48 protein-coding genes, 1 tRNA gene and 1 pseudogene (1 of these 50 running past the window's edge) are annotated in these 57671 nt (G+C 64.3%); 27 read left to right on the top strand and 23 right to left on the bottom strand.

Annotated elements, in window-relative coordinates; all coding sequences use genetic code 11:
• The 5 genes in view from BM154_RS00250 to BM154_RS00230 are tightly spaced (at most 37 nt apart) and all read right to left on the bottom strand, a layout consistent with a single transcriptional unit that may run on beyond the window.
• Positions 1-2424, bottom strand: partial view of a non-ribosomal peptide synthase/polyketide synthase gene (locus BM154_RS00250; RefSeq protein ID WP_279626214.1) — the beginning only. The gene continues 11697 nt to the left of window position 1, outside the view; the window shows 2424 of its 14121 coding nt (coding positions 1-2424); its start codon is at positions 2422-2424; the stop codon falls past the left edge of the window.
• A gap of 9 nt (positions 2425-2433) precedes the next feature.
• On the bottom strand, positions 2434-5568 hold the full coding sequence (locus BM154_RS00245) for a non-ribosomal peptide synthetase (protein ID WP_074879463.1): 3135 nt from the start codon (positions 5566-5568) through the stop codon (positions 2434-2436).
• 37 nt (positions 5569-5605) lie between these two features.
• Positions 5606-6658, bottom strand: coding sequence for a TauD/TfdA family dioxygenase (locus BM154_RS00240; protein WP_074879461.1), 1053 nt, complete (start codon positions 6656-6658; stop codon positions 5606-5608).
• Between the two features lie 15 nt (positions 6659-6673).
• Positions 6674-8128 (bottom strand): condensation domain-containing protein, encoded by a 1455-nt coding sequence (locus BM154_RS00235; protein ID WP_074879458.1) that lies wholly within the window; start codon positions 8126-8128, stop codon positions 6674-6676.
• Between the two features lie 8 nt (positions 8129-8136).
• Entirely contained in the window at positions 8137-9117 is a 981-nt protein-coding gene (locus BM154_RS00230) for a TauD/TfdA family dioxygenase (RefSeq protein ID WP_083414489.1), read from the bottom strand.
• A 399-nt stretch (positions 9118-9516) separates the two neighbouring features.
• On the opposite strand from BM154_RS00230, the gene BM154_RS00225 reads away from it, so the two are divergent.
• Positions 9517-11598 (top strand): TonB-dependent receptor, encoded by a 2082-nt coding sequence (locus BM154_RS00225; protein ID WP_074879455.1) that lies wholly within the window; start codon positions 9517-9519, stop codon positions 11596-11598.
• Positions 11599-11727: 129 nt separating this feature from the next.
• Complete coding sequence (locus BM154_RS00220; protein WP_074879452.1) at positions 11728-13146, top strand: diaminobutyrate--2-oxoglutarate transaminase; 1419 nt, start codon at positions 11728-11730, stop codon at positions 13144-13146.
• A gap of 39 nt (positions 13147-13185) precedes the next feature.
• On the opposite strand, the gene BM154_RS00215 is transcribed toward BM154_RS00220, so the two are convergent.
• Complete coding sequence (locus BM154_RS00215; protein WP_074879449.1) at positions 13186-13596, bottom strand: PA2817 family protein; 411 nt, start codon at positions 13594-13596, stop codon at positions 13186-13188.
• A gap of 75 nt (positions 13597-13671) precedes the next feature.
• Positions 13672-16119: an acyl-CoA dehydrogenase gene (locus BM154_RS00210; RefSeq protein WP_074879446.1), complete on the bottom strand. Its 2448-nt coding sequence runs from the start codon at positions 16117-16119 to the stop codon at positions 13672-13674.
• A gap of 330 nt (positions 16120-16449) precedes the next feature.
• Between BM154_RS00210 and BM154_RS00205 the strand changes: the two genes are divergently transcribed.
• The 3 genes from BM154_RS00205 to BM154_RS00195 all read left to right on the top strand — a co-directional run bounded on the left by BM154_RS00205 (position 16450) and on the right by BM154_RS00195 (position 18863).
• Positions 16450-17070 (top strand): glutathione S-transferase family protein, encoded by a 621-nt coding sequence (locus tag BM154_RS00205; protein ID WP_074879443.1) that lies wholly within the window; start codon positions 16450-16452, stop codon positions 17068-17070.
• A gap of 75 nt (positions 17071-17145) precedes the next feature.
• Positions 17146-18078, top strand: coding sequence for an ABC transporter ATP-binding protein (locus tag BM154_RS00200; protein WP_074879440.1), 933 nt, complete (start codon positions 17146-17148; stop codon positions 18076-18078).
• Positions 18078-18863, top strand: coding sequence for an ABC transporter permease (locus BM154_RS00195; RefSeq protein WP_139225405.1), 786 nt, complete (start codon positions 18078-18080; stop codon positions 18861-18863). Before BM154_RS00200 ends, BM154_RS00195 begins: the two co-directional genes overlap by 1 nt.
• A gap of 30 nt (positions 18864-18893) precedes the next feature.
• Here BM154_RS00195 and BM154_RS00190 read toward each other — a convergent pair whose 3' ends face one another.
• Positions 18894-19865, bottom strand: a complete 972-nt coding sequence (locus BM154_RS00190; protein ID WP_074879434.1) for a magnesium and cobalt transport protein CorA — start codon at positions 19863-19865, stop codon at positions 18894-18896.
• 147 nt (positions 19866-20012) lie between these two features.
• Positions 20013-20702, bottom strand: a complete 690-nt coding sequence (locus BM154_RS00185; protein WP_074879431.1) for a crotonase/enoyl-CoA hydratase family protein — start codon at positions 20700-20702, stop codon at positions 20013-20015.
• A gap of 352 nt (positions 20703-21054) precedes the next feature.
• Between BM154_RS00185 and BM154_RS00180 the strand changes: the two genes are divergently transcribed.
• The 4 genes from BM154_RS00180 to efp all read left to right on the top strand — a co-directional run bounded on the left by BM154_RS00180 (position 21055) and on the right by efp (position 24466).
• A tRNA-Ser gene (locus BM154_RS00180) sits at positions 21055-21144 on the top strand.
• A 206-nt stretch (positions 21145-21350) separates the two neighbouring features.
• The gene (locus tag BM154_RS00175; RefSeq protein WP_074879429.1) at positions 21351-22697 is read left to right on the top strand and encodes an MFS transporter; all 1347 of its coding nucleotides are present in this window, start codon (positions 21351-21353) and stop codon (positions 22695-22697) included.
• Positions 22698-22722: 25 nt separating this feature from the next.
• The gene (gene earP, locus BM154_RS00170; RefSeq protein ID WP_074879426.1) at positions 22723-23847 is read left to right on the top strand and encodes an elongation factor P maturation arginine rhamnosyltransferase EarP; all 1125 of its coding nucleotides are present in this window, start codon (positions 22723-22725) and stop codon (positions 23845-23847) included.
• A 46-nt stretch (positions 23848-23893) separates the two neighbouring features.
• The gene (efp, locus tag BM154_RS00165) at positions 23894-24466 is read left to right on the top strand and encodes an elongation factor P (RefSeq protein WP_042556123.1); all 573 of its coding nucleotides are present in this window, start codon (positions 23894-23896) and stop codon (positions 24464-24466) included.
• 100 nt (positions 24467-24566) lie between these two features.
• On the opposite strand, the gene BM154_RS00160 is transcribed toward efp, so the two are convergent.
• The 3 genes from BM154_RS00160 to BM154_RS00150 form a co-directional block, all read right to left on the bottom strand.
• A complete protein-coding gene (locus BM154_RS00160; protein WP_074879423.1) occupies positions 24567-25124 on the bottom strand; it encodes a Smr/MutS family protein in 558 nt (185 codons plus the stop codon).
• Between the two features lie 48 nt (positions 25125-25172).
• Positions 25173-25496, bottom strand: coding sequence for a hypothetical protein (locus BM154_RS00155; protein WP_074879420.1), 324 nt, complete (start codon positions 25494-25496; stop codon positions 25173-25175).
• 146 nt (positions 25497-25642) lie between these two features.
• Complete coding sequence (locus BM154_RS00150) at positions 25643-26242, bottom strand: cysteine hydrolase family protein (protein ID WP_074879417.1); 600 nt, start codon at positions 26240-26242, stop codon at positions 25643-25645.
• Between the two features lie 225 nt (positions 26243-26467).
• Here BM154_RS00150 and prmB point away from each other — a divergent pair, with 225 nt between their 5' ends.
• Positions 26468-27394: a 50S ribosomal protein L3 N(5)-glutamine methyltransferase gene (gene prmB / locus BM154_RS00145; protein WP_425272790.1), complete on the top strand. Its 927-nt coding sequence runs from the start codon at positions 26468-26470 to the stop codon at positions 27392-27394.
• 395 nt (positions 27395-27789) lie between these two features.
• Here prmB and cobF read toward each other — a convergent pair whose 3' ends face one another.
• The 5 genes from cobF to phhA all read right to left on the bottom strand — a co-directional run bounded on the left by cobF (position 27790) and on the right by phhA (position 33918).
• Positions 27790-28554 (bottom strand): precorrin-6A synthase (deacetylating), encoded by a 765-nt coding sequence (gene cobF, locus BM154_RS00140; RefSeq protein ID WP_074879414.1) that lies wholly within the window; start codon positions 28552-28554, stop codon positions 27790-27792.
• A 198-nt stretch (positions 28555-28752) separates the two neighbouring features.
• Positions 28753-31014: a glucosylglycerol-phosphate synthase gene (gene ggpS, locus BM154_RS00135; RefSeq protein ID WP_074879411.1), complete on the bottom strand. Its 2262-nt coding sequence runs from the start codon at positions 31012-31014 to the stop codon at positions 28753-28755.
• Positions 31015-31102: 88 nt separating this feature from the next.
• A complete protein-coding gene (locus tag BM154_RS00130; RefSeq protein WP_074879408.1) occupies positions 31103-32392 on the bottom strand; it encodes an MFS transporter in 1290 nt (429 codons plus the stop codon).
• 190 nt (positions 32393-32582) lie between these two features.
• Positions 32583-32939: a 4a-hydroxytetrahydrobiopterin dehydratase gene (locus BM154_RS00125; protein ID WP_074879406.1), complete on the bottom strand. Its 357-nt coding sequence runs from the start codon at positions 32937-32939 to the stop codon at positions 32583-32585.
• A gap of 193 nt (positions 32940-33132) precedes the next feature.
• Positions 33133-33918: a phenylalanine 4-monooxygenase gene (gene phhA, locus BM154_RS00120; RefSeq protein WP_074879403.1), complete on the bottom strand. Its 786-nt coding sequence runs from the start codon at positions 33916-33918 to the stop codon at positions 33133-33135.
• A 212-nt stretch (positions 33919-34130) separates the two neighbouring features.
• Here phhA and BM154_RS00115 point away from each other — a divergent pair, with 212 nt between their 5' ends.
• Positions 34131-35684 (top strand): sigma-54-dependent transcriptional regulator, encoded by a 1554-nt coding sequence (locus BM154_RS00115; protein WP_074879401.1) that lies wholly within the window; start codon positions 34131-34133, stop codon positions 35682-35684.
• Between the two features lie 45 nt (positions 35685-35729).
• On the opposite strand, the gene BM154_RS00110 is transcribed toward BM154_RS00115, so the two are convergent.
• From BM154_RS00110 to BM154_RS00095, 4 genes are all read right to left on the bottom strand, one after another.
• On the bottom strand, positions 35730-36392 hold the full coding sequence (locus BM154_RS00110) for a DUF799 domain-containing protein (RefSeq protein WP_074882266.1): 663 nt from the start codon (positions 36390-36392) through the stop codon (positions 35730-35732).
• Between the two features lie 5 nt (positions 36393-36397).
• Entirely contained in the window at positions 36398-36745 is a 348-nt protein-coding gene (locus tag BM154_RS00105; protein ID WP_074879398.1) for a DUF4810 domain-containing protein, read from the bottom strand.
• A gap of 14 nt (positions 36746-36759) precedes the next feature.
• The gene (locus BM154_RS00100) at positions 36760-37428 is read right to left on the bottom strand and encodes a CsgG/HfaB family protein (protein WP_074879395.1); all 669 of its coding nucleotides are present in this window, start codon (positions 37426-37428) and stop codon (positions 36760-36762) included.
• Positions 37429-37686: 258 nt separating this feature from the next.
• Positions 37687-38583, bottom strand: coding sequence for a LysR substrate-binding domain-containing protein (locus tag BM154_RS00095; RefSeq protein WP_074879392.1), 897 nt, complete (start codon positions 38581-38583; stop codon positions 37687-37689).
• Between the two features lie 127 nt (positions 38584-38710).
• Between BM154_RS00095 and BM154_RS00090 the strand changes: the two genes are divergently transcribed.
• The 11 genes from BM154_RS00090 (at position 38711) to BM154_RS00040 (ending at position 51229) form a co-directional block, all read left to right on the top strand.
• Positions 38711-39538, top strand: coding sequence for an HTD2 family dehydratase (locus tag BM154_RS00090; RefSeq protein WP_074879387.1), 828 nt, complete (start codon positions 38711-38713; stop codon positions 39536-39538).
• Between the two features lie 53 nt (positions 39539-39591).
• Positions 39592-40755: an acyl-CoA dehydrogenase family protein gene (locus BM154_RS00085; protein WP_074879384.1), complete on the top strand. Its 1164-nt coding sequence runs from the start codon at positions 39592-39594 to the stop codon at positions 40753-40755.
• Positions 40756-40765: 10 nt separating this feature from the next.
• On the top strand, positions 40766-42118 hold the full coding sequence (locus tag BM154_RS00080) for an MmgE/PrpD family protein (protein WP_074879381.1): 1353 nt from the start codon (positions 40766-40768) through the stop codon (positions 42116-42118).
• Positions 42119-42196: 78 nt separating this feature from the next.
• Positions 42197-43399, top strand: coding sequence for a CaiB/BaiF CoA transferase family protein (locus BM154_RS00075; RefSeq protein WP_074879379.1), 1203 nt, complete (start codon positions 42197-42199; stop codon positions 43397-43399).
• Between the two features lie 143 nt (positions 43400-43542).
• Positions 43543-44367, top strand: a complete 825-nt coding sequence (locus BM154_RS00070) for an HpcH/HpaI aldolase/citrate lyase family protein (RefSeq protein WP_074879376.1) — start codon at positions 43543-43545, stop codon at positions 44365-44367.
• Positions 44368-44498: 131 nt separating this feature from the next.
• Positions 44499-45500 (top strand): TRAP transporter substrate-binding protein, encoded by a 1002-nt coding sequence (locus tag BM154_RS00065; RefSeq protein ID WP_074879373.1) that lies wholly within the window; start codon positions 44499-44501, stop codon positions 45498-45500.
• A 90-nt stretch (positions 45501-45590) separates the two neighbouring features.
• The gene (locus BM154_RS00060; RefSeq protein WP_074879370.1) at positions 45591-46259 is read left to right on the top strand and encodes a nitroreductase; all 669 of its coding nucleotides are present in this window, start codon (positions 45591-45593) and stop codon (positions 46257-46259) included.
• 329 nt (positions 46260-46588) lie between these two features.
• Positions 46589-47056 (top strand): MarR family winged helix-turn-helix transcriptional regulator, encoded by a 468-nt coding sequence (locus tag BM154_RS00055; protein ID WP_074879366.1) that lies wholly within the window; start codon positions 46589-46591, stop codon positions 47054-47056.
• Positions 47056-48501: an efflux transporter outer membrane subunit gene (locus BM154_RS00050; protein WP_208609405.1), complete on the top strand. Its 1446-nt coding sequence runs from the start codon at positions 47056-47058 to the stop codon at positions 48499-48501. The genes BM154_RS00055 and BM154_RS00050 overlap by 1 nt, the downstream gene beginning before the upstream one ends.
• Before the next feature lie 9 nt (positions 48502-48510).
• Positions 48511-49698, top strand: a complete 1188-nt coding sequence (locus BM154_RS00045) for an HlyD/EmrA/EmrK family protein (RefSeq protein WP_074879364.1) — start codon at positions 48511-48513, stop codon at positions 49696-49698.
• A 1-nt stretch (position 49699) separates the two neighbouring features.
• On the top strand, positions 49700-51229 hold the full coding sequence (locus tag BM154_RS00040; RefSeq protein ID WP_074879360.1) for a DHA2 family efflux MFS transporter permease subunit: 1530 nt from the start codon (positions 49700-49702) through the stop codon (positions 51227-51229).
• A gap of 10 nt (positions 51230-51239) precedes the next feature.
• Here BM154_RS00040 and BM154_RS00035 read toward each other — a convergent pair whose 3' ends face one another.
• Both BM154_RS00035 and BM154_RS00030 read right to left on the bottom strand, forming a co-directional pair.
• Entirely contained in the window at positions 51240-52175 is a 936-nt protein-coding gene (locus tag BM154_RS00035) for a hydroxymethylglutaryl-CoA lyase (protein WP_074879357.1), read from the bottom strand.
• A gap of 261 nt (positions 52176-52436) precedes the next feature.
• Entirely contained in the window at positions 52437-53642 is a 1206-nt protein-coding gene (locus BM154_RS00030) for a CaiB/BaiF CoA transferase family protein (RefSeq protein ID WP_074879354.1), read from the bottom strand.
• A 179-nt stretch (positions 53643-53821) separates the two neighbouring features.
• On the opposite strand from BM154_RS00030, the gene BM154_RS00025 reads away from it, so the two are divergent.
• From BM154_RS00025 to dctM, 5 genes and pseudogenes are all read left to right on the top strand, one after another.
• Entirely contained in the window at positions 53822-54751 is a 930-nt protein-coding gene (locus BM154_RS00025; RefSeq protein ID WP_074879351.1) for a LysR family transcriptional regulator, read from the top strand.
• Between the two features lie 88 nt (positions 54752-54839).
• On the top strand, positions 54840-55844 hold the full coding sequence (locus BM154_RS00020; RefSeq protein WP_074879349.1) for a DctP family TRAP transporter solute-binding subunit: 1005 nt from the start codon (positions 54840-54842) through the stop codon (positions 55842-55844).
• A gap of 13 nt (positions 55845-55857) precedes the next feature.
• Positions 55858-56235: a VOC family protein gene (locus BM154_RS00015; RefSeq protein ID WP_074879346.1), complete on the top strand. Its 378-nt coding sequence runs from the start codon at positions 55858-55860 to the stop codon at positions 56233-56235.
• Positions 56236-56482: 247 nt separating this feature from the next.
• Entirely contained in the window at positions 56483-57115 is a 633-nt protein-coding gene (locus BM154_RS00010; RefSeq protein WP_074882263.1) for a TRAP transporter small permease, read from the top strand.
• Positions 57112-57671: pseudogene (gene dctM / locus BM154_RS00005) on the top strand (C4-dicarboxylate TRAP transporter large permease protein DctM); the annotation flags it as partial. The gene BM154_RS00010 and the pseudogene dctM, both read left to right, overlap by 4 nt.

The raw sequence follows: 57671 nt of genomic DNA, 5'->3' as shown, positions 1-57671 counted from the left end.
GGGCATGGCCTGGGCCTGTTCATCGGAGGCTGCGCTGATGGCGTGGAAGGCCACGTCGTCCGCGCACTCCGCCGGGCCGTAGGCGTTCATCAGCGGCACATGGGGGAAACGGGCGAACCAGTCGCGGCACAGGGCCGGCGGCAGGGCCTCACCGGTAGGCAGCAGCCAGCGCAGGCTCTCGAGATTGGTGGCCGGCGTGCTGGCGGCGAGCACGCCGCGGATCACCGCCGGTACAGCTTCCCACAGGGTCAGGCGCTGGTCCTGCAGGGCTTGCAGCAGGCGCTCGGGATCGTGGCTGACGGCATCCGGCAGGATATGCACGGTGGCGCCGAGCAGTGGCGCGGCAAGCAACTGCCAGACCGAGATGTCGAAGGCCACTGAGGCGGTCTGGGCGATGCGGTCGTGCTCGCCGAGGCCGAGGGTCGGCACCTTGCCGAAGATGTTGTTGAGCATGCCGCGCTGTTCCACCAGGGCGCCCTTGGGCGTGCCGGCGGAACCGGAGGTGAAGATCACGTAGGCGAGATCGTCCGGCGTGCCGCGCAGCGCGAGGCTGGGCACCTCACCTTGCAGCCAGCGGGCTTCGATGCCGATGCACTGCGGTGCAGCCTGGCCGAGGTGGGTGCACAGCTTATCGGCCAGTGCCCCCTGGTTGTCACCGACCAGCATCAGCGGCGCCTGGCTCAGGGCGAGGATTTCCGCCAGGCGTTGCGCCGGGTGCTTGACCTCCAGCGGCAGGTAGCAGGCGCCGGCCTTGAGAATGGCGATCAGCGCGGTGAGATGGGCCAGGCCGCGTTCGGCCAGCAGGGCCACGGGGAGGTCGGGGCCGGCGCCGGCCTCGATCAGCGCAGCGGCGAGGCGGCTGGCGCGGGCGTCCAGTTCGGCATAGCTGAGCGACTCGCCCGCGCAGACCACGGCGGCCTTGGCCGGCTGACGCGCCACCTGTTCGGCGAACAGGCTGGCGTAGGTGCGATCCAGAGGGAAGGGCTGCTGCGTACGGTTCCAGTCCACCAGCAGCGTCTGGCGCTCCTGCGCGCTCAGCAGTTGCAGCGAGGCGAGGCTGGCAGTGGGCTCTGCGAGGATGCCGAGAACGATCTGGCGCAGATGGCCGAGCAGGCGTTCGATGCTGTCACGGGCGAAGCGCCGACGGTCGTAGGAGATGCGCACGGCCAGACGCTCGCCGGGCATGACCACGACGGTGAGGCCGTAGTGGGTGTGCACGCTGTGCTCCATGTCGTCCAGGCTGAAGCTCAGCTCGCCGCTGAACAGCTTGTCGTCGATGGGCGCGTTCTCGTAGACCAGGATGCTGTCGAACAGCTCCTCGCCGCGCGGAAAATCGCTCCAGCCCTGGATGTCCACCAGGGCGCTGTGCTCGAACTCGCGCAGCGCCAGGTTGTGGCGTTGCAGGGCCTGCAGCCAGCTGGTGCGGTCTTGCTGCTCGTCGATGCGCACGCGCAGGGGCAGGGTGTTGATGAACAGCCCGATCATCTCCTCGACGCCAGCCAGTTGTGGTGGACGACCGGACACGGTGACGCCGAAGAGCACGTCGCGCCGGCCGCTGTAGCGGCTCAGCAGCAAGGCCCAGGCGCCCTGGAACAGGGTATTGGGGGTGATCCGGCGGGATTGGCAGAACTGCGTCAGGTCACGGGTCTGCTGGGCGTCGAAACGGATCAGGGTATCGTCGACCAGCACCGCTTCGCGGTACTGGCTCTGCCGGGTCTGGCGTTCGATCACCAGTGGCGTCGGTGCGTCCAGGCCCTGCAGTTGCTGCTGCCAGAAGGCCTGCGCCTCGGGCAGGCTCTGTTGTTGCAGCCAGGCGATGTAGTCGCGGTACGGGCGCGGCTTGCGCACGTTCGCGCTCTTGCCCTGGCGCAAGGCCGCATAGGCGTCGATGAAGTCGACCATGATCAGCGAGATGCACCAGGCGTCCATCAGGATGTGGTGGAAGCTGCGGATCATTTCGTGGCGCCCGGCGCCCAGGCGCACCAGGCGCACGCGGATCAGCGGTGGTTTGGCCAGGTTGAAACCGTTGCGTTGCTCCTGTTGCAGCAGGGCCTGGATATGGGCCTCCTGCTGCTCGGGGGCGAGGCCTTCGAGATCGATGTACTCGACCGGGTCGGCGATGTCGCGGTGCACCACCTGCAATGGCTGTTTCTGGGTCTTCCACAGGAAGCTGGTGCGCAGTGCCGGGTGGGCACCGATCACTTGCCGCCAGGCCTCGAGAAACGCCTCTACCGACAGCTCGCCACCGATACGGTAGCGATCCTGCATCAGGTAGACCCCGGACTCCTGGTGCAGCAGGCTCTGGAACAGCATGCCCTGCTGCAGCGGCGACAGTGGGTAGACATCTTCGAGGTGGTGTGCGGTCTTGTTCGTCATCCGGTTGACCTTCGAGGCTTTAAGTGGGTGAAGGGGGCGGCCAGGCAGGGCCCCGGTTCAGTCGGTCGAATTGAGTTCCGCGAGCAGGTCGCCAAAGGCGGCATCGTCGAGGTCGGCCAGGGGGAAGGCGGCGGCCGTGCCGGCTGCCCTGGCGTCCTCGGGTGTGGTGGCCACTGGCGCTTCGCTCTCGGGGGCGCCACGGGTGGCGACCTGAGCCATGCGCTCGATGGTCTCGCTCTCGAATATCTGCTTGGCGCTGAGGCGGATGCCTTGCTGGTTGGCGCGTGAGACGATCTGCAGGCTGAGGATCGAGTCGCCGCCGATCTGGAAGAAGTTGTCCCGTACCCCGATGCGTTCGCGTTTGAGCACCTGCTGGCAGATATCGGCCAGCGCTGCTTCCATTTCGTCGCGCGGGGCCAGGTAGGCGGCGCTGGCCGCGACCAGTTGATCCGGGTCAGGCAGGGCGTTGAGGTCGAGCTTGCCGTTGGGCGTATGCGGCAGGGCCGAGAGATGCACGAAGGCGGCCGGCACCATGTAGCTCGGCAGGCGATCGTTGATGAAACTGCTCAGCGCCTGGGCCTCGGGGACATAGCCATGGCGGTCGGTGAAGTAGGCGATCAGGCGGGCGCTGCCTTCGTGAACCTGGGCGATCACCACGGCTTCGCGCACCTCCGAATGGCTCTGCAGCACGCGTTCGATCTCGCCGCGTTCGACGCGGTGGCCGCGAATCTTGATCTGCTGGTCGCGGCGCCCAAGGAAGTCCAGGCGGCCGTCGACATGGCGTCGGGCCAGGTCACCGGTGCGATACAGGCGTTGCCCTGCGGCGATGTGCGGGTAATGCACGAAGGCGCTGGCGGTCTGCTCGGGCAGGCCCAGGTAGCCGCTGGTCAGGGTCGGGCCGCCGAGGTGGATCTCGCCAGGTTCGCCGATGGCGGCCGGCTGGCCGTGTTCGTTCAGCAGCCACAGGCCCATGCCGGGAATGGGCCGGCCGATGCTGATGGTGGCTGCGCCGGGCGCTGCAGCGCTGAGTACCTCGGCGGTGGCCCAGACGGTGGCTTCGGTCGGCCCGTATTCGTTGACCAGTTGTGCGTGCCCCACCTTATTGCGGTGCTTGTCGAGCACGCGCGGTGTGCAGGGCTCGCCGGCCACGATCCAGGTGCGCAGGTGGGCCAGGGTGGCGGCGTCGCAGTAGTCCAGCAAGGTCTCGTAGAGCGACGGTAGCGACAGGCTGTGGCTGACGCGATGGCGCTCGATCAGGGCGGCCAGCACTTCAAGGTCCAGCTCCTCACCGCTGGCCGGCAGCACCAGCAGACCGCCCTGGCACAGCGTCCAGTAGATGCCCGCCACGGAGCTGTCGAAGGACAACGACGAAAGCAGCAGGTAGGCCTGCACCGGCTCGGGGTAGAAGGCCATGCGCACCTGGGTCGAGCGGCTCAGGGCCGCATGGCTGATCGGCACGCCCTTGGGTTGACCGGAGGAGCCCGAGGTGTAGATCAGGTAGGCGGTCTGCTCGCCGCTTACAGCCGGCAATGGCTCGGCATCGGCGCTGGGCGCCTCGCCGGCAGCGTCCAGCAGCAGGGTAGGCACGCCGCTGCTGACACCGCCTTGCAGGGCCTGGGTGGTGAGCAGCAGGCGCGCCGAGCTGTTGTCGAGCATGTAGCTCAGGCGTTCGCCTGGATAGGCCGGGTCGAGGGGCAGGTAGGCCGCGCCGGCCTTCAGGGCGGCCAGCATGGCGACGATGGCCTGGGGCTCGCGGCGCATGAGGATGCCGACCACATCGCCGCTTTGCACGCCTGCGGAGCGCAGGCGCCGAGCCAGGGCATCGACCTGGGCCAGCAGCTCGCCATAGCGGGTCAGGCCACCCCCATCGACCAGTGCCGGGGCATCGGGATTGGCCTGGGCACGTTCTTCGAGCAGCGTGAGCACGCTTGCATCCCGCACTTCTGCCGATTTGGCGCTGGCCTGCAGGCCCTGTTCCTGGCGAGGGCCGAGCAGGGGCAGCGTCCCGAGGATGGCGTCTTGCGCACACAGGCCCTGCAGCAGTCGGGCCCATTGTTCTTCCAGGCAGGCGATGGCGGTGGCAGCGAAGCGCGTGCGGTCATAGGCCAGGCGCAGCTCCAGCGTTGCGTCGCTGCCGGCATGGCATTCCAGACCGAGCGCGAAGGGCGGCTGGAAGCCGCTGGCGACGACCGGCGTGCCGAGGTTTCCGGGTACTTCGAGTTCGCGCCAGGCGAAATACAGCGCACAGGGCTGCTCGCTGTCGTAATGATCGCGCCAGCCCCTGGCCTGGCGAAGGGGGGCGAGCAGGGTGGCGGCCTGGGAGGTCAATGGCGCTTGCAGATCGACTTCCACCTGCACCGGCAGACGCTGCTCGAACAGGCCCAGCGCCTGTTCCAGGCCCTCGCCACGGCCGGCATCCTGCCAGCCGAGCTGGATGCGTTGCTGCCCGCTCAGCCGGGCCAGCAGCACGCACCAGGCAGCGAACAACAGCTCGTCCAGACTCAACCCCACACGGGATGCCAGCGCTTGCAGTTCGGCGTGCGCGGGCATACCGGCGAGGGCGTGCAATGCGGGGCGGCATGCCTGGTCATTGCCGGCCGTCTGCAGACCATGCAGTTCGAGAGGCGCGCTCTCCGTACGCATCTGCTGCCAGAAGCGCACGGCCTGGCCGTCGGCTTCATCCTCCAGCAGGCCGTTCTTCCATTCCGCATAGTCGACGTACTGCAGACGTTCGGCCTGGGCCGCGCCAAGCAGCTCGCTGGCGATCAGGGCCAGGCTGCTCAGATCCAGGGCGCTGGCGTCGCCTTCGAGGCACAGCCACCAGCGCTCATCCTCGATACGGACGTAGCGCACCGAGAGTACGCTGCCCGCTTGCAGCGTACTCTTGTTCAGGCGAACAGCGCGTTGCGCCGCATCTGCGTCGCGCCAGTCTTCGGCGGCGAAGGTGACACGGGGCTGGTCCTCGATCACCTGGATCGGCAGGGCCATGCCGGGCACGGCATGCAGCACGGTGCGCAGGATTTCCTCGCGCTGGGCCATGGCTTGCAGGCGTGCGTCGATCTCGGCGGCGGGCGGAGCCAGGGCCACCTCGACGACCAGGCAACTGCTGGCACTGTCCGCTGCACTGTGCCGGGCGTCGCGCCAGGCCCGGGCCTGTTGTGGAGAGATGCGAAAACCTGTCAGAGCCGACATGGCGTTTCCTCTTGAGCGAAGGTGGAGAACAGACGTATCAGAGCTGTACGTCGCTGCCGACGATGGCTTCGGCCATGCCGGTGTAGATCTTGCGCGGGCCGCCGTAGGGCTCGCGGCCATGCACCGCGAGCATGTTGTCGAGCAGCAGGACATCGCCGCGTTGCCAGCGGAACTTCACCAGCGATCCCAGATAGGCGGCGCGCAGGGTTTCCAGTACCTCCGGCTCGATGGGGCTGCCGTCGCCATAGAAGGTGTTGGTGGGCAGATCCATCGCTGAGAAGCCGGCGCCGAGCGAGTCGCGGATGGCGGCGGGCAGGGTGCTGACGTTGAAGAAGGTGCCGTGGTTGAACCAGACCTCCTCACCGGTGCGTGGGTGGCGCGCCAGAGCGGCGCCGACCTGACGGGTGCGCAGACGGTTGCCGTCTTTCCATTCCACCTCGATGCCCACCGAGGCGCAGTAGGCCTCGACTTCGCTGCGGTCATCGGTCTGGAACACCGACTGCCAGGGCAGGCCGAAGCCGTCGCCATAGTTGCGTACATAGAGGATTTTCTTGTGCCTGAAGGTCTCGACGATCTCCTGCGGGATCAGTGACTTGACCCGGCGTACCGAACCGATCGGGGTTTCCCCGCCGGTTTCCGAAGGCAGGTGGCAGTAGAAGAACAGACGCAGCGGAAAACGTGGCGAGTAGGAGTGCTCGTTGTGCGGGAAGATCACCTGATCGGCCGGGTAGTCGGTCGAGGTATAGATGTTGCCGCCCACCCGGGTGCGCGGCGAGGCGCGGAACATGTATTCCAGGGCGCCGCTCGACAGGGCGTCGATCACGGCATTGAAGTGCTGGGTGCTCTGTACGTCGAAACCGCGCAACAGGATGGCGCCGTGCTGCAGCAGCATGTGCTCCAGATGTTCGCGGTTCTGCGTGGCCCATTGCACCAGGTCGACGCCAGGCAGACTCGGTTCGACCCGCCAGGGCAGATCCCAGTCCGCTGTCAGGAGGCCTTCGCTGACGATGCTCTGCTGCGAAACCATGATGGGTCTGCGGCGGGGGATACCGGCGACGGGACGGTTGCCGGACGGAGGAATGGCGGTCATGCGGGCTCCTTGTCGCTACAGGCTGATGGCGCGGCGCCGGGTATTGCCCAGGCGTGCGCGTCCTTGGTCGTGGTGGGCGTGCTGCTGGCGTTGCAGGTGGGCCTCGTCCCATTGCTGCAGTCGAGCGCGCAGGTCGCCGAGCGGTTGTTCGATCAGGTCGTCGACCTGGCTCAGCAGGTCCTGCCAGAGGCTGGCGAAACGCTCGATCTCGTCGCTGCTGAACAGGCGGCGGTCATATTCCAACGTGGCTTCGATGCTTTCGTTGCGATGCATCAGGTCGAGCACCAGATCGAAGCCCGCCAGGTCCTGGATCACCTGGGTGCTGACGAGGCGAGCCGCGCCGAGGCCCTCGATGCTGAAACGGTCACGCTGGTAGTTGAACTTGGCCTGGAACAATGGCGAACGATCCGTCTTGCGTTGTGGCGCCAGGTGGGACACCAGCAGATCGAATGGCAACTGCCGATGGGCATGGGCCACGCGAATGGCCTGGCGAGTGCGTGCCAGCAGCTCGCCCAGGCTCAGGCCATCCTCCAGCTCGCACTTGAGCGTGAGCTGGTTGACGAAGAAGCCGAAGATGTCCTGCAGGGCGGGCAGGTCGCGCCCATGCACATCGGTGCCGACGAGAAAGCGATGCTGGCCGCTGAGGTAATGCAGCCAGATCTGGAACAGCCCGGTGAGCGTCACGAAAAGGGGCAGACGCAGTTGTCGAGAGACCCGTTTGAGCCGTTCAGCCTGCTCTGCCTGGATGGTGAATGCATGGCGGCCACCCTGTGCCGGCCCCTCGCTGCGCACCCGGCGATCGAACGCCAGTTGCAGCGGCATGCCGGCCAGGTAATCGCGCCAGAAGGCGATCTCGCTTTCGATCAGTTGCGGAGTCACATAGCCAGGTTCCCAGGCCGCGAAATCGGCGTACTGCAGGCGGCCAGGCAGTGGGTCGCCGGTCTCCTGGCTGTCGTAGTAGTGCGCCAGGTCCTGCAGGAGGATTTCGCCCGAACGGCCGTCGAAGGCGATGTGATGGATGACGATGATCAGCTCCTGCGAAGCCGCGTCGAGATCGAACAGGCAGGCGCGCATGACCGGGCCGGCTTCGAGGTCGAAGGGGATGTTCTGCTGGTCGTGCAACAGGCGCTCGATCATGGCGCGGCGCTCGCTGGCACCCAGGCCGCTGAGATCGCGATACTCGAGAACGATGGACGGCGGGGCGGCGAGGCACTGCTGCGGGCCGGTCTCGGCCGTGCGGTAGCAGGCGCGCAGTACCGGGTGGCGCAGACAGAGTGCGTCGAGCGCGCGCTTGAGGCGGGCGACCTGCAGGTGCGGCCCTTGCAGCCCCATGCGTATCAGGATGTTGTGCTGGGCGCGTTCCGGCTCCAGTTGGTGCAGGAACCACAGGCGGCTCTGGGCGAAGGATTGGCGTACGCAGCGGGCTGCCGGCTCGCTCAGGGGCAGCAGCGCCGGAGTTGGAGTGTCCATGTCCGCTCCTAGGCCATTGCCACTATGACCTTGCGGTCGCCGCTGAACGGGTTGCGGCCATGGGCGACCAGCAGGTTGTCGAGCATCAATACATCACCAGCCTGCCAGGGGAAGGCGACGCAGGTATCGGCATAGACCGCGCGAATGGCATCCAGAGTGGCATCGGGAATCGGCGTGCCGTCGCCAAAATAGACATTGCGCGGCAATTGCGCTTCACCGACCGCCTCGAGCAGGGCCTGGCGCAGGTCCTGCGCCATGGCAGAGATATGGAACAGGTGAGCCTGGTTGAACCAGACCCACTCCTGGCTGAGGGGATGACGGACGGCAGCCTGGCACAACTGTCGGGTGCTCAGCTCGCCTGTGTCCGACCAGCTCCAGTCTATGCCCTGGGACTGGCAGTACTGCTCGACCTTGCTGCGCTCATCGGTGTTGAACACCTGCTGCCAGGGCAGATCGAGCGCACTGCTGTAGTTGCGTACGTAAAGCAGGCCCTTGGCGATGAATTCCTCGCGAATGGCCGGGTCGATCGCCTGGTACACCTGGCGGCTGTCGGCGATGGGGGTTTCCCCGCCCGTCTGGCTCGGTGTCATGCAGTGGAACCAGATGCGCGATGGCCACTGGCGGGTATAGGACTGCTCGTTGTGCAGGGGGATGCTCTGGTGAGCCGGGTATTCGGTGGAGCTGTAGACCCCGGCGAACACCTTGCTGCGTGGCGTGGAGCCGAACTCGTAGGTGCCCAGGGGCATGCCGAAGCTGGCTGCGAAGCGCTTGAAGTCCAGCGGCGTCGGCACCTTGAAATTGCGAAACAGAACGCCGCCGGTGGTGTTCAGCGTCTGCTGGGCAAGGGTGCGCAATGCATCGCTCAGGGTATGGATCGACTGGCCTTGCTGGCTGGCGATCAGGAGGGGAAGCGGATTGTCGTCCAGCAAGGGGGCGACGATGCAATCATCCAGTTCATGAGGCCAGTGGATCGCATCGGTCGAGCGCATGTTGGCAACCTGATTCATGAGCGCAAGGTCCTTACTGCAGATGGCAGCGGCACTGAGGGCTGAGAGAGGAGGGGGAGAACGGATGGCGCGATGCGTTGCGCAGGGCGGCCAATGAAAAGAGCGGTGTGCGTTGCGCTTCCATGTAGACGAGGGGCCATGGCCCATCCCTCCGATCAAGAGGTTTATGTCAAAGGTCGATGCCGAGGGAGCATCGGGTGAGGCTGCGTGTAAACAGGATTCAAATGATAATCACTATCGTAAGGATTGCAAATTATCTTGCGATCAATAATATTTCGCACCTGTGAGCTTCTGGCTTCTGCTGCCGAAGCTTTGGGGAGGACTGCGGAGCGAGCATCGTTCGCTTCAAAAATAAGCAAAGGCAAAGGAGCCTAAGGGCAGATGAGTAATTTCAAGAAAAGCACGCTGGCAGTCGCCGTCGCGTCCGGTCTGATGGCCGCGACCTCAGTGCTGGCGGCTGAAGAAACCAAGGGAGAACAAGCGCTTCAACTCAAGGAAGTGATGATCACGGGCGAGAAGATCCAGCGCAGCGAAGAGAAGACCCTGTCCAGCGTCGCGGTAGTGACGGCCGATGACATGCGCAGCCACGGCGACCAGGACCTGCAGGGGGTGCTGGATCGCACGCCGGGCGTCTATGCCCAGTCGGGCAACGAGAACTGGGGGATCCGCGGCATTCCGGTGAGCGGTTTCGACGATCAGGGCCCAGCCGCGATGAACGGTGCAGTTTCCGTCTACGTCGACGATGCGCTGCAGGCCAACAGATTGCTGACCCTCAATCCCATGGCGCTCTGGGACATGGAACAGGTGGAAATCTATCGGGGCGCCCAGTCGACCACCCAGGGGCGCAACTCCCTGGCCGGCGCCATCATCATGAGAAGCAAGGATCCGACCTTCGATCCCGCGTTCTCGGTAAGAAGCAATGTCGGCAAATATGGTGAGCGTGGGGCTTCGGCCATGGCCAACGGCTCCTTGATCGACGGTGTCGTGGCGGGGCGCCTGGCCGTTGATTACCAGACGTCCGATGGCTACATCGAGAACGATTTTCTGGATATGGACGCCAACCAGCTGCGTTCATCCAATATCCGGGGCAAGTTCCTCATCCTGCCGTCCGATGACATGGACGTGCTGCTGACCTTCAGCCGCACCAAGCAGCGCAGTGGCATCAATGCGGTTGCCGCAAGCGATGCCAGACCCGATTACTACAAGCTCTACGAGAACACCGAAACCCTGCATACCCTGGCTCAGAACACCGCCACGGCCAAGGTCGATTACCGCCTGGACGACTTCTGGACCCTGACCAGCGTTACCTCCGGAACCTGGTCCAAGTACGACTCCATTCTCGACTTCGACCGCACCACGACCGTTACGCAGACCGCACCTCGGCATAACGAGCAGACCCTGGGCAGCCAGGAGTTGCGCTTGGGTTATGCGTCGGATCGGGTCAATGGCGTCATGGGCGTGTATCTGGGGCGCTCGAAGGGCGAGATCGACGACAAGCTGGTCAGTGGCACGACGGTCGCGCTGAACCAGAAGGGCGAGACCAAGATCGACAGTCATGCCGTATTCGGTGAGCTCAACTGGGAGTTCGTGGATGACTGGCAGTTGATCACCGGCCTGCGTTGGGATCATGAGAAGAACAACACCAAGATCGACTACCCGGTTCGCCTGGTTGCGGTTCCCGATCCCGTGGTAGACAAGGATCTCAGTTCCAGCGTGCTGCTGCCCAAGATTGGCATTAGCCATGACCTCACCGAGAACCAGGTACTTGGCCTGACCTGGCAGCGTGGCTACCGCAGTGGTGGTGTCAATATTCGCACCCGTTCCCGCCACGATACCTACGATCCCGAGTTCACCAGCACCTACGAGCTGGCCTGGCGGGGCAACTGGCTGGATCGTCGTTTGCGCACCACCGCCAACCTCTACCACACCACCTGGAAAGACCAGCAGGTGTCGTTCCGCAATATCGCCGATAACACGACCCAGGTTTCCAACGCTGCCGATAGTCGCATGATCGGTCTGGAGTTCTCCGCCGAATACCTGGTGACCTCGCAACTGTTGGTCAATGCAGGCTTCGCCTACAACGACACCCAGTACAAGTCCTTCGTGCGTGACGGTGTGGATCTGAGTGGCTACGAGTTCGTCAATGCGCCGCAGAAGATGGCCAACGTGGGCGCCAACTACACCTTCGGCAATGGCCTGATGATCGGCGGTGACGTCATTTATCAGGGGCAGAGCATCTCCAACTTCGATACCAACAGCGCACGGGAAATCACCAAGGTACGTCGTAACGACAGTGTCACCCTGGTGAACCTGAACGCCGAGTACCCGATCGGCGATCTGACCCTCAGCGGCTATGTGCACAACCTGTTCGACGAGAAATACATCACCAACAATCAGGGTGACACCCTGCTCGACGTAGGGGCTCCGATGACTCTCGGCGTAGCGGCTCGCTACGACTTCTAAGGGAGGCCGGAGCCAGGGAAGGGAGGTGGCGGTAGCTATGCCGCCACCTGCTACTCATTCAAGGCGCGTTGTCTGGTTCTGCCGCAGGTATCGGATAACGCGCTATCCGCGCGACACGAGGATGCACTCATGAATGCAATCACCCCGATCACCAACACCACGGTCGAACTCCAATACCGGCACAGCGGGCTCAGCCAGCGCTACTGTCTGGACAGTACACCCGCACTGCAGCGACAAATGCAGCGCGAGTCCAATGCGCGCAGCTACCCGCGGCGCATACCGCTGGAACTCAAGCGGGCGCAGGGGGTGTACGTCGAGGATTCGCGCGGGCAGGTGTACATCGATTGCCTGGCTGGCGCCGGTACCCTGGCACTGGGGCACAATCACCCGGTGACCCTGGAGGCGATCCAGAAGACCCTGGCCTCGGGCATACCGCTGCACGCCCTCGATCTGAGTACGCCGATCAAGGACGCCTTCGTGGAGACGGTGTTCGATCTGTTACCGGGGGATTTCGCCAAGGATGCACGTATCCAGTTCTGTGGCCCGACCGGGGCGGACGCGGTGGAAGCGGCGCTCAAGCTGTCGCGTACGGCAACCGGGCGGCAAAGCATCCTGGCGTTCCATGGCGCCTATCACGGCATGACCCTCGGCACGCTGTCGGTGAGCGGCAACCTGGGGCCGAAGAATGCACTGGGCGGGCTGCTGGCGGGCACCCAGTTCCTGCCTTATCCCCATGACTACCGTTGCCCGTTCGGGCTGCGCGGCGAGCAGGCGATCGACGCCAACCTGCACTACATCCGCAGCCTGCTCAGTGACCCGGAAAGCGGCGTGACCCAGCCGGCGGCGATGATCCTGGAAACGGTGCAGGGCGAGGGCGGCGTGATTGCCGCGCCGGATCGCTGGCTGCAAGGATTGCGTGCGATCACCCGTGAAAACGGCATTCCCCTGATCCTCGACGAGATCCAGTGCGGTATCGGCCGCACCGGCGACCTGTTCGCCTTCGAGCGCAGCGCCATCACCCCCGATGTGGTGACGCTGTCAAAGGCCATCGGCGGTGGTCTGCCGCTGTCGGTGGTGGTCTACCGGGGCGAGCTGGATCAATGGCAGCCCGGTGCCCATGCCGGCACCTTCCGTGGCAATCAACTGGCCATGGCCGCGGGCGATGCCACCTTGCGGTTCATCCAGCGCGAAGGCATCTGCAGCCATGTACGCGACGTCGGAGCACGCTTGCAGACGCTGCTGCAGGGGCTGCAGGCCGAGTTCGACTGGATCGGCGACGTGCGCGGCCGTGGCCTGATGCTGGGCATGGAGATCATCGACCCGGCCAGCCAGGATGGCCTCGGCCAGCCCGCTGCCGATGGCGAGAAGGCACGCAAGCTGCAGCGTGCCTGCCTCGAGCGTGGCCTGATCGTCGAGCTGGGCGGCCGGCACGGCGCGACCGTCAGGTTCCTGCCGCCGCTGATCATCAGCGAAGCGGAGGTCGATCTGGTCGGGCAGATTCTCTACCAGGCGGCGCAGAGCGTAGGGAATGCCCGCCACGGCAACTGACGGGCAGGCCGGGAGACCCAGGGCGCTGCGCTGGCCGACTTAATGGCGGCTGCCGGGTGCCGGCATGGCCAGCAGCTGCTTTTCCTGATTCCAGTCGAACGGCTCGTCGTTTTCCTCGGCATGGAAGCGGCGTTCTTCGAGTTGCTGGTACAGCTCGATTTCTTCGTCGGGCATGAAGTGCAGGCAGTCGCCGCCAAAGAACCACAGCAGGTCACGCGGTACCAGGTGGGCGATCTGCGGGTAGCGCTGGAAGATCTGGCTGATCAGGTCCTGACCCAGGTACTGGCTGCGTTCGAAGTCCACTGGCAGTTCGGCGAGCAACTCGTCGTAGCGCTCGAGGAAATTGGCATGGCTGGCATCGAGGATCTGCTCGGCTTCACCCAGGGCCACCAGGATGGTGCGCAGGTGATTGAGCAGGGCGAGGTGGTGATCGAGATGAGGGCTGGCCATGTCCGGTGATCCTGAAAGTAAAACGGGCGCCGGAGTATAAAGTCCACGGCGCCCGCTGTCGTCTCTGCAGTTCGACTACCTGACCTTGCCCTCGCTGGGCAGCAGCTCTTCCTTGCCGAAGTCATCGACATCGATCACCACGCGGCGGGCCTGCTCGGCGCGCTGCAACTGCTGGCCTTCCTCGGCGCTGAGTACGCCGGCGGCGACTGCGGTCTCGATCTCGTTCTGGCCGGGTGTTTCGCGCACCTGGCCGGCCTTGACGGCCTTGTAGAGCTTTTTCTGCAGGGGCGCGGCTTCTTGCAGCAGGTTGAGAGCGTGTTGCAGGGCGCCGACCGGATCGTCGGTCGAGGTGGGGCGGAAGCAGCCTTCAAGCAACTCTTCGAGCGCCGGGTCGCCAGCATTGCGGCCGATGATCGCGGCGACCTGGGCGTCGAGGTGATCGTCCGGGCCCTGGTGACGGCGGCCGAAGGGGAACACCAGCACGCGCAGGGCGCTGCCGAGCAAGCGGTTGGGGAAGTTGCTGAGCAACGCCTCGATGGCGGTCTCGGCCTTGCCCAGGCTTTCTTCCAGCGCCCAGTGCAGCAGCGGGCGAACGTGCTCCGGGTAATCCTGGTCGTGATAGCGCTTGAGCGCCGCGGAGGCCAGGTACAGGTGGCTGAGCACGTCACCCAGACGCGCCGACAGGCGCTCGCGGCGCTTCAGCTCGCCGCCGAGCAGCATCATGCTGAGGTCGGCGAGCATGGCGAAGGCGGCGCTCAGGCGATTGAGGGCGCGGAAGTAGGGGCGGCTGATGCGGTCGCCCGGCACCTTGCCGAGCAGGCCCATGCTCAGGCTGAGGATCAGCGTGCTGGCGGCATTGCTGACGGCGAAGCCGATGTGCTGCATCAGCAGGTCGTCGAACTCCAGTAGCGCCTGGTCGCGGTCTTCACGACCGGCCAGGGCCATTTCCTTGAGCACGTAGGGATGGCAGCGGATGGCGCCCTGGCCGAAGATCATCAGGTTGCGCGAGAGGATGTTGGCGCCCTCGACGGTGATGAAGATCGGCGCGCCTTGCCAGGAGCGGCCCAGGTAGTTGCTCGGGCCCATGATGATGCCCTTGCCGCCGTGCACGTCCATGGCGTGGGTGATGCACTCGCGACCGCGCTCGGTGAGGTGGTACTTGAGGATCGCCGACAGCACCGACGGCTTCTCGCCCAGGTCCACCGCGTTGGCGGTAAGGATGCGTGCGCTGTCCATCAGCCAGGCGTTGCCGCCGATGCGTGCCAGGGCCTCCTGAATGCCTTCGAAGGCCGACAGCGGCACGTTGAACTGCTCCCGCACCTGGCTGTACTGGCCGGTGACCAGGCTGGTGAACTTGGCGGCGCCGGTGCCCACCGCCGGCAGGGAAATCGAACGGCCTACCGACAGGCAGTTCATCAGCATCATCCAGCCCTTGCCCAGGTACTCGGGGCCACCGATCAGGTAGTCCAGCGGGATGAACACGTCCTTGCCGGAGTTGGGCCCGTTCATGAAGGCGGCGCCCAGCGGTATATGGCGACGGCCGATGTTCACGCCGGGGGTGTCGGTGGGAATCAGCGCCAGGCTGATGCCCAGTTCGTCCTTGTCACCGAGCAGGTGATCCGGGTCATAGGCCTTGAAGGCCACACCCAGCAGGGTCGCCACCGGGCCGAGGGTGATGTAGCGCTTTTCCCAGTTCAGGCGCAGGCCGATGACTTCCTCGCCGTTCCACTGGCCTTTGCAGATCACCCCGCTGTCGGGCATGGCGCCGGCATCGGAGCCGGCCAGCGGGCCGGTGAGGGCGAAGCAGGGAATGTCCTCGCCGCGGGCCAGGCGCGGCAAATAATGGTTGCGCTGCTCTTCGGTGCCGTAGTGCAGCAGCAGTTCGGCCGGGCCGAGGGAGTTGGGCACCATCACGGTGGAGGCCAGGTCGCCGCTGCGGGTGGCCAGCTTCATTGCCACCTGGGAGTGGGCGTAGGCGGAAAAGCCCTTGCCACCGTATTCCTTGGGAATGATCAGGGCAAAGAAGCCATGCTGCTTGATGTGCTCCCAGGCCTCGGGCGGCAGGTCCATGCGTTGGCCGATCTGCCACTCGCTGACCATGGCGCACAGCTCTTCGGTGGGACCATCGATAAAGGCCTGCTCCTCGGCGGTCAGCTTGGCTTTCGGGTAGGCCAGCAGCTTGTCCCAGTCCGGGCGGCCGCTGAACAGCTCGCCGTCCCACCAGACGGTACCGGCCTCGATGGCGTCCTTCTCGGTGTTGGACATCGGTGGCAGCACTTTCTGGAACCAGGCGAACAACGGCGCGGTGAAATGCTTGCGGCGCAGCTCCGGCAGCGCCAGGGGAATGGCGACCGCCAGCCACAGCAGCCAGAAGATCACCAGCAGCCAGCCCGGTGCGTGGCTGTAGGCGCCCATCACCAGCAGGTAGGCGGCGACGATTGCCAGAGCAGGAAGGGGTGCCGTGCGGCGGTGGGCCAGATAGGCCGTGCCGAGAACCAGAACGAGCAACCAGACAGCGAGCATGCAGAATCCTCCGTGATGGCGACAGCAGAACGGCGAGTGCCGCCATAATCGTAGTCGGCTCGGGTAGACCTTGCCGACAGGGGCGTAACAGGGCACTTCCTCAATGGTCATGACCCGTCGCGTTCGATAGTGACCCCACCTCGGGCAGGCGAGTTCGTACAACAAATTGCATCACCGGATGACCTGTTGGTCAGCCCGTGAATGGCCCGCGACCAGCACGCCATGAACGGGGTCGATAGCCAACATCAATGTGGCCGGCTTCCTTCCTGGCAGCAGAGTGGTAGGGTTGTCAGCCTCACGGTTGGCGGATTCTGACAAGGATAATTGACGATGTTGAAAATATGGGGCCGCAAGAACTCCAGCAACGTACGCAAGGCACTATGGTGCGCCGAGGAAGCCGGCGTTGCCTATGAGCGGGTCGAAGCCGGTGGTGCGTTCGGCGTGGTCGACCAGGCGGACTACCTGGCGCGCAATCCCAACGGACGCGTGCCGATGATCGAGGACGGCGACCTGGTGTTGTGGGAGTCCAACAGCATCGTTCGCTACCTGGCCGCGGCCTATGCGCCGGGCAGCCTGTACCCCGAGGACCCCGCCCGTCGCGCCTGCGGCGACAAGTGGATGGACTGGACCACCTCCAGCTTTGCCGGCGAATTTCGCGAGCTGTTCTGGGGCACCCTGCGGACCCCCGTCGAGCAGCGCAATTCGGCGCTGATCGAAGATGCACGACAGCGCTGTATCGATCTGCTCGCAGTGCCCGAGCAGGCGCTGGGCGAGCAGCCCTATCTGTCTGGCGCCAGCTTCGCCATGGGCGACATCCCGCTGGGCAGCTTTATCTACGCCTGGTTCGAAATGCCCATCGAGCGCCCGCCGCAGCCCCATCTGCAGGCCTGGTATGCACGCTTGCGCGAGCGCCCAGCCTATCAGCGTGCGGTGATGACCGCGCTGACCTGATCACGTGATTGCGTTGCAATCTTTTGTGCTGCATCCCCCTCTAAACCCTGTCTTTTTCATGCGTGCGTATCCTTTATGAGTACTGCTCTGTCGATCCGACAGCTGACCAAAACCTATGGCAACGGCTTCACCGCCTTGCATGGCCTCGACCTCGACGTGGCCGAAGGTGACTTCTTCGCCTTGCTGGGCCCCAACGGCGCCGGCAAGTCCACCACCATCGGCATCCTCTCCACCCTGGTGAACAAGTCCAGCGGCACGGTGAACGTGTTCGGCCACGACCTGGATGCCCAGCCCGCTGCGCTCAAGCGCTGCATCGGCGTGGTGCCCCAGGAATTCAATTTCAACCAGTTCGAAAAGGTCTTCGACATCGTCGTGACCCAGGCCGGCTATTACGGTATTCCAGCACGCCTGGCCAAGGAGCGCGCCGAGCAATACCTCAACCAATTGGGCTTGTGGGACAAGCGTGGCGTGGCCTCGCGTGAGCTGTCCGGTGGCATGAAACGCCGGTTGATGATCGCCCGGGCGCTGGTGCATCAGCCGCGCCTGCTGATCCTCGACGAGCCCACCGCCGGGGTCGACATCGAGCTGCGCCGTTCGATGTGGAGCTTTCTCACCGAGCTCAACGAGCAGGGCATCACCATCATCCTCACCACTCACTACCTGGAAGAGGCCGAGCAGCTGTGCCGCAACATCGGCATCATCGACCACGGGCGGATCGTCGAGAACACCAGCATGAAGGCACTGCTGGGCAAGTTGCATGTGGAAACCTTCTTGCTCGATCTGAAAAACGATCTGCTCGCCGTTCCGCAACTGGTCGGCTATCCCGCCAAGCTGGTCGACGCCCATACGCTCGAGGTTCAGGTGGATAAAAGCCAGGGCGTTACCGAGCTGTTCCGGCAACTGGCGGCACACAACATCGAGGTGTTGAGCCTGCGCAACAAGAGCAACCGCCTGGAGGAGCTGTTCGTGTCCTTGGTCGAGAAGAACCTGTCGAAGGTAGCCGTATGATGCACGAGCAGTCCGAGTTCAGCGCCAATCTGGTGGCCTTGCGCACCATCGTTTACCGGGAAGTCCGTCGTTTCATGCGCATCTGGCCGCAGACCCTGCTGCCCCCGGCGATCACCATGGTTCTGTACTTCGTGATCTTCGGCAACCTGATCGGCCGGCAGATCGGCGACATGGATGGCTTCACCTACATGGAGTACATCGTGCCGGGCCTGATCATGATGTCGGTGATCACCAATGCCTACGGCAACGTGGTGTCGAGTTTCTTCGGCAGCAAGTTCCAACGCTCGGTGGAAGAGCTGATGGTGTCGCCGGTATCGCCGCACACCATCCTTATCGGCTATGTCACCGGCGGCGTGCTGCGCGGGCTGGCGGTCGGCATCATCGTCACCCTCCTGTCGCTGTTCTTCACCCACCTGCAGGTGCATCACCTCGGGCTGACGGTGCTGGTGGTGCTGCTGACGGCGACCATCTTCTCCTTGGGCGGCTTCATCAACGCGGTGTTCGCGCGCAACTTCGACGATATCTCGATCATCCCGACCTTCGTGCTGACACCACTGACCTACCTGGGCGGGGTGTTCTATTCGATCAGCCTGCTGCCGCCGTTCTGGCAGACCGTGTCGATGGCCAACCCGGTGCTGCACATGGTCAATGCCTTCCGCTACGGCATTCTCGGCGTTTCGGATATCAGCATCGGCACCGCCATCGGCTTCATGCTGGTCGCCACGGCAGTGCTCTATGTATTGTGCGTGCGCCTGCTGGTCAGTGGCCGTGGGATGCGCCAGTAAGCGCCTTTCACGCGGCTGGTTGTGGCGCTGCTACAGCCAGCCGTAATGCCGGAAACTGGCGTACAGGCCCGCGCAGCCCGCACCGATCAGGCCCAGAACGGCAAAGTAGCCGTACTGCCAGCTCAGCTCTGGCATGTTGTGGAAATTCATCCCGTAGATGCCGGCCACCGCGGTGGGGAAGGCCAGGATCGCCGCCCAGGCGGCGAACTTGCGCTGCACCACGCTCTGCCGGGATGACTCGAGCAACAGGCCGATCTCGATGGCGTGGTCGGCCATTTCCCGCAGGTTGGTAAGGTCTTCGAGCAGGCGATTGACGTGAATCGCCACGTCACGAAAGTACGGGCGCATGTTCTTGTCGATAAAGGGGAAGTCCAGGTGCTGCAGCTCCTGGCAGATCTCCGCGAGCGGCCCGATGTTGCGGCGCAGGCGCAGCAAATCGCGGCGCAGCTGCTGGATGCGCACCACCTCGCCGTGGGTCATGGCGCATTCGAGCACCGTCTGCTCGAGCTGCTCCAGCTCGGCGTAGTAGGTGTCCATCAGCGGCCGGTAGTTCTCGATGATAAAGCTGATCAGCGCATAGAGCACGAAGTCCTCGCCGTGCTCGAGCAGCAACGGCCGGGCCTCGCAGCGCTGGCGCACCTTGGAGTAGGGCGCGGAATCGCCATAGCGGGCGCTGATCACATAACCCTTGCCGGCGAACAGCTGGGTTTCCACGAAGGTCAGTTCACCGCCAACCTGCACGGGTGAATAGAGCACCAGAAACAGCGCATCGCCGAAGATTTCCAGTTTAGGCCGGGTGTGTCGCTGCAGTGCATCTTCCAGGGCCAGCTCATGCAGGTTGAACTGCCGCTGCAGGTTGCCGAGCTCCTGGCTGCCGGGATCGTGCAGGCCGATCCACACGAAATGCTCGGGCTTGCTGGCCCATTGCCGACCTTCATCGAGGTGGATATCGCTGACCTTGCGGCCCCCGCTGTAAACCGCTGCTGCGACCACTTCGCCCATGGTGTACCCCGTGCGTGACTGTTGGCGCCAGCTTACCTGCTTATGCCGGCGCGCTCAGCCCTTGACGACAGCCGTGGGCTATCAGCGCTGCTAACCAAGGCTGCGGGCGAGCCTTGGCAGAAGCCCACGGCCTTTCTTCTGGCTGTCTTAAACGGCGTGCTGCTTGTCCAGTTCGATGGATTTATCGAGGATTTCCAGCAGGGCGGCGCGCACCTTGAGCTTGGTCTTGCGGTGGGCGCTCATGTTGATCTTCTTGAACTGCGCCGCGACGGCCAGGGCAGTGGCCATCAGTTGCTCGGCGGGCACTACCTTGTCGAGGAAGCCGGCGTCCACCGCGCTTTGCGGGTCGAACATCTCGCCATTGATCACCGAGCGATGGAAGGCGGATTTGCGCAGGCGATCACGGGCCAGTTCGATGCCGACGTGGTGCATGGTCATGCCGATCTGCACTTCGTTGAGGCCGATGGTGAAGGGGCCTTCGACGCCGATACGGTAATCACTGGAGAGCAGCAGGAAGGCGCCCTTGGCTACCGCATGGCCGGGGCAGGCGGCGATGATTGGGTAAGGATGGGCCAGCATGCGCCTGGCCAGGGTCGAACCGGCGGCAACCAGGTCGATGGCGTTCTGTGGGCCGGAGGTCATCACCTTGAGGTCATAGCCGCCGGAGAGAATGCCCGGCTGGCCGGTCAGGATGACGATGGCCTTGTCCTGGGTCGCGCGATCCAGGGCCGCGTTAAAGGCCTCGATCACCGCTGGCGAGATAGCATTCACCTTGCCATTGTTAAGCGTCAACGTGGCGATGCCGTCATCGAGTTGGTAGCTGATCAGGTCGCTCATGGTCGACTCCTTGTTGTGAAATATGCGGCTGACGTTACCCATCCGCCGTGGTCCGGTAAAGCACGAAGGGTGACCGTAGAGTCAGGGTGTCGCGGCCGACACAGGCGCAGAGCAAGGTGATCAGCTCGCTGGTCGTGCCGATGATGGATGGGACGGATCATTACTACCGGCTTTTCTCAGGCGCCGCTGAGCAGTGCCCATACGCCCGTGCTCGCGCTGAGGTTGTGGCGCGCATACCGGTCGCTCTCCGGCTATGGCTTAAGCACATGAATCTTTTGAAAAAAGTTTTGCGTTTGGGAAAGCCTTCGATTACATTAGCGCGCCTCGACAGACAGCACGTCTGGCGAGATCCGGTGAAGTGTCCGAGCGGTTGAAGGAGCACGCCTGGAAAGTGTGTATACGAGAAATCGTATCAAGGGTTCGAATCCCTTCTTCACCGCCACTTTCGAACAAAACCAAGAACCCCGAAAGCCGACAGGTTTTCGGGGTTCTTGGTTTTTGGCGTGGGTATTTTGCAGCGTCGCTTCTCTATGAGCATCCACCCGCCACGCGGGCGCTGACGCCTGTGCGTGAGCAGCGCGGCTTGGGTGAAAGGTCAACGTACTTTCCTGATACGCCTGTCCGTGGCGTCATCGCTCCGAGGTTTTTATGTCGCAGTTGCTTGGCATGGCGTTGGGGCCATTGCTCGGTTTGTTCATCATCAGTATCGGTAATGGGTTCATCTCGTCGTTGACCACCTTGCGCCTGGATGCGGCCGGGGTGTCGGCGACGGTGATCGGTATCGTCTCGGCGTCTTACTTTATCGGCCTGACCCTGGGGGCGCTGTTCAATGACCGGCTGATCCTGCGCATCGGCCATATCCGCGCCTACAGCAGCTTCGCCTCGCTGACGGCGGTCTGTGTGCTGCTGCAGGGGCTGTTCTTCGATCCCTGGGCCTGGTTCGTCTTCAGGCTGATCGCCGGTTGGTCGATTCTCGGCGTGTTCCTGGTGGTGGAAAGCTGGATGCTGCTGGCCGGCGACCAGAAGGTGCGTGGCCGGCTGCTGGCGCTGTACATGATGGCGCTCTACGGCTCCGGCATGCTCGGCCAGTTGCAGCTGGGCGCCATCGATGCCTGGGGCGAAACCGCACCCTTTATGGTGGCCGGGCTGCTGGCTTCATTGTCGGTGCTGCCCATGGGCATCATTCCGCGGGTTACGCCGCTGGTCGAGAAGGTCGAGCCGCTGCTGCCGCATCAGTTGATCCGCATGACCCCGACCGGGGTGATTGGCTGCTTCGGATCGGGTATCGCCATTGCCGCGGTGTATTCGCTGCTGCCGCTGTACCTGCAGCGGGTGGGCATGAGCGTCAGCGAGGTCGGGCAGATGATGGCCAGCGTGATCCTTGGCGCCATGCTGCTGCAATATCCGGTGGGGCGCTGGTCCGACCAGCATGATCGGCAAAGCGTGCTGATCGTGCTGAGCCTGTTCTGCCTGCTGATCTCCCTGGCGATCATGATTCTGCCGTCGTCGCCGCTTCTGCTGATGGTATTGCTGTTCCTGCTCGGTGGCGGGGTGTTTGCCGTCTACCCTGTGGCGGTCAGCCATGCGGCGGATCGGGCGCCGGCCGGCGCCCTGGTGCGCATGGTGCAGGGGTTGCTGCTGATCAACTCGCTGGGCTCGGCGATCAGCCCGCTGATGATTTCCCCGTTGATGGAGCACGATGGCGATGCCGGGCTGTTCCTGGCCTTCAGCCTGCTCAATGGCAGCCTGGTGTTGCTGTTCTTCTGGCGCCGCAAGCTGCGTCCGGCACCCCAGCCTGTGGCACCATTCGAGCCGGCGACGCCAGCATCCATGGTCGGCGCGGAGCTGCGGGTGACCGAGGACCTGGTGCAGGGTGCGCTCGAGCACGAGCGCCAGGAAGATCTCTCCGATGTGGTGCCTGGCGTCGAGGTTGCCGAGCCGTTGGCCGATGTAGCGTCGGAGACACAGCAGCGTGAGGGTGGGCTGCAGGCCTGATCTGGCCAATTAAGGAAGGGCAGCGATGAAGTGGGACATTTTTTGCCGCGTCGTCGACAACTATGGCGACATTGGCGTGACCTGGCGCCTGGCGCGGCAGCTGGTGGCCGAGCAGGGCGCCGCGGTGCGCCTGTGGGTCGATGACCTGGCGGCGCTGGTGCGTATCTGCCTGCAGGCCGATGCCAGGTTGAGCTGTCAGTGGTTGAACGGCGTCGAGGTGCGTCACTGGGTGCAGGCCTGGCAGGCAATCGAGCCAGCCGACGTGGTAATCGAAGCCTTTGCCTGCGAGTTGCCTGCCGACTACGTGGTGGCAATGTCGGCGCGCGAGACGCCGGTGCTCTGGCTGAATCTGGAATATCTGAGCGCCGAGAGCTGGGTCGAAGGCTGCCATGGCCTGCCGTCGATGCAGGGCAACGGCCAGCAGAAGTTCTTCTTCTTTCCCGGATTCACCGCCGGCACCGGCGGGCTGCTGCGTGAGCGTGGGCTGCTTGCCGCGCGGGACGGGCTGCAGGGCGATGATGAGGCCTGTGCAGGGTTTCTCGCCTCGCTGGGCATCACGCCAGCCGCCAACGCGCGGCTGGTTTCCCTGTTCGCCTACGAGAACGTTGCGCTTGCCGGCTGGCTGGATGCCCTGGCCGGCGATGACGCGCCCACCCATCTACTGGTGCCGGAAGGGCGGATTCTTGGTGATTTGCAGCATTGGGCAGGGTCGCTCATCGAGCCTGGCCAGGTCATGCGGCGCGGCTCCCTGAGCGTTCAGGTGCTGCCGTTCATGCAGCAGGATCAGTACGACGCGTTGCTCTGGTGCTGTGACCTCAATCTGGTGCGTGGCGAGGATTCCTTCGTGCGCGCTCAGTGGGCCGGGCGGCCGCTGGTCTGGCATATCTATGCGCAACAGGAAGATGCCCACTGGGACAAGCTCGAGGCCTTCATGGCCCTTTATTGCCAGGGGCTTTCAGACCAGGCCCAGGCGGCATTGCGCGCGGTGTGGCGCGCCTGGAACGCCGGCGACGACATGGTGCCGGCCTGGGCCGCCTGGCAGCGACACGCCGAAGAACTGGCCAGTCATGCCCGGGAATGGGCCAGGCGCCAGGCGGTACGTGCAGATCTTGCCACGGCGCTGGTGCAGTTTTACCGAAATTGGCTATGATACGCGGCCTCGAATTTTGTAAATCCATTCAGCTCCGGATATTCGTATGAAAACCGCACAAGAAATGAAGCCTAACAGCGTGGCCCTGATCGATGGCCAGCCATGGCTGATCCAGAAGGCCGAGTTCACCAAGTCCGGTCGTAACAGCGCCATCGTCAAGATGAAGCTGAAGAACCTGATGAACGGCTCGAAGACTGAAACCGTCTACAAAGCCGACGACAAGATGGAGCCGGTCATCCTTGAGCGCAAGGAAGTGAACCTGTCCTACATCAGCGGCGACGACTACGTGTTCATGGATCCGGAGTACAACTCCTACGAGCTGCGCGCCGAAGACCTGGAAAGCGTTCTGCCGTTCATCGAAGAAGGCATGAACGACGTCTGCGAAGCGGTGTTCTTCGAAGGCAAAGTGATCTCCGTCGACCTGCCGACCACCATCGTGCGTCAGCTGGCCTACACCGAAGGTTCCGCCCGTGGCGACACCTCCGGCAAGGTGATGAAGCCTGCCAAGCTGAACAACGGTACCGAAGTGAAAGTGGCTGACTTCTGCGAAATCGGCGACTGGATCGAGATCGACACCCGCACCGGCGAGTACAAGTCCCGCGCCAAGGCGCCGGTCTGATCGTCAGGCTTGCGATGTGAAAAACCCGGCCTTGAGCCGGGTTTTTTATGGCCCGCGCTTCGCAACGGGCGAGCCGGCAGGCGCCTTCGCCTTCAGGCCGTCACTCGTCGCGGCCGTCCATCATGGTGCGCTTGAGCATCACGTAAACCGCGCCGGTGCCACCGTGCTTGGCCACGCAGGAGGCGAAGCCCAATACCTGCGGGTGCTGGCGCAGCCAGGTGTTGACGTGGCTCTTGATCATCGGCTTGCGGCCATCTGTGCGCACTGCCTTGCCGTGGGTCACCCGTACGCAGCGGATTTCCAGCTTGGTCGCCTCGGCGAGAAATTCCCAGAGCGTATCGCGGGCCTTCTCGACGTTCATGCCGTGCAGGTCGAGGCTGCCGTCGAAGGGGATCTGGCCGAGCTTGAGCTTGCGCATCTGGCCGTCCTGCACGCCATTGCCAGCCCAGTACAGCGGGTCCTCGGCACCGACATCAATGACGAACTGATCGGACAGGCCATCGACCTTGAGGGTATCGGTACGTTGCGTGGCCGCCTGGCGCAGGGTAGCCAGGCGCGCGCGGTCGCTCTTCGGTTTGCCGGTGTCGGCGCGATCGTGCTTGATCGGCTTGACGCCTTGCAGCTGGGCTTTGAACAGGGATAGATCGTCGTCTTGCATCGGAGCCTCCGCACGGGGCACCAATTCTACCAAGCGCAGCAGGGCGGGTCAGTCGCGTTTCTTCATCAGGTGAGGAGACATGGCCAGGTCCATCTTGCGCTGGCGCATGCGCCGACGTGATTTGCGCCAGCCCACCACGCCGCCCCAGAACAGGATCAGACCGAGCACCAGCAGCATGCTGGCGTCGCTTGTCGAGTCGTTGAGATTGCCCAGTGCTGGCGGGCGGCCCAGCAGGGTTGCCGTGCCCGCCATCATGAGCAGAATGCCGAACACCGCGAACAGTGCCGTCAGGTAAGCGGCAAAGCGCAATCGCCAGTTGCCCGGGCGTCTAGGGCGCAGGTGGCTGGCGTTGAAACCGTCGGTTTGCTTCATGCGCTAATTCCTTGAAGGATCTTCTCGCTATGACTGGCAGTGTAGTAGCGGGTTCAAACAACGCGGCGTCGAGGGGCTTGCAACCTGTTCACGATCTCGCGAGCGCGATACACGGCAAAACCGCGCAGCAGATCGTGAACAGCTTTTTACAGCAGGGCGTTGGCGTCTGGCACCCAGGCGGCAAAGTTGTCGGCCAGGGCGATCATTTCCACGCGGTGCATTTCGGCGGCGCTGATCACCTTGCCGTCCGGGGTCGGCAGGTCGCGAGTGGCGCAGGCAGCATCGACCACGGTGCAGCGGTAGCCGTAATCCTTGGTGGCACGGATGGTGGTGCTGATGCTCGAGTGGGTCATGAAACCACAGACGATCAGATCCAGATGGCCGAGCGATTGCAGCTTCTCATGCAGCTCGGTGCCGGAAAAGGCGTTCGGCATGCGCTTCTCGACGACGATTTCGCCGGGCAGCGGTGCCACTTCCGGCAGGTGCGCACCGCGTGGGCCACGCGGGTCGAGCAGGCCACCGGGAATGCCCAGGTGCTTGATATGCACGATGGCGCCGCCCTGGGCGCGCACCGCGTCGAGCAGCTTGGCAATCTCCACCAGGGCAGCGTCGAGGCCGGGCAGTTGCACCACGCCGCTGCGATACTCTTCCTGGGCATCGATGACCAGCAGGGTCGCATTGCTCAGGTTGGCGGGGGCATGGCCACGGCCGGTGAGCTGATAGAAGGTTTGCGGGTGGGACGACATGTACGACTCCTTGCTGGCGCGGTTAACGGGGCATATTGTCCGCCTCTATGACGCCGCTGTGAACCTCTGTGTTACTGGTATTGCTGCGCCCAGGCCCGGCGATACGAGCAGAATCGTTTCAGCTCGCGGTTGGCGGTAGGCGTGCCTTACCGTGGTAATCCCTTTGGCGGCGCTGGAATGCCACGGCCGGCCTGCTAGACTAACGCTTTTGCCCGGAGCCCTGCTGTGACCGATGCCCGCCCAGCCCTGAATACCCGCCTGCGCACCCTGCGTGACTACATTCGTTGGGCGGTGAGCCGTTTTCAGGCAGAAGAACTGTTCTTCGGGCACGGCACCGACAATGCCTGGGACGAAGCGCGCCAGTTGGTGCTGGGCGCCTTGCACCTGCCCTGGGAAATCGCCGACAGCTACCTGGATTGCCGCCTCGAGGACGACGAGCACCTGCATCTGCAAGGTTTGCTCAAGCGCCGCATCGAGGAGCGCGTACCAACTGCCTACCTGCTCGGCGAGGCGTGGTTTTGTGGCCTGCCGTTCATCGTCGACGAGCGTGTGCTGGTGCCCCGTTCACCGATTGGCGAGCTGATCGAACAACGCTTCAGCCCCTGGCTGGCCAGCGAGCCGGCGCGAATTCTCGATCTGTGCACTGGCTCGGGCTGCATCGGCATTGCCTGCGCCTATGAGTTTCTCGACGCCGAGGTGGTGCTCGGTGACCTGTCCTTCGAGGCGCTGGAAGTAGCCAACCGCAACATCGAACGTCATGGCCTCGAAGAGCGCGTGTACACCGTGCAGGGCGATGGTTTCGCCGGGCTGCCGGGCCAGCGTTTCGACCTGATCGTCTCCAACCCGCCCTATGTGGATGCCGAAGATTTCGCCGACATGCCGGCCGAGTACGGGCACGAGCCGGAAATGGGCCTGGCCTGTGGCGACGATGGCCTGGATCTGGTCCGCCGCATGCTCGCCGAAGCGGCCGATCACCTGACTGACAAGGGCTTGCTGATCGTCGAAGTCGGCAACAGCCAGGTGCATGTCGAGGCGTTGTATCCGGAAGTGGATTTCGCCTGGCTGGACTTCGCCCGCGGCGGCCATGGCGTGTTCATGCTCTCGGCCGAGCAGTGCCGGGAGCATCAGGCGCTGTTTCGCGAGCGTATCTGAGCGATTTCTACTATTCGTCAGCCCGAATCACAGGGCGTCTGGCAGGCCATTATGTGGCGTAAGCGGCCGCTCCTACAAAATAAACTCTGCTCACCAGCCGCTCCACCGCTCACGATTCTGTGATCGCAATGGTGGATGAGAAAAGCGCCATCCACCCTACACCTGAGGCGATGTTCTCGATCGGCCAGCTTGAAAAAAGTCGCCTGGCCGGATGCTAAATACTGGCCTTTGCGATCTCGTGGGAGGGGCTTTAGCCCCGAGCTCTTGACGCCTAGCCAGGCAAAATCGAGGCTAAAGCCTCTCCCACAAAGCCCTGCTCAGCGTCCGCTTTTGCCTTCCTGTGATCGAATTGCCACGCGGCAGCCAGCAGACGGGCGATATCTGCGAGTCTGCAGTCAGGCCTCCCGCCCGCCGCGGCGCAGCAGATAGCTGTCCATGATCCAGCCGTTGGCCTGGCGCGCGGCGGCGCGGGTCGTGGCGATCTGTTCGGCGACCTCGGCCAGCCTGCCTGATATCAGAATCTCGTCTGGCGTGCCGACATAGGCGCCCCAGTAGATGTTCAGGTCTTCGTCGATCACCTGGCGGTAGCTGTCCTGAGCATCGAGCATAACCACCACGCTATCGACGCCCTCTGGCCAGCCTTCACGCAGGCGCCGGCCGGTGGTGATCTGCACGGCACGGCCAATCTGGTTCAGGGGAATACGGTGGCGCGCGGTGAGGGCCTGCACGCTGGTGATGCCGGGGATCACTTCATATTCGAGGGCCATGCCGCCGGCAATCACGCCGTCGAGAATGCGCAGGGTGCTGTCGTAAAGAGCAGGGTCGCCCCAGACCAGGAAGGCCCCGGTTTCGCCGTCCTGCAATTGCCCGAGCAATTGCTCGAACACCGCCTGCTTGTCGCGGTTCAGGCTGTCGATACTGGCGTCGTAGTCCACCACGTTACGCTCGCGTTCCGGGTTGGTCGCTTCGAGGAGGCGGTAGCAGCGGCCCGGCTCGATATAGCGTTCGAGGATCAGGCGGCGCAAGGCGATCAGCTTGTCCTTGGCTTCACCCTTGTCGAGGATGAAGAACACGTCGGCGCGGTTGAGTGCCTTGATCGCCTGGGTGGTGAGGTAGTCGGGGTCACCGGCGCCGATGCCGATGATCAGGATATCTTTCATGCTGCGTGTCTCGTTCTTGCGATGGCGCGCAGCATATCAGGTGCTGGTTGTTGGCTGCCTCGCAGAGCAGCGCTTCGCGATCTTGGACTAGAGCAGCATTTGTGGGAGGGCGCGGGGACGCCTAGTCCATGCGCCCGAAAAGCTTCGCGGGCATGGACTGGGCGTCCCCGCCCGCTCCCACAGATATACTGCCTTGCTTCAGCCTGCCGCCAGCTTCAGCACTGTCTCGGGCTCCGGCTCTGCCACGCCGGCCAGGAACTCGTCGCCCCAGCGGCGGATGTCGTTGTAGCTGACGATATCGAACAGCTCGCGCAGCCGAGCACGGGCTTCGGCCTTGGGCATGTTCAGCGCCAGGTAGCAGGTTTGCGCCAGGTCGGCGGTGTCGTGCGGGTTGGTCAGCAGCGCGCCCTTGAGCTCGGCGGCGGCACCGGCGAATTCCGACAGGGCCAGCACCCCCTGGCCATCGGTCAGCCCCTGGGTGGCGACGAATTCCTTGGCCACCAGATTGAGGCCGTCGCGCAGCGGGGTGATCCACATCACGTCGGCCATGGCGTACCAGGCCACCACCTCGTCGAACGGAAAGCTGCGGAAGAAAAACTGCACCGGCGTCCAGCCGATCCGCGCGAAGCGGCCGTTGATGCGTCCAACTGCCTGTTCGATCTGCGCTTGCAGCTCGTCGTAGATGGTCATTTCACGGGCTGCCGGCACGCAGATGCTGACCAGGGTTATCTTCTTGTGCAGCTCGGGGTTGTCGGCCAGCAGGCGCTCGTAGGCCTGGAGTTTTTCGAGGATACCCTTGGTGTAATCCAGGCGTTCGACCGACAGCACCAGCTTGATGCCACGTAGTTCTTCGCGCAGATGAGCCATCTGCTCGCGGGTTTTTTCCTGGGCCAAGGCGTTGCGCACGCGGTCGATATCCAGGCCAACCGGGTGGGCGCCGAGTTTGACCACCCGGCTGCCTGTGTCCACGGCGGTGGTCATGCGCTCCAGGCCCACGGCGCAGCCATAGGTGACGAAGCGCGGTGCGCAGTTCTGCCGGCTGACGATTTGCAGTGGGGTGACGCCACGGGCCACGTCGACGAAATTTTCCACCTGGCGCGGGATATGAAAGCCGATGTAGTCGCATTGCAGCAGGCTGCCGATGATCTGTCGGCGCCACGGCAGCACGTTGAATACGTCGGCCGAGGGGAAGTAGGTGTGGTGGAAGAAGGCGATGCGCAGGTCCGGGCGCAGTTCGCGCAAATAGACCGGTACCATCCACAGGTTGTAGTCGTGCAGCCAGACCACGGCGCCTTCTGCAGCTTCCTTGGCGGTGCGTTCGGCGAAGGCGCGGTTGACCCTGAGGAACACCTGCCAGTCATCCTCCTCGAAGCGGGCGCGCTCCCAGAAGGTGTGCAGCGTCGGCCAGAAGGCTTCCTTGGAGAAGCGCTTGTAGAAGATGTCGACTTCCCTCTTGCTCAGCGCCACCCGCGCGGCGGTGAGTTTCGGGTAGCGCTCGGCGTCTACGGTGGTGTGGGTTTCGAATGTCTCGTCGCCTTCCTCGTCGACCGCCCAGGCGACCCAGGAGCCCGGGCGCGAATCACCGAAGAAGCTCATCAGGGTCGGGATGATGCCGTTGGGCGAGGTCGGGCGGCGGCGTTGTACCTTGCCGTCCGCGCCGCGGTATTCCTCATAGGGCAGACGGTGATAGACCATCACCAGCTCTGCACGGCCTGGCTTGGTGGCGCTGCGTTTCTCGGCGGCGATGCCGTGCTCGCCGAGAAAGCCGAAATGCACGAAGGCCTGCAGAATGCCGCCGCAGCCGGGGCGGTCCGCCTGGAGGATCCACGACTGGTGCTCGGTGGCCTTGAGCAGCTTGGGTTCCGAGTGGCCGACGCAGACGCCCTTGTAAGTGCCATCGAGCATGTTCAGGTCATTGAGGGTATCGCCACAGGCCAATACTTGGTCATCGTCGATTTCCAGCCAGTCGACCAGCGCCTTCAGGCTGGTGCCCTTGTTGATGCCTTTGGGCAGAAAGTCGAGGTAGCGATCCGCGGAATACAGCAGATCGCAACCTAGGGTTTCTGCAACCTGGGCCAATGCCGGGTCGGCAGCCTGTTCCGGCGTGCAGAAGTAGGAGCAGCGGCGTGCCTGGGGGACGTCCTGGCGCTCCAGGCCGAAACCTTCCAGAGCTTGAGCGACCTGGTTTTCACCCGGCCAGCGGGCATCGACCTGGCTCTGCAGCTGCTGGATCGGTTGCAGGGTGTCGCCATGCACGAAGGTGGCGCCGACGTCGGCGATGATGAAGTCCGGTTGTGGCAAGGTCGGATCGGCCAGCAGCGGCAGCACCGCTTCAAGGCTGCGACCGGTGACGTAGGCCAGCTGAATTTCCGGGTGGGCGGCGATGGTCTGGTAAAGGCTGAGACGATCCTCGGGATCGCCAGCGAGAAAGGTTCCATCAAGATCGGTTGCAAGTAGCATGCGCTGTCTCCCTGTTCAAGCGCCGACATCAGCCGACGGGTAAAGCGGGCGCCTGGTTGGCGCCTCTGTTCTGCAGGCCTGTGTGTGCCTACGACGAAGTAGCCGCGCGCTCCTGCGCGCTGCCGGGGTTATCGTTGTCCGGGCCGCTGTCATCGTCTGCCGATGGGGCGTCCGGCATCAGCTCCAGTACGGTGTGGCTGGTGCGCAACATCGGCACGAAGTGCGCCTGTTCACCGGCGACCAGGTCGCTGACGTGGCGCAGGCGATAGAAGGTGTAGGCCGCCAGCAGGCCCAAGGTGGCGGCGAAATACAGCGGCAGTGCGGCGGCGCCGCTGTACTGCATCAACAATCCGGCGAGCAGTGGCCCGCACACCGAGCCGACACCGTTGACCATCAGCAGGCTGCTGGAGCCGGAGAGAATCTCGTCGCTGTGCAACTGATCGATCAGCTGCGCCACGGCGATGGGGTAGATGGCGAACGACAGCCCGCCAAACATGAACATCAGCGCCAGCAGCGCACGCCCAGCCGGCAGCAGGCTCATCAGCAAGGCGACGACCGCCGCGGCGCTGACCACCCAGAACAGCACCCAGCGGCGGTCGTGATTGTCGGAGAAACGCCCGATCGGCCATTGCAGCAGTGCGCCGCCGAGAATGGTGGCGCTCATCATCAGGCCGACCCCGGCGGCGTCGAAGCCGTTGAGGCTGGCGTACACCGGCGCCATGCCCCAGAACGCACCGAGCGCCAGCCCGGAAAGACCGGCGGCGGCAATCGACAGTGGTGCGATACCGGCGATGGCGCGCAGGTTGCTGTGCAGGGTGTCCGGCACGCTGGGCTGAGGTTGGCGGGTCAGGGTAATGGGCATCAGCGCCGCGCTGATCAGCATCGCCGCCAGGGCGAACAGCAGGAACTCGGTCGGCTCGGCGAGGCTCAGCAACTGCTGCGCAGCTGCCAGGGCGCCGAGGTTGACGGCCATGTAGATGGCGAACATCTGCCCGCGATTTTCGTTGCGCACCTGAGCGTTGAGCCAGCTTTCAATGACCATGTACAGGCTGACCAGTGCCAGGCCGTAAAGCACCCGCAAGGCGAGCCAGACCCAGGGGTCGACGATCAGCACGTGGAGCAGGGCGGTGATCGCGGCCAGAGCGGCGCAGAAGGAGAACGCACGGATATGCCCAACGCGACGCACCAGCGGAATCGCCAGCCAGGTGCCGAGGAGAAAACCGACGAAGTACCCGGACATGATCAGGCCGAGCATCCCGGTGGAGTAGCCTTCGGCGACGCCACGCAGGGTCAGTAGGGTGTTGAGCAGACCGTTGCCAAGGAGGAGTAACGCGACCCCACCCAGCAACGAGCTGATAGGGGCAATCAAGGACCACATGGCGAACAACCCTAGGAAACTATGCCAGCTATGGCAAGCAGGAAGCGCGCCAGTGATCTTTGATGACTTTTGCTATGTTATTGATATTTATAATTTATTTTTTGCGACGAACGGTCTGTTGATTTTTTAGGGTAGTGAAAGGCACCAGGGCGGTGCGCAAAGGAGCGAGTTTTCCCGCTATCGGGGCATCTTACTTGCGACCATCGGCCACTTTCGCCAGCTCATCGGTACGCGCCGCCATGATGAAGTCGTTGCGGTGCAGGCCCTTGATCGAGTGGCTCCACCAGGTGACGGTGACCTTGCCCCATTCGGTGAGCAGCGCAGGGTGATGGTTGGCGGTTTCAGCGATTTCGCCCACCGCATTGGTGAAGGCCAGCGCATGTTTGAAGGTGCGAAACGCGTAGGCTCGCTCGAGCTGCATCACGCCATCACGAACCTCGATGTTCCAGTCCGGGATTTCCTTGATCAGTTGCGCCAGTTCGGCCTCGCTGACTTTCGGTGCATCGGCGCTGCAGGCTTCGCAGGTGGCTTTGGACAGTGCAGTCATGGGGGTTCCTCTGAACGTTGATCGTTACGGCAGGCTCAGAGCCCGTTCACGATCTCGCGAGCTAGAGCGATCCAGGGCAAAAACAAGCGAGGAAGCGGACTGGGCTCGCACTCGAGTTTACAAGTGGTAAATGAGCATTCCGAGCTTGTTTTTAACGCAGAGCGCCGACGCGCAGCAGATCGTGGACAGGTTCTCAGGCTGCCTTGGGTGGAAATTTCGGTTTATGCAGGCCAAGCGCCATGGCCTCGTGCACCAGGCTCATGATGTCCTGCTGCGCCAGAGCGAACAGCCGTTGCAGATCCGGCAACACGAAGTACAGCGGCTGCAGGATGTCGATGCGATACGGCGTGCGCATGGCCTCTAGGGCATCGAATGGCTGATGCTCGGGCTCGCCGGACAGACAATACACCGCCTCCCTGGGCGAGGAGAGAATGCCGCCGCCGTAGATGCGCCGCCCGGTGGGGGTGTCGACCAGGCCGAACTCGATGGTCATCCAGTACAGGCGCGCCAGGTACACCCGTTCCTGGGGGCTGGCGGCCAGGCCGAGGCGGCCGTAGGTGTGGGTGAATTCGGCGAACCAGGGGTTGGTCAGCAGCGGACAGTGACCGAAGATCTCGTGGAAGATATCCGGCTCCTGCAGGTAGTCCAGGTCCGCTTCGGTGCGGATGAAGGTGGCCACCGGAAACTGCTTGTTGGCGAGCAACTCGAAGAAGCGCTGAAAGGGAATCAGCGCCGGCACCTGGGCGACCTGCCAGCCGGTAGTACCCTGCAGCACGCGGTTGATGTCCGCCAGCTGGGGAATCCGGTCACCGGGCAGGGCCAGCTTGTCGATGCCGTTCAGGTATTCCTGACAGGCCCGCGGCTCGATCACCTTGAGTTGGCGCTCGATCAGCGTCTGCCAGGTGCGATGCTCGACCTCGCTGTAATCAATGAAGCCGTTCGCGTCAGGCTGCCTGGCAACGTACTGGCTGGCTTTCATCTGGGGATCTCCCTGCACATCCGAACTGGTCGTGGCTGGCCTGAGCATGCCGCAGGCGGGCGTGCTTTGCGCGCACGTGAGCGGCGCGCGGAAGCAGATCGTTGATCGTTTTCGTAAAGAAAGCATTACGTCCTGCGCGAAAGCCTGTTCCTGGCTCGGTGGCTTCCTCTAGACTGGCAAGAAACCTTGACGAAAATAACAAGAGTGCCGTCATGCGTATCAAAATCCACTGCCAGAACCGTGTAGGCATCCTGCGCGACATCCTCGAACTGCTGGTCGACTACGGCATCAACGTCGCCCGCGGCGAGGTCGGCGGCGAGCAGGGCAACGCCATCTACCTGCATTGCCCCAACCTGATCAACCTGCAATTTCAGGCCCTACGGGCCAAGTTCGAGGCCATCACCGGCGTATTCGGCGTCAAGCGGGTGGGGCTGATGCCCAGCGAACGGCGCCATCTGGAGCTCAACGCCCTGCTCGGCGCCCTGGAGTTTCCGGTGTTGTCGGTCGATATGGGTGGCAGTATCGTCGCCGCCAACCGGGCCGCCGCTGGCCTGCTCGGTGTGCGCGTCGACGAGGTGCCGGGCATCGCGCTGTCGCGCTATGTCGAGGATTTCGATTTGCCGGAGCTGGTGCGTGCCAATCGCTCGCGCATCAACGGGTTGCGTGTGAAGGTTTGCGGCGACGTGTTTCTCGCCGACATCGCGCCGTTGCAGAGCGAGCACGACGACAGCGAAGCCATGGCCGGCGCGGTGTTGACCCTGCACCGTGCCGACCGCGTTGGCGAGCGAATCTATCAGGTGCGCAAGCAGGAGCTGCGCGGCTTCGACAGCATCTTCCAGAGTTCCAAAGTGATGGCCGCCGTGGTGCGCGAGGCGCGACGCATGGCGCCGCTGGACGCACCGCTGCTGATCGAGGGTGAAACCGGTACCGGCAAGGAGCTGCTGGCCCGTGCCTGCCACCTGGCCAGCCCCCGTGGCCAGTCGCCGTTCATGGCGCTCAACTGTGCCGGTCTGCCCGAGTCGATGGCGGAGACCGAACTGTTCGGCTACGGCCCCGGCGCCTTCGAGGGCGCCCGTGCCGAGGGCAAGCTGGGGTTGCTGGAACTGACCGCGGGCGGCACGCTATTTCTCGACGGCGTCGGTGAAATGAGCCCGCGCCTGCAGGCCAAGCTGCTGCGCTTCTTGCAGGATGGCTGCTTCCGCCGCGTCGGCAGTGACGAGGAGGTGTACCTGGACGTGCGGGTGACCTGCGCCACCCAGGTCGACCTCTCCGAACTGTGCGCCCGGGGCGAATTCCGTGAAGACCTCTATCACCGCCTCAACGTGCTGAGCCTGCATATCCCGCCGCTGCGTGAATGCCTCGACGGCCTGCAACCGCTGGCCGAACACTTTCTCGACCGCGCCAGCCGGCAGATCGGCTGCTCGCTACCTGGCCTGGCGCCGGCTGCGCTGGAAAAACTGGCTCGCTATCACTGGCCGGGCAACGTGCGGCAGCTGGAGAACGTGCTGTTCCAGGCGGTATCACTCTGCGACGGTGCGCTGGTGAAGCCCGAGCACATTCGCTTGCCGGGCTACGGCGCGGCCCAGCCGCTGGGCGACTTCTCGCTGGAGGGTGGGCTGGACGCCATCGTCGGGCGCTTCGAGAAGGCCGTGCTGGAACGCCTGCACGGCGAATTCCCGAGCAGCCGCCTGTTGGGCAAGCGCCTGGGTGTGTCCCACACCACCATCGCCAACAAGTTGCGCGAGCATGGGGTGGGCAAGGAGTAGACCGAAATGAAACGAGCCCGGTGATCCGGGCTCGTGTGGCGGGCTTCAGCGAGCGCTGACCGGCCGCGCGCGAGGGCCGGGCAGAATGCCGTTGACCGGGTTGCTGCTCAGCAGGCGGGCGCTGGTGATGCCGGCGATCTCATGACCGCGATCGTTCAGGCTGTTCATCACCTGGTTGACCAGGGCGGTGATCAGGATGCCGGCCAGGCCGCCGCCGCTGTTCTGCTGCTGTTCGGCGCTGCTGGCCCGGGCAACGCCTTTCCACAGCTCCTTGCCGGTGCGCAGGTCGACCAGGGTGGCGCTGGCGGCCACCGCCACCTCGCTGCTGATCACCTTGTAGCTGCTGCCGTATTCGGTCACGTCGATGTACAACACCGTGTCTGCGCCAAAGATCTCGTAGAGCTTCTGCGGCGGCACTTCGCGGATTTCCTCGGCGTTGCTCATGCCGTTCTGCTTGAAGGTCTCGTTGACCACCGCCACCGGCAGTACGTAGTAGCCGGCCTCGCTCAGGGGCGCGGTGATCAGCGAGTACATGCTGAGCGTAGCCTTGATGTCCGGCGACTTGTTGACCGGCGGCAGCACCAGAATGGAGGCCGGACTGCTTTCCTTGAAGGCGCTGTAGTCGTAGGGCTGCTGGGTGGCGCAACCGGCCAGCAGGGCGAGCGCGGCCAGCGCCGCGAGTGTTCTGAGGGAAGTCAGTAGAGGCATGTCGGTCACTTGGCCATATTGCGCATCAGGAAGTCCATGTACTGCGCGGACTCGGGGAACAGGGCTTTCTCGGTTTCGAATTGCTGGCGCACCTGATCGGGCTTGCCGATCTCCGCGTACAGCATGCCGAGGTGGGCATGGAAGCCCGGTGGCAGGGTGCGGTCAGCGGCGCGGGCTTTCTGGGCGCTGGCTTCCAGCGCAGCGATCTGCTCCTCGGTGCCGGTGGTGTTCTCGAAGCGCTGATAGACCTGCTGCTGGTAGCCCTCCCAGTAGTAGAGGGATTTGGGCTGTTGCGCGCAGCCGGCCAGCAGGGCGGTGGCCAGTAGGGTGGTGAGCAGAAGTGGGGATTTCATCGTTGGCTCCTCGCTCACTTGACCGGGCGCCAGGCGCCGCTGTCGACGCCGCTGACCAGCTTGTTGACGGCCTCGCGAATCGCCAGGTCGAGGACTTTGCCATTGAGGGTGGAGTCATAGCTGGCAGTGCCGCCGAAACCGATGATCTCGCGGTTCGACAGGGCGTATTCGCCGGCGCCCTGGCTGGAATACACCACTTCGGAGGTGGCGACATCGACGATGTTGAGGTTCACCTTGGCGTAGGCGATCTGCTGTTTGCCGCGGCCCAGGATGCCGAACAGCTGATGATCGCCGACTTCCTTGCGGCCGAACTCGGTCACGTCACCGGTGACCACGAAGTTGGCACCCTTGATCTGCTGAGCCTGCTTGGAGAAGCCCGACTCCTGCTGCAGCTCGCTGAGGTTGTCGCGGTCCAGTACGTTGAAACGGTTGGACTGCTGCAGGTGGGTGATCAGAATGGTCTTGGCCTGCCCGCCAAGGCGGTCGACGCTGTCGCTGAAAATGCCGCGCAGATAGCTGGAGCGGTTGTCGAACTTGCCAACGGCGATCGGGCTGCGCGGGCCGCTGTACTGGCTGGTGGCGGTGTTGACCTTGGCGACTTCCAGGGTGCGCGAGCTTTCCGTGGCGCAGCCGGCGAGCAGCACGAGCATGCCAGCGATGCCAGCGGTAATGATCTTGTTCATACGAATCTCGTTTGCAAAGTGGGCAGGGCGAGCCTGTAACAGGCAGGAGTCAGCCGGGCACTTTTACGAGGTGATAACGCATGGGACGGTTTCGCGCAGGCGGCGCGAAACGCTTGATGAGTCAGTCCATGACGCTAACCCTGGTATGGGTGCGTGGTGCTTCCTGCGGCGCCGATTCTAGTGATCATCAAGGCGTTTTGCCAGCAATGCCGACCGCCGCTGTGATGGGTTTCGCGTCTCCAGGCTCGCCAGGCCTGATCAGGCGACCGAGCTTTCCGGCAGCAACGTCGCGATCAACGCCCGCACGCTGCCCGGCAAGGCTTCGAGGTCGCGTACCAGCATGCTGCGTTCGCGCACGGCCCAGGTCTCGTCGAGTTCGATGGTGTGCAGCTTCATGGTGCGGCGGTGCCGGCTGGCAGCGGACTCGGGGATGATGCCGATGCCGACGTTGGCCTCGACCATGCGGCAGATGGCTTCGAAGCCTGACATCTGGATACGCAGCGACAGGGTGCCACCCAGGGTTTCCACGTGTTCACGCAGGAAGGTCAGCAGGGTGCTGCCGTCGTGCAGGCCGATGTGCTGGTATTGCAGGGTGTCGCGCAGGCTGACGCGTTCCCGGCCGGCCAGCGGGTGGTTGTCCGGCACCACCAGCACCAGGCGGTCGGTGCTGAAGTGCAGCACCTGCAGGCCGGCGGCCTCCACCGGGCCGGCGATGATGCCCAGGTCGGCGCCGCCGTCGAGCACGCCGCGGACGATATCGCGGCTCAGGCGCTCCTGCAGATCCACGGTCACGCCGGGGCGCTCGGCAAGGAAGCCGGCCAGCACCTCGGGCAGAAACTCGGTGACCGCCGTGGTGTTGGCGAAGATGCGGATATGCCCGGCCGCGTCGCTGCCGTATTCGGTGAATTCGCTTTTCAGGTAATCGACCTGGCGCATGATCAATCGCGCGTGCTGCAGCAGGCGCTGGCCGGCCGGCGTCAGCTCCACGCCACGGCTGTCACGATACAGCAGGCGGGTATCCAACTGGCCTTCCAGCGCCTTGATGCGCGCGCTGGCTGCGGCAGGCGACAGCGAGGCGCGCCGTGCGCCCTGGGTCAGGCTTGGCGACTCGGCGATATGGATGAAAAGGCGCAAATCCGGCAGGTCGAAGTGCATGGCAGCTCGGCATTTGATTGAAAACGGCGTTCAGCATATCCAAACGCCGGATTAAATAAATGCGGATTCTCGGAACGTTCATCGGCTTGCATGCTGGCGGCACATAACAAGACAGCTGGAATCCACGATGAGCGACTCTGCCTTTTCCGCCTGGATCGGCCGCACCGAGCAAGCCCACGATCAATTGAGCCGTAACCTGGTCAAGCGTATCGCTGCCACACTGGGCGACGACACGCCCGCCCATGGTGAGGCCTTGCCGCCACTCTGGCACTGGGCGTTCTTTCAGGAGCCCATCGCCGAAAGCGGCCTGGGTGGCGACGGGCATCCGGCGCGCGGCGGCTTTCTGCCGCCGGCCGACAACCGCAACCGCATGTGGGCCGGTGGCCGCGTCGAATTCATCGCGCCCCTGCGGGTCGGCGGCGAGGCCACCCGGGTCTCGACCATCAAGCACATCGAGGAAAAGCACGGGCGCACCGGCGCGCTGCTGTTCGTCACCGTGCAGCATGACTACCTGCAGGACGGCGAACTGGCCATCCGCGAGGAGCAGGACATCGTCTACCGCGAGCCCAGCCCGCCCAAGGGCGGCGCCGGCGAAGCGCTGCCGGCCGGTGACTGGCGCGAAGGCGTGGTACCCAGCCCGACCCTGCTGTTTCGCTACAGCGCGGTGACCTTCAACGGCCATCGCATCCATTACGACTGGCCCTACGTCACCGGCACCGAAGGCTACAGCGGGCTGGTGGTGCACGGCCCGCTGATCGCCACCCTGAACCTGCGTGCGTTCTGCCGCGCCCAGCCCCAGGCGCGGCTGCGTCGTTTCGCCTATCGAGGGTTGCGCCCCCTGGTGGCGCCCGAGCCCTTCGAGGTGGCCGGGCGCATCAGTGAACCGGGCATCGCCCGGTTGTGGGCGGGTAATGCCGCGGGCATGGCCCAGCAGGCCGAGGTGGACTTCGAATAGCGCGTTTGCGGGCAGCCTGCGGACGTGACAACAAGAACAAGCGAGGAATCGAGATGACCCCGGAACAGAGCGAAGAACTGAATTTCATCCGTGAAGGCGTACGTGGCCTATGCGCCGAATTTCCGGCCGAATACTGGCGCAAGATCGACGAGGAGAAGGGCTTTCCCGAGGCCTTCGTCAGCGCCATGACCGAAGCCGGCTGGCTGTCGGCGATGATCCCGGAAGAATACGGCGGCTCCGGCCTGGGTCTGGCCGAGGCCTCGGTGATTCTCGAGGAAGTGAACCGCTGCGGCGGCAACTCCGGCACCATTCACGGGCAGATGTACAACATGTTCACCCTGCTGCGTAACGGCAGCGACGAACAGAAAAGTCACTACCTGCCCAAGCTCGCCAGCGGCGAGCTGCGCCTGCAGTCCATGGGCGTGACCGAGCCGACCACCGGCACCGACACCACCAAGATCAAGACTACCGCCGTGCGTCAGGGCGACAAGTACGTGATCAACGGCCAGAAGGTGTGGATCTCGCGCATCCAGCACTCCGACCTGATGATCCTGCTGGCGCGCACCACGCCGCTGGCCGAGGTGAAGAAGAAGTCCGAGGGCATGTCGATCTTCCTGGTCGACCTGCGCGAGGCCATCGGCAACGGCCTGACCGTGCAGCCGATCGCCAACATGGTCAACCACGAAACCAACGAGCTGTTCTTCGACAACCTGGAAATTCCCGCCGGCAGCCTGATCGGCGAGGAGGGCAAGGGCTTTCGCTACATCCTCGATGGCCTCAACGCCGAGCGTACGCTGATCGCTGCCGAATGCATCGGCGATGGTCGCTGGTTCATCGAGAAGGCCAGTGCCTACGCCCGTGATCGCGTGGTGTTCGGCCGCCCCATCGGCCAGAACCAGGGCGTGCAGTTCCCCATCGCCAAGGCCCATATCGAAGTGGAGGCCGCCGACCTGATGCGCTGGCGCGCCTGCGAGCAATACGACCGCGGCGAGAACGCCGGGGCCAGCGCCAACATGGCCAAATACCTGGCGGCGGAAGCCTCCTGGGCGGCGGCCAACGCCTGCCTGCAGACCCACGGCGGCTTCGGCTTCGCCAACGAATACGACGTCGAGCGCAAGTTCCGCGAGACCCGCCTGTACCAGGTGGCGCCGATCTCCACCAACCTGATCATGTCCTACGTGGCCGAGCACCTGCTCGAACTGCCGCGCAGCTTTTGAGGAATTGGTTATGAGCGCTAATACCCAACAGCTCGCCAAGTTCCTCGCCGAGCTGCGTTACGACGATCTGCCTGACCACGTGCTGGATCGCACCGAAGATCTGTTTCTCGACTGGCTCGGTTCCGCTTTGGCCAGTGAAGGTGCGCGGCCGATTCCGCTGTTCGAGGCCTATGCGCAGAAGATGGGCCCGGCCAATGGCCCGGCGCGCATCCTGGTCAATGGTCGTGGCACTTCGGCGTACTTCGCGGCGCTGGTCAACGGCGCGTCGTCGCATCTGGTGGAGCAGGACGACCTGCACAACAGCTCGGTGCTGCACCCGGCCACCGTGGTATTCCCGGCGGCCCTGGCTGCCGCGCAGGACCTCGGCAAGTCCGGCCGCGAGCTGTTGCTGGCTTCGGTCGCCGGCTACGAGGCGGGGATTCGCATCGGCGAGTTCCTCGGCCGCTCGCACTACCGCATCTTCCACACCACGGCCACGGTCGGCACCCTGGCCGCTGCCGTGGCGGTGGGCAAGCTGCTGAACTTCGACAAACAGCAGTTTGTGCATCTGCTCGGCAACGCCGGCACCCAGGCTGCCGGGCTCTGGGAGTTCCTGCGCGACGCCGCCGATTCCAAACAGCTGCACACCGCCAAGGCTGCCGCCGACGGCCTGCTGGCGGCCTACTTCACCGAGCAGGGCCTGACCGGTGCGCAGAACATTCTCGAAGGCGAGCAGGGCATGGCCGCCGGCATGTCCAGCGATGCCGACCCGAGCAGGCTGGCGGATCGCCTCGGCAGCCGCTGGGCGCTGGCGGAAACCTCGTTCAAGTTCCACGCCTCGTGCCGGCATACCCACCCGGCTGCCGATGCACTGCTCGACCTGATGTGGCGCGAGGGCCTGCGTCATGACGATATCGCCAAGGTCATCACCCATGTGCACCAGGGCGCCATCGACGTGCTCGGCCGGGTGGTGGTGCCGCAGACCGTGCACCAGGCCAAGTTCTCCATGGGCACCGTGCTCGGCCTGATCGCCGTGCATGGCAAGGCGCAGCTCAGCGAATTCGCCAACCTGTCGCTGAGCGATGCCAATGTTGCTGCCTTTCGCGACAAGGTCAGCATGCGCCTCGACCCCGAGGTGGACGGCGCCTATCCGGCGCGCTGGCTGGGTCGGGTCGAGGTGCTCACCACCGATGGTCGTACCCTGCATGGCGCCATCGACGAGCCCAAGGGTGACCCCGGCAACAGCCTCAGCCGCATGGAGCTGGAAGACAAGTTCCGTCGCCTGCTGGCCTTTGCCGGCAAACGCAGCAGCGATGAGGCAGGCGAGCTGATCGCCAGGGTCTGGCGCCTGCGCGAGACCGACGACCTGAGCCACCTGGCCTGACGGCTCGTTTCGACTTTCCGGTGGATCGGTAGCGCGGGCTACGCGTCCCGATCCACCCTACGGAACAGGGAACTGCACATGAACAACCCACAACAACCCCGGCCACTGGACGGCATCACCGTGGTCAGCCTGGAACACGCCATTGCCGCGCCGTTCTGCACCCGTCAGCTCGCCGACATGGGCGCTCGGGTGATCAAGGTCGAGCGCCCCGGCAGTGGCGACTTCGCCCGCGGTTACGACGAGCGGGTCAATGGTCTGGCCTCGCACTTCGTGTGGACCAACCGCTCCAAGGAAAGCCTGACCCTCGACCTCAAACAGGACGGTGCCGGTGAGGTACTCGACAACCTGCTGGCCAAGGCCGACGTGCTGGTGCAGAACCTCGCGCCCGGAGCCGCGGCGCGCATGGGCCTGTCGTTCGAGACGCTGCATGCACGCTTCCCGAAACTGATCGTCTGCGACATCTCCGGCTATGGCGAAGGCGGCAGCTACGAGAAGAAGAAGGCCTACGACCTGCTGATCCAGAGCGAGGGCGGCTTTCTGTCGGTGACCGGCGGCGCGGGTGACGATCAACTGGCCAAGGCCGGTTGTTCGATCGCCGATATCGCCGCCGGCATGTATGCCTACAGCAATATCCTTGCGGCCCTGCTGCTGCGCGGCAAGACCGGTTTGGGCAGCCGCATCGACGTGAGCATGCTCGAGAGCCTGGTCGAGTGGATGGGCTATCCCCTGTATTACGCCTATGACGGTGCCACGCCGCCGCCGCGTGCCGGGGCCGCCCACTCGACCATCTATCCCTATGGCCCGTTTCCTGCCGGTGATGGCGGCACGGTGATGCTTGGCCTGCAGAACGAGCGGGAGTGGCAGGCGTTCTGCGAGCGGGTATTGCTGCAGCCCGAGCTGGCAGTCGACGAGCGTTTCTCGGCCAATTTCAAGCGCTCGGCCAACCGCGAAGTGCTGCGCGGCATCATCGTCGAGACCTTCGCGGCGCTGAGTGCCGAGCAGGTCATCGAGCGGCTGGAACAGGCGCAGATCGCCAACGCCCACGTCAATGACATGGCCGGCGTCTGGGCCCATCCGCAGCTCAAGGCCCGTGACCGCTGGCGCCAGGTCGACAGCCCCGCCGGCAGCCTGCCCGCGTTGCTGCCACCGGGCAGCAACAGCGCCTTCAGTCCGCGCATGGACCCTGTGCCGGCGCTCGGTGAGCACACCGATACCTTGCTCGCCGAGCTGGGTTACGGCGAGGCGCAGATAGCCGGTTTGAAAGTGAGCGGGGCGGTTTGAATGCCAGGTGCGAAGAAGGGCTTTTTGTGGGAGCGGGCCATGCCCGCGAAATTCGCGCGCATGGCGCGCTCCCACAGGTGGACCACATAGCGCCTTAGTCCACTATCAGTCATTGAAGATCTTTGAGTCAGGAAGCAGATGCCATGACGACCTCCATCATCCGAACCGCGCTGTTCGTGCCCGCTTCGCGACCCGAGCGCATCCCCAAGGCTTTGGCCAGTGGGGCCGACGTGGTGATCGTCGATCTCGAGGATGCGGTGCAGGAAAGCCTCAAGGTCGAAGCCCGCGACAACCTCGAGCGTTTCCTGGCAGGCAACCCCGAGGCGCGCCTGCTGGTGCGCATCAATTCACCCGAACACGCCGGGCATGCCGCGGACATCGCGCTGTGCCAGCGCCATGTCGGGGTGAGTGGCGTAGTGCTGCCCAAGGTGGAAAGCGCTGCCCAGGTGGCTCGCGTGGGCGAGGCCGGCAAGCCGGTCTGGCCGATCATCGAAAGCGCCCGTGGCCTGTATGAATTGCCGGCCGTCGCCGCGGCCGCCGGGGTCGAGCGATTGTCCTTCGGTGGCCTGGACCTGGGCCTGGATCTTGGCCTGAACAGCGGCACCGCAGCCGCCGAGCGCCTGCTCGATCAGGCGCGCTACGCGGTTCTGCTGCACAGCCGCCTGGCCAATCTGGCCGCACCGCTGGACAGCGTATTTCCGGCGATTCAGGACCAGGCCGGCCTCGACCGTGCCAGCCGTGATGCTCGCGACATGGGCTTCGGCGGGCTGCTGTGCATCCATCCCAGTCAGGTTGCCGTCGTGCACCAGGCAATGGCGCCCTCGGCTGAAGAGCTGGACTGGGCGCGCCGAGTGCTGCAGGCCGGCGCGGGTGGCGACGGGGTGTTCGTGGTCGACGGGCAGATGATCGACGCTCCGGTGGTCGGGCGCGCCCGACGCATTGTCGCGCGGGCCGGCGGCATGGGCTGATCCCTCGGGCGCGTTCGGCACTGCCGAACGCGCCTTTGTACAATCACGAATTCCGCGCCACCCGTGGCGCGTTGTAAACAGGCAATAGGCTCGTTCACTACCCACTTACAAAAACAAGATGAGGTACACCCATGCTCAAGCTCTCTCTCAAGGCGCTGGTCTGCGCTGTCGCCGTCTCCGTGGCCGGGGGGGCGCACGCCGCCGACTCGGCGCCCATCAGCATCAAGTTCGCCCATGTGGTCGCCGAACACACGCCCAAGGGGCAGGGCGCGTTGATGTTCAAGAAGCTCGCCGAGGAGCGTTTGCCGGGCCGGGTCAAGGTCGAGGTCTATCCGAACTCCTCGCTGTTCGGCGATGGCAAGGAGATGGAAGCGCTGCTGCTTGGTGACGTGCAGTTGCTGGCGCCGTCGCTGGCCAAGTTCGAGCACTACGCCAAGCCCATCCAGATCTTTGATCTGCCGTTCCTGTTCGACAACATGGAGGCGGTCGACCGCTTCCAGGCCAGCGAGCAGGGCAAGGCGCTGCTGACCAGCATGGAGGGCAAGGGCATCACCGGCCTGGCTTACTGGCACAACGGCTTGAAGCAGCTGTCGTCGAACAAGGCGATGCACGAGCCCAAGGATGCCCGTGGCCTGAAATTCCGTGTGCAGGCCTCGGCGGTGCTCGACGAACAGTTCAAGGCGCTGCGCGCCGCGCCGCGCAAGATGAGCTTCGCCGAGGTCTACCAGGGCCTGCAGACCGGCGTGGTCAACGGCACCGAGAACACCTGGTCGAACTACTACAGCCAGAAGGTCCATGAGGTGCAGCCGTTCTTCACCGAATCCAACCACGGCCTGATCGACTACATGGTGATCACCAACACCAAGTTCTGGAACGGCCTGCCGGAGGATGTACGCAGCGAGCTGGACAAGATCATGGTCGAGGTCACCGCCGAGGTGAACCGCCAGGCCGACGACCTCAACAAAGAAGCCCGCGCGGCCATCGTCAAGGCCGGCACCAGCGAGATCATCGAGTTGACCCCGGAGCAGCGTGAACAATGGCGCGAAGCCATGCGCCCGGTCTGGAAGAAGTTCGAAGGCGATATTGGCGCCGACCTGATCAAGGCTGCCGAGGCTTCCAATCAGGCGCAGTGATGGGGAGTTGATCGCCCACAGCAAAGGCCGCTTCCCTCGGGAGGCGGCCTTTGCTTTGATGGCGACGTCAATCACACGCGAGGAGAGGGGATGAAGGTCAGCCAGGCTTTGCGTGAGCGTCGCAGCGTGCGCGCCTTTCTCGACCGGCCGGTGCCGCCGGCTTTGCTGCGCGAGTTGCTGCAACAGGCGGCACGGGCGCCCTCCAGCGGCAACCTGCAGCCCTGGCGGATCCATGTGCTGCAGGGCGAGGCGCTGCAGCGTTTCATCGAGCATATCGCCAAGCGGTTGGCGAGCGATCCAGAGCCTGATCCCGCCGATTACGCGGTGTATCCGCAGCCCCTGCAGGAGCCGTATCGCACCTCGCGGTTCGAGGTGGGCGAGCAGATGTACGCACTGCTGGGCATCGGTCGCGAGGACAAGCCCGCGCGCCTGGACTGGTTCGCCCGCAACTTTCGCTTCTTCGAGGCGCCCTGTGCGTTGTTCTTCTCCGTGGACCGTTGCATGGGGCCCGGGCAATGGGCCGATCTTGGCATGTATCAGCAGAGCCTGATGTTGCTGCTCAAGGAGCACGGCCTGGACAGCTGCCCGCAGGCCTGCTGGGCGCGTTATCACCGCAGCGTCGAAGCGTTTCTGCAGCTCCCGGCCGAACGCATGCTGCACTGCGCCATCGCCATGGGCTATGCCGACCCCGAGGCGCCGGTCAATCGGCTGGTCAGCCAGCGGCTGCGGCTGGAGACTTTCTGCACCTTCATCGAGTGAGGAGGCCAGTGACCGGCAGGGGTTTGCCTGGTCGCATCTGAACCCGCTGCCGCTGCAGCTGGGCACCGGGCTGCTCGACCTCGGCCGCGGTTGAGCCTGCGAAACCCAAGGCAATCGCCCCTGTTGCAAGCCCCGCAATAACCCCCGACAGCTCGTTTCTTCCCTACGAATTCCTGAACCCGGCCGGCCCCCCGGTAGTCCCTTCAAAAACCCCTGAATATTTCAAAGTATTTCCGAAATTGATAACAAGTATTACGAAATGTAATTGGGCTGATCGCTGCCTGGGCAGTAACCTGCATGGCATTCACTGCCTGGGCAGGTAATTATCGATGCCACATTTCGACCGCGAACGTTTTTCCCTGCAGCACTCACCCGGCCACCTGATCGCGCTGACCAATCAGCTCAAGGACCGCCTACTCGAGCGCCATCTGGTGGACCACGACGTGACTGCCGCGCAGTTCAAGGTGGTGCTGCTGATCAGCCAGAGCCGCGCCAGCACCCCGGCCGACCTGGTGCGCCTGCTCAGCCTCGACAGCGGGGCGATGACCCGCATGCTCGATCGTCTGGAGCAGAAGGGCCTGCTCACCCGCGAGCGCAGCCATGAAGATCGCCGCCAGGTGCGGCTCACCCTCACCGACGCGGGCAATGCCCTTGGCGTGCGGGTGCCGCAGATCGCCGCCGACGCCACCAACGAGCTGACCGGCTGCCTGAGCCGCGCCGAGCTCGACGAATTCCAGCGCCTGTTGAAAAAAATGCTGATGGCCGCCGATGCCTTACCAGAGCTGCCAGGAGAATGATGAACACCATGCCGTTGCGTACCCCCCTGTCGCTGATTTTCAGCGCGCTGCTACTGGCCGCCTGTGCCTCCCAGGACGGCCTGCATACCGAGGGCCACACCCTCGACGCTGCCAGCCTGCAAGGGCAGACTTTCACCGGCAATCTGTCACCGGCCGCCTGGCCGGCGAGTGACTGGTGGAACGGCCTGGGCGACTCGCAGCTCAACGCGCTGATCGAAGAAGCCCTGCGCAGCAACCCGGATCTGCAGGTCGCCGATGCCCGCGCCCGCCAGGCCAACGCCGCCGTGCTGGCCGCAGATGCGCAGCGCCAGCCGACCCTGGACGCCAATGCCAATGTCACCCGCTCACGCTCCGCCCGGGTCGATGACCCCAGCGGCCAGGGCGGCCGTTACGGCACCCTGCGCAGCCTGTCGCTGGACGGTGGCTACCACTTCGACCTGTGGGGCGGCGATCGTGCCGCCTGGGAAGCGGCCCTGGGCCGCGCCCGCGCCAGTGACGTGGATCGCCAGGGCGCGCGCCTGACCCTGGCCGCCGATGTCACCCGCGCCTACAACGATCTGGGTCTGGCCTACGCCACCCGGGATCTGGCCGAGCAGGACCTCAAGCGCAGCCGCGACATGCTCGACCTGGCCCGCAGCCGGGTCGATGCCGGCCTGGACAGCGAATACCAGTTGCAGCAGACCCAGAGCCTGGAAGCCGCCGCCGAAGCCAGCCTGACGGCCGCCACCCAGCAGGTGGACAGCGCGCGCATTCGCCTGGCAGTGATGCTCGGCCAGGGCCCGGATCGCGGTGCCACGCTGCCTCGGCCGCAATTGATCGCCCCCTCGGCGGTGAGTTTGCCGGCCAACGTTCCGGCCGAACTGCTCGGTCGCCGCCCCGACCTGGTTGCCGCGCGCTGGCGCGTGGAGGCGGCCAGCAAGGACATCACCGCCAGCAAGGCGGACTTCTATCCCAACCTCAACCTGAGCGTGGCAGCCGGCAGCAAGTCGCTGCTCGGAGATGCCATGTTCGGTGGCGCCAGTCGCTTCTTCAGTGTTGGCCCGGCGCTGAGCCTGCCGATCTTCGACGGCGGCGCGCGCCGCGCTGCACTGGCCGGGCGCAACGCCGATTACGACGTGGCCGTGGCCCAGTACAACCAGACCCTGGTCGGCGCCTTGGGCGATATCGGTGACGGCATCAGCCGCATTCGCTCCCTGGAGCAGCAGATCGCGCAGCAGCAGCGGGCCAGCGATATCGCCCGCAGCTCCTACGACATCGCCATGCAGCGCTACGCCGACGGCATCGGCAACTATCTCGATGCGCTGAGCGTCGAGCAGCAACTGCTGCAGAGCGAACGCCAACTGGCCAGCCTGCGTGCCGAGCGTATCGACGCCTCGGTGCTGCTGATGCAAGCCCTGGGTGGCGGCTTCGAGGCGCCCGCCCAATCATCCACTTCCGCACGCTGAGTACCCGCCATGACCGACTCTCAAGCCAACGCCGCCAACCCGAATTCGGGCAAGCGCAAACGCCTGCTGATTGGCCTCGGCATCATTGTCGTGCTGTGCAGCGCGGCCATCTTCGCCTACCACGAGCTATACGGCCGCTTCTATGAAGAGACCGACGACGCCTACGTGGGCGGCAACCTGGTGCAGATCACCCCGCAGATCACCGGCACCGTCACCCGCATCGCGGTGGACGACGGCGATTACGTCGAAGCCGGCCAGCCCCTGGTATGGCTCGACCCGGCCGATACCCAGGTCGCCCAGCAGAGCGCCGAGGCCAACCTGGCACGCACCGTGCGCCAGGTGCGCGGGCTGTACAGCAACGTCGACAGCTACAAGGCCCAGGTGGCCTCGCGCAAGATCGACGTGCAGCGCGCCAAGGCCGACTACCAGCGCCGGGTGACCCTGGCCAGCAAGGGTGCGATTTCCCGCGAGGAGCTGGCCCACGCCCAGGACACCCTGAACAGCGCGCAGAGCGCCTTGACCTCCGCCCAGCAGCAACTGGATACCAACCAGGCGCTGGTCGACGACACCGTGATCGCCTCCCACCCGGACGTGAAGAGCGCCGCCGCGCAGCTGCGCCAGGCCTTCCTCAACAACGCCCGCAGCACCCTGGTGGCACCGGTCAGCGGTTATGTGGCGCGCCGCTCGGTACAGGTGGGCAGCCGTATCCAGCCTGGCACTGCACTGATGGCCGTGGTGCCGCTGCATGAGGTGTGGATCGATGCCAACTTCAAGGAAACCCAGCTGCGCGAGATGCGCATCGGCCAGCCGGTGACCGTCGAGGCCGACCTGTACGGCGATGACGTGACCTACCAGGGCCATGTCGAGAGCCTGGGCGTGGGCACCGGCAGCGCCTTCTCGCTGCTGCCGGCACAGAACGCCAGCGGCAACTGGATCAAGATCGTGCAGCGCCTGCCGGTGCGTATCCGCCTCGACGATGAGGCGCTGGACAAGCACCCGCTGCGCATCGGCCTGTCGACCACGGTGACCGTCGACCTGCACGACCAGAGTGGCGCGCAGCTGACCACCCAGATGCCCAAGGAAGCGCGCTTCAGCACTGCCGTTTACGACGCGCCGCTGGGCGAGGCTGACGCGCTGATCGAACGCATCATCCACGCCAATGGTCCGCAGAACGCCAATCCGGCGAAGCAGGGCTGACATGAGCGACGCCAATTTCCGCCCGGCCAGCATGCTGCTGGCCACCATCGGCATCTCCCTGGCGACCTTCATGCAGGTGCTCGACACCACCATCGCCAACGTCGCCCTGCCGACTATTTCCGGCAACCTGGGGGTCAGCTCGGAGCAGGGCACCTGGGTGATCACCTCGTTCGCCGTGTGCAACGCCATCGCCTTGCCATTGACTGGCTGGCTGGCGCGGCGCTTCGGCGAGGTGAAGCTGTTTCTCGCCGCCGTGGTGCTGTTCGTGATCACCTCGTTCCTCTGCGGCATCGCCCGCTCGATGCCCGAGCTGGTGGTGTTCCGCGCCCTGCAGGGGCTGGTCGCCGGGCCGCTGTACCCGATGGCGCAGACTCTGCTGCTGGCGATCTTTCCCAGTGCCAAGCGCGGCATGGCCCTGGCGCTGCTGGCGATGGTCACGGTGGTGGCGCCGATCATCGGGCCGATTGCCGGTGGCTGGATCACCGACAGCTACAGCTGGCCGTGGATCTTCTTCATCAACGTGCCGATCGGCATCCTCGCCACCCTGGTGGTCTGGACGCAGATGCGCAATCGCCCGGAAACCACCCAGCACCAGCCTATCGACTACGTCGGGCTGATGCTGCTGGTGCTGGGCGTCGGCGTGCTGCAGGTGGTGCTCGACAAGGGCAACGACCTGGACTGGTTCGAGTCGACCTTCATCCAGATCGGCACCGCCATTTCCGTGGTTTCCCTGGTGGCCCTGGTGATCTGGGAACTGACCGATCAGCACCCGATCATCAACCTGCGCCTGTTCATGTACCGCAACTTCACCTTTGGCACCCTGGCGCTGGTACTCGGTTACTCCGGGTTCTTCGGTATCAACCTGCTGCTGCCGCAGTGGCTGCAGACCCAGCTGGGCTACACGCCGATCTGGGCCGGGCTGGCGGCAGCGCCGATCGGCATTCTGCCGCTGTTCCTGTCACCGCTGGTGGGCAAGTACGCGCACAAGTTCGACCTGCGCCTGCTGGCCGGCGGCTCGTTCCTGGTGATCGGCGCCTCGTGCTTCATGCGCGCCTCGTTCAACACCGAGGTGGATTACCGGCATATCGCCGAAGTGCAGGTGTTCATGGGCCTGGGGATCGCGCTGTTCTTCATGCCCACCACCAGCATCCTGCTCTCCAGCCTGCCGCCCAAGGACATCGCCGACGGCTCGGGCCTGGCCACCTTCCTGCGCGTGCTGGGCGGCAGCTTCGCCTCGTCGCTGACCACCTGGATCTGGCATCGTCGGGAGATCTATCACCACGCCCAGCTCACCGAGCATGTCACGCCCTATGACCCGGCCACTCACCAGTATCTGGAGCAACTCGGCGGCGCCTCGCAGTCGGCCTACCTGCAGATCGACCGGGTGGTGGAAAGCCAGGCCTACATGCTTTCAACGGTGGACTACTTCACCTTGATGGGCTGGCTGTTCTTCGGCCTGATCCTGATCATCTACCTGGCCAAGCCGCCGTTCTCGGCCAAGGGCGCGGCGGAATCGGGCGGCGGGCATTGAGGTCGAGCGATCAGGCCTGCGCCTCGCTCATCCATTTCGGTTTGGGATAACGGCGCTCTGAAGTGCCGGCCTTGAGGATCGCGCCCGGTACGTCGTGGCCGATCAGCTCGGGCAGGGTAGCCGCTGCCGCCAGCAGTGCATCCAGATTGACGCCGGTATCCAGGCCCATGCGCTGGAACATGTGCACCAGATCCTCGGTGCAGATATTGCCGCTGGCGCCGGGCGCATAAGGGCAGCCGCCAAGCCCGCCGAGGGAGGCGTCGAAGCGGTCGATGCCGGCATGCAGCGCCGCCAGGGCATTGGCCAGGCCCATGCCACGGGTATTGTGGAAATGCGCGGTGAACACCGCCTCGGGCCAGCGCTGCAGCGACTCGCGGCAGATGCGCTCGACCTGCGCCGGATCGGCCATGCCGGTGGTGTCGCAGAGGGTCACGCCCTGTACACCAAGATCGAGCAGTCGCTCCGTCAGTTCATGGACGCGATTTTCCGGCACCTCGCCCTCGAAGGGGCAGCCGAAGGTGGTGGACAGCGAAGCGTTGATGAACACCTTGCTGCCGCGCGTCACTTCGATGATCTCGGCGAACTGCGCCAGGGACTGCTCCGGCGTCATGCGCAGGTTGGCCAGGCCGTGGGTGTCGCTGGCCGACATCACCAGGTTGATCTCGTCCACCGCGCACGACAACGCCCGCTCGCAGCCGCGCACATTAGGCACCAGCACGGTGTACTCCACGCCCGGAACGCGCTGGATGCCGCGCATGACTTCTTCGGCATCACGCAGGTTGGGGATGGCCTTGGGCGAGGTGAAGGAGGTGACTTCTATCTTCGCCAGGCCGGTGTGCGACAGCCTGTCGATCAGCGTGATCTTGTCTTCGGTCGGCACGAAGGCCGCTTCGATCTGGAAGCCGTCGCGGGTGGCGACGTCCTGGATATAGAGGCGTTTGGTCATTGGCAGGTCCTGATTGTGTCGGGTGCGTAGCCTGGGTCGAGCGCAGCGACACCCGGGAAGATGTCCCTGGTATCGCGCTCTATATTTGTAGGATGGGTGAGCGGCGCTGAGCTCGGAGTGATAAGGCGCCACTATCGTGGCGCGCCGCGTAACCCATCAGGCGATTGAATCTCCTACCGCTCGATGGGTTACGGCGCGATCCTTTGCGTGTGGTTTCGTCTGTCGTAGCAGGCGTATAACCCATCCTACGGGTGTGGTGCTTCAGATAATTCCGCGTTCGCGCAATCCGCGAACCTGCTCGTCGCTCAGGCCAAGGCCGGCCAGAATGTCCTCGCTGTGCTCGCCGAGCTGTGGGCCGCCAGTGCCGATGCGCCCTGGTGTGCGGCTGAGTTTCGGCAGCACGCCCGGCACCTTCAGCGGGCCGGCAGAGGTCTGTACGGTCTCGATCATCTGCCGCGCCAGGTAGTGCGGGTCCTGCACGATATCGGCAGCGGTGTAGGGGTAGCCGGCCGGCACGCGCGCGCCCTTGAGCGCTTCGATCACTTCATCGCGGCCGCGCTGGGCGGTCCACTCGGCGATGGCGCCGTCGATCAGCTCGGCGTGCTGGCTGCGCCCGTCGTTCTGCGCCAGGCGCGGGTCGTTGCCCAGGTCATCGCGGCCGATCAGGCTCATCAGGCGCTTGTAGATGCTGTCGCCATTGCCGGCAATCAGCACGTAGCTGCCATCCTTGCAGGGGTAGGAATTGGACGGGGTGATGCCAGGGAGGGCGCTGCCGGCCGGCTCGCGGATATAGCCGAAGGCGTCGTACTCGGGCACCAGGCTTTCCATCATGGCGAACACCGACTCGTAAAGCGCCACGTCGATCTCCTGGCCTTCGCCGCTGCGCGCACGCTCCTGCAGGGCCAGCAGCACGCCGATCACGCCGTACAGCGAGGACAGCGAGTCGCCGATGCTGATGCCCACGCGTACTGGCGCCTGGCCGGGGTAGCCGGAGAGGTGGCGCAGACCGCCCATGGCTTCGCCGATCACGCCGAAACCGGGCAGGTCGCGGTAGGGGCCGGTCTGCCCGTAACCAGAGATGCGCAGCATGATCAGCCGTGGATTGATCGCCTTCAGCGCGTCATAACCCAGGCCCCAGCCTTCCAGAGTGCCGGGACGGAAGTTCTCCACCAGTATGTCGGCATCACTCACCAGCTTGCGCACAATGTCCTGAGCTTCGGCCTGCTTCAGGTCGAGGGTCAGTGAGCGCTTGTTGCGCGACTGCACGTGCCACCAGAGCGAGGTGCCGTCCTTGATCTTGCGCCACTTGCGCAGCGGGTCGCCGACGCCCGGCGGCTCGATCTTGATCACCTCGGCGCCGAATTCGCCGAGCAGCTTGCTGGCGAAAGGGCCGGCGATCAGCTGGCCCATTTCGATGACCTTGAGGCCGGCCAGGGCCATGTGTGCAACGGTTGTGTTGGCAGGCATGTGCGGCTTCCCGATGACTTGGGTTCGATGGCGCCGAGCATCGCCCACGACGCGGCTCGCCGCAATCAGTCAATCGTCAAGTCTGGCTTCGTGCTACACGAAGGCTTATCGTGGCGACGCCCGCCCAACGCCCTTGCAGTGGCGGCGAGCCTTTCGTCAATCACGAAGCGGAGCCCGTCATGCGCGTGGATTTCACCACCCTCAAGCTATTCGTGGCCATCGCCGACGAGCGCAGCCTGACCCGCGCCGCCGAGCGCGAGCACCTGGCGCTGGCGGCGGTGAGCAAGCGCATCAGCGATCTGGAGGCGCATCTGCGCACGCCCTTGCTGTATCGCCAGCCCAAGGGCGTGGCACTCACGCCAGCCGGCGATGCGCTGCTGCACCACGCGCGCAATCTGCTGGACAACATCCAGCACATGCAGGCCGATCTCAGCGAGTTCAGCGAGGGCATCAACGGCCATGTGCGCATCCATGCCAACACCTCGGCGGTGATCGCCTTTCTGCCCGAGGACCTGGCGGCCTTCAGCGCCCAGCACCCGCAGATTCGCATCGACCTGGAGGAGCGGGTCAGCAGCGAGATCATCCACGCGGTGCGCGAAGGGCTGACCGATATCGGCATCTTCGCCGGCCACGTACAGGCCCACGGCGTGCAGGTTTTTCCCTACCGGCGCGACCGCCTGGTGCTGGTGGTGCCGAGCGAGCATCCGCTGGCAACGCGCAAGCGGGTGACGTTGCTGGAGACCGTGGGCTACGACTTTATCGGCCTGCAGAAGGAAGCCTCGCTGCACGCGCTGATCAGCGAGGCGGCGCAGCAGGTGGGGGTGCATCTGCGGGTGCGCATCCAGGTGCGCAGCTTCGAGGCCATCTGCCGGATGATCCATACCGGCCTGGGCATCGGCGTGCTGCCCGAGCAGGCGGTACGCACCTATCTGCCGAGCATGGCGGTGCGTGCAGTGGCGATCGAGGATGCCTGGGCGGTGCGCGAGCTGAACATCTGCGTGCGCCAGTACGACAGCCTGTCGCTGATCGCCAGGCAGATGGTCGATCATCTCGCTAGCGGGCCTGCCTTCGGCAATGGCGAAGGCAGGCTTGGCCAATCAAGAATTTAGTCGGCCCTGAGGCTGCAGTAGAGTTCGTCGCGAACAAAGGCATCCGGTGGGCACAGCCCCCGTACTAACAACAACAGGAGATCGCCTCATGTCGCGCCTACTCTGCCGCAGCTTGTCCTGCGTGCTGCTGTCCACTGCCATGGCGTTCGGCGCTGCTGCGCAGGCCGAAGAAATCGTCATCAAGTTCTCCCATGTCGCCTCCGATCAGACGCCCAAGGGGCAGGGCGCATTGATGCTGCAAAAGCTGGTCAAGGAACGCCTGGCCGGCAAGGCGCGGGTCGAGGTCTATCCGAACTCCTCGCTGTTCGGCGATGGCAAGGAAATGGAAGCGCTGTTGCTTGGCGACGTGCAACTGCTGGCACCCGCACCGGTGAAGCTGGAGAAATACCAGCCGCGAGTACAGATCTTCGACCTGATGTTCCTGTTCGACAATGCCGCTGCTTCCCAGCGTTTCGAACAATCGGTCAAGGGTCAGGAGCTGCTGCACAGCCTGGAGAATAGCGGCATTCTCGGTCTGGCCTACTGGCTCAACGGCATGCGCCAGTTCACTGCCAACAAACCGCTGCATGTACCGGGCGACGCCCGCGGCATGAAATTCCGCGTGCAGCCGTCTGACCTGCAGGCCGCGCAGATCAGCGCCCTGCGCGCGGTGCCGCGCAAGATGGCCTTCGCCGAGATCTATCAGGGCCTGCAGACCGGGGTGATCAACGCATCCGACAACCCCTGGTCGAACATCTACAGCCAGCGCCACTTCGAGGTGCAGCAGTACATGATCGAGTCCAACCACGCGGTCGGCAATTACATGTTGATCACCAATGCCAAATTCTGGAACGGCCTGCCCGAGGACGTGCGCGGCGAGTTGAAGCGCATCATCGATGAGGTCACCGTGGAGGTGAATCGTCAAGCGCTGGCACTCAACGAGAAGGACAAGGAGCAGATCCTCGCGGACGGCAAGCATGAGCTGATCGTGCTGAGCGATGCAGAGCGCAAGCAGTGGCGCGAGGTGATGCAGCCGATCTGGAAGCAATACGAAGACAAGATCGGTAGCGACCTGATCGAAGCGGCTCAGGCTGCCAATGCTGCCGCAAACTAGCACGGAGATCGCCATGCTCGATCATCTTGATCATCTGGTACTGACCGCTACCGACGCCGACGCGACCACGCATTTCTATGTCGAGGTGCTGGGCATGCGCCTGGAGACTTTCGGCAATGGCCGCAAGGCATTCTGCTTCGGCAACCAGAAGATCAACCTGCACGTGCGCGGCCAGGAGTTCGAGCCCAAGGCTCACCTGCCGGTGCCGGGTGCGCTGGACCTGTGCTTTATCGCCAGCCAGCCCCTGGACGAGGTGGTCGCGCACTTGCAGCGGGTCGGCTGGCCGATCATCGAGGGGCCGGTGATGCGCACCGGCGCTACGGGTCCGATCAGGTCGGTGTACCTGCGTGATCCGGATCTGAATCTGATCGAGATATCCGAGCTGGTTTGAGAGTGGGGCGGTAGGGCATCGGCATGGCAAGAGCGGATGCTCAGTTATCCATCGTGGAAGCGGAGGGGGAAATGTTCGCTATCACCACTCTCTACCGCTGGTTTCAGCGCACTGATCTACGCCTCAGCAGGCTATTCGCCCAGGCCGAAGGCCGCGTTTACCAATCGTGAATAACTGCCCGCCAGATGGCGGGGTTAGAGTCGGCTTGGCAAAACAATTACAACAACTCTCTCTGGGAGACCGCATGATGAATGCGTTGCAGCGCCTGTGGGATCAGCTCGAGGAAGCCGCCGTGGCTTTTCTGCTCGGGGCGATGACCCTGGTTACCTTCTCGTACGTGGTGTTCAACAACCTCTACGGTGTTTTCTACAGCCTGGGCGATGCCCTGCCGTTCGCCAATGATGCGATGTTCGCCATCGGTGACGGCATCCTCTACATCGCCCAGGAAATGACCTGGAGCGTGGCCCTGACCAAGGCCATGTTCGGCTGGCTGATCTTCGTCGGCCTGGCCTGGGGCGTGCGCATCGGTGCGCACATCGGCGTCGACCTCTTGGTGCGCATGTTCCAGCCCGCCCTGCAGAAGGCCGTGGCGATTGTCGCGCTGCTCATCTGCCTCGGTTACTGCGCGCTGATGGCCTATTCCAGCGAGCAGTGGGTGGCGCTGCTGTTCACGCTCGGCACCGGTGCCGAGGACCTGGACCGCTTCGGTGTGCAGCAATGGCACATCGTGATGATCGTGCCGATCGGCTTCTCTCTGATGTTCCTGCGTTTCGCCCAGGTGTTGATGCGGGTGATTCAGGACAAGCAGATTGGTTTTGGTGGTCACGGCGAAGTCGAAGACGCCATCAAACTCGCCGAAGAGACGGAGGCTAAACGATGACCATCGCATTTCTGTTCGTCGCCCTGTTCGTGCTGATGTTCATCGGCATTCCGGTGGCGATTTCCCTGGGGCTTTCCGGGGCCATGACCATTCTGTTCTTCAGCAACGACTCGGTGCGTTCGCTGGCGATCAAGCTGTTCGAGACCAGCGAGCACTACACGCTGCTGGCCATTCCTTTCTTCCTGCTCTCCGGTGCGTTCATGACCAGCGGCGGCGTGGCTCGCCGGCTGATCGATTTCGCCAACGCCTGCGTCGGCCATATCAAGGGTGGCCTGGCCATCGCCGCGATCCTGGCGTGCATGCTGTTCGCCGCGCTGAGCGGCTCGTCGCCGGCCACGGTGGCGGCGGTCGGCTCAATCGTCATCGCCGGCATGGTGCGCTCGGGCTACAAGAAGGAGTTCGCCGCCGGCATCGTCTGCAACGCCGGGACCCTGGGCATCCTGATTCCGCCGTCGATCGTCATGGTGGTCTACGCCACCGCGACCGAAACCTCGGTAGGCAAGCTGTTCATGGCCGGCGTGGTGCCGGGGCTGCTGCTGGGCGTGTTCCTGATGAT

The sequence above is a fragment of the Phytopseudomonas argentinensis genome, assembly GCF_900113905.1.
Taxonomy (GTDB): Bacteria; Pseudomonadota; Gammaproteobacteria; order Pseudomonadales; family Pseudomonadaceae; genus Aquipseudomonas; species Aquipseudomonas argentinensis.
This window is presented reverse-complemented; position numbering and strand designations above follow the sequence as displayed.

Excerpts from the sequence above, each read along its gene's own strand:
- phhA (WP_074879403.1), bottom strand. The coding sequence starts at position 33,918 with ATGAAAGCCAGCCAGTACGTTGCCAGGCAGCCTGACGCGAACGGCTTC.
- BM154_RS00210 (WP_074879446.1), bottom strand. The coding sequence starts at position 16,119 with ATGCTCGCTGTCTGGTTGCTCGTTCTGGTTCTCGGCACGGCCTATCTG.
- BM154_RS00195 (WP_139225405.1), top strand. The coding sequence starts at position 18,078 with ATGCACGAGCAGTCCGAGTTCAGCGCCAATCTGGTGGCCTTGCGCACC.
- BM154_RS00130 (WP_074879408.1), bottom strand. The coding sequence starts at position 32,392 with ATGTGGTCCTTGATTGCCCCTATCAGCTCGTTGCTGGGTGGGGTCGCG.
- BM154_RS00220 (WP_074879452.1), top strand. The coding sequence starts at position 11,728 with ATGAATGCAATCACCCCGATCACCAACACCACGGTCGAACTCCAATAC.
- BM154_RS00125 (WP_074879406.1), bottom strand. The coding sequence starts at position 32,939 with ATGACTGCACTGTCCAAAGCCACCTGCGAAGCCTGCAGCGCCGATGCA.
- BM154_RS00105 (WP_074879398.1), bottom strand. The coding sequence starts at position 36,745 with ATGAAATCCCCACTTCTGCTCACCACCCTACTGGCCACCGCCCTGCTG.
- BM154_RS00025 (WP_074879351.1), top strand. The coding sequence starts at position 53,822 with ATGCGCGTGGATTTCACCACCCTCAAGCTATTCGTGGCCATCGCCGAC.
- BM154_RS00150 (WP_074879417.1), bottom strand. The coding sequence starts at position 26,242 with ATGTCGTCCCACCCGCAAACCTTCTATCAGCTCACCGGCCGTGGCCAT.
- ggpS (WP_074879411.1), bottom strand. The coding sequence starts at position 31,014 with ATGCTACTTGCAACCGATCTTGATGGAACCTTTCTCGCTGGCGATCCC.
- BM154_RS00115 (WP_074879401.1), top strand. The coding sequence starts at position 34,131 with ATGCGTATCAAAATCCACTGCCAGAACCGTGTAGGCATCCTGCGCGAC.
- BM154_RS00060 (WP_074879370.1), top strand. The coding sequence starts at position 45,591 with ATGAAGGTCAGCCAGGCTTTGCGTGAGCGTCGCAGCGTGCGCGCCTTT.
- BM154_RS00050 (WP_208609405.1), top strand. The coding sequence starts at position 47,056 with ATGAACACCATGCCGTTGCGTACCCCCCTGTCGCTGATTTTCAGCGCG.
- BM154_RS00070 (WP_074879376.1), top strand. The coding sequence starts at position 43,543 with ATGACGACCTCCATCATCCGAACCGCGCTGTTCGTGCCCGCTTCGCGA.
- BM154_RS00240 (WP_074879461.1), bottom strand. The coding sequence starts at position 6,658 with ATGACCGCCATTCCTCCGTCCGGCAACCGTCCCGTCGCCGGTATCCCC.
- BM154_RS00035 (WP_074879357.1), bottom strand. The coding sequence starts at position 52,175 with ATGACCAAACGCCTCTATATCCAGGACGTCGCCACCCGCGACGGCTTC.
- BM154_RS00090 (WP_074879387.1), top strand. The coding sequence starts at position 38,711 with ATGAGCGACTCTGCCTTTTCCGCCTGGATCGGCCGCACCGAGCAAGCC.
- BM154_RS00015 (WP_074879346.1), top strand. The coding sequence starts at position 55,858 with ATGCTCGATCATCTTGATCATCTGGTACTGACCGCTACCGACGCCGAC.
- BM154_RS00045 (WP_074879364.1), top strand. The coding sequence starts at position 48,511 with ATGACCGACTCTCAAGCCAACGCCGCCAACCCGAATTCGGGCAAGCGC.
- earP (WP_074879426.1), top strand. The coding sequence starts at position 22,723 with ATGAAGTGGGACATTTTTTGCCGCGTCGTCGACAACTATGGCGACATT.
- BM154_RS00245 (WP_074879463.1), bottom strand. The coding sequence starts at position 5,568 with ATGTCGGCTCTGACAGGTTTTCGCATCTCTCCACAACAGGCCCGGGCC.
- BM154_RS00185 (WP_074879431.1), bottom strand. The coding sequence starts at position 20,702 with ATGAGCGACCTGATCAGCTACCAACTCGATGACGGCATCGCCACGTTG.
- BM154_RS00085 (WP_074879384.1), top strand. The coding sequence starts at position 39,592 with ATGACCCCGGAACAGAGCGAAGAACTGAATTTCATCCGTGAAGGCGTA.
- BM154_RS00230 (WP_083414489.1), bottom strand. The coding sequence starts at position 9,117 with ATGCGCTCGACCGATGCGATCCACTGGCCTCATGAACTGGATGATTGC.
- BM154_RS00155 (WP_074879420.1), bottom strand. The coding sequence starts at position 25,496 with ATGAAGCAAACCGACGGTTTCAACGCCAGCCACCTGCGCCCTAGACGC.
- BM154_RS00160 (WP_074879423.1), bottom strand. The coding sequence starts at position 25,124 with ATGCAAGACGACGATCTATCCCTGTTCAAAGCCCAGCTGCAAGGCGTC.
- BM154_RS00030 (WP_074879354.1), bottom strand. The coding sequence starts at position 53,642 with ATGCCTGCCAACACAACCGTTGCACACATGGCCCTGGCCGGCCTCAAG.
- BM154_RS00040 (WP_074879360.1), top strand. The coding sequence starts at position 49,700 with ATGAGCGACGCCAATTTCCGCCCGGCCAGCATGCTGCTGGCCACCATC.
- BM154_RS00205 (WP_074879443.1), top strand. The coding sequence starts at position 16,450 with ATGTTGAAAATATGGGGCCGCAAGAACTCCAGCAACGTACGCAAGGCA.
- BM154_RS00075 (WP_074879379.1), top strand. The coding sequence starts at position 42,197 with ATGAACAACCCACAACAACCCCGGCCACTGGACGGCATCACCGTGGTC.
- BM154_RS00200 (WP_074879440.1), top strand. The coding sequence starts at position 17,146 with ATGAGTACTGCTCTGTCGATCCGACAGCTGACCAAAACCTATGGCAAC.
- BM154_RS00175 (WP_074879429.1), top strand. The coding sequence starts at position 21,351 with ATGTCGCAGTTGCTTGGCATGGCGTTGGGGCCATTGCTCGGTTTGTTC.
- cobF (WP_074879414.1), bottom strand. The coding sequence starts at position 28,554 with ATGAAAGATATCCTGATCATCGGCATCGGCGCCGGTGACCCCGACTAC.
- BM154_RS00110 (WP_074882266.1), bottom strand. The coding sequence starts at position 36,392 with ATGCCTCTACTGACTTCCCTCAGAACACTCGCGGCGCTGGCCGCGCTC.
- BM154_RS00100 (WP_074879395.1), bottom strand. The coding sequence starts at position 37,428 with ATGAACAAGATCATTACCGCTGGCATCGCTGGCATGCTCGTGCTGCTC.
- BM154_RS00055 (WP_074879366.1), top strand. The coding sequence starts at position 46,589 with ATGCCACATTTCGACCGCGAACGTTTTTCCCTGCAGCACTCACCCGGC.
- BM154_RS00095 (WP_074879392.1), bottom strand. The coding sequence starts at position 38,583 with ATGCACTTCGACCTGCCGGATTTGCGCCTTTTCATCCATATCGCCGAG.
- BM154_RS00080 (WP_074879381.1), top strand. The coding sequence starts at position 40,766 with ATGAGCGCTAATACCCAACAGCTCGCCAAGTTCCTCGCCGAGCTGCGT.
- BM154_RS00215 (WP_074879449.1), bottom strand. The coding sequence starts at position 13,596 with ATGGCCAGCCCTCATCTCGATCACCACCTCGCCCTGCTCAATCACCTG.
- BM154_RS00225 (WP_074879455.1), top strand. The coding sequence starts at position 9,517 with ATGAGTAATTTCAAGAAAAGCACGCTGGCAGTCGCCGTCGCGTCCGGT.
- BM154_RS00020 (WP_074879349.1), top strand. The coding sequence starts at position 54,840 with ATGTCGCGCCTACTCTGCCGCAGCTTGTCCTGCGTGCTGCTGTCCACT.
- BM154_RS00065 (WP_074879373.1), top strand. The coding sequence starts at position 44,499 with ATGCTCAAGCTCTCTCTCAAGGCGCTGGTCTGCGCTGTCGCCGTCTCC.
- efp (WP_042556123.1), top strand. The coding sequence starts at position 23,894 with ATGAAAACCGCACAAGAAATGAAGCCTAACAGCGTGGCCCTGATCGAT.
- BM154_RS00010 (WP_074882263.1), top strand. The coding sequence starts at position 56,483 with ATGAATGCGTTGCAGCGCCTGTGGGATCAGCTCGAGGAAGCCGCCGTG.
- BM154_RS00190 (WP_074879434.1), bottom strand. The coding sequence starts at position 19,865 with ATGGGCGAAGTGGTCGCAGCAGCGGTTTACAGCGGGGGCCGCAAGGTC.
- BM154_RS00235 (WP_074879458.1), bottom strand. The coding sequence starts at position 8,128 with ATGGACACTCCAACTCCGGCGCTGCTGCCCCTGAGCGAGCCGGCAGCC.